The following is a 57,485-nucleotide window of genomic DNA, read 5'->3' on the forward strand; positions in this document are numbered from 1 at the left end:
GGGCGGACACCCGCCGGCGTCACCGCCCGCGTCGTCCAACGCCTGCTGGCCCTGACCGCAGCGATCTGGCACAACGATCGGATCGGCCAAGCTGTGCGTCGCTCCATGACCGCCTACGATCACTGACCCTTGGAATTATTCATCTAGACGGTGGCCTGCAAAGCTAGCCGCGGTATTCCCTGGCTGAGCCGGAGTCCGGATCGTCCACTGCCGGGTCCAGCAGCGGGGAGCTGGGGTTTTGGCCGGTGTCCGGACTAGGGGGTCCGCCGTCGCCATGAGCTCCCGTTGCTGCGTCGCCGGCTCCGGTGGGAAGCACATCTCCCGATTCTGAACCGGGAGCAGGGCTGTCTAGCCCACCGGCCATTGAAACCCGCGGAGCCACCGCGTCCTCGCCCGGATTTGCGGGGGCGTCCGGCGCCTCAACTTTCCTGTCCGCTGCTTCCATATCCAATCCGTGCCCTTCCGCAAATCCTTTTCACCGGCTTAAACCGGACTTCACTTGCCGGGCATCGATGCCAACGGCGGATCCCACCTTTTCCCTTAAAGGTTACCGGTTCCCCACGTCAGCGTCACGGTCAAACGGACACGTGCATCGTCGAGCCCCCGGGAAGGTCACCGCCCCGGCGTTGCTGATGCCATCCACGCTTTGCTCCGTCACCCTTAGAACAATTTCACCTTCAGCCCGGCCTTCCACGCTGTCCGCCATGTCCGCTGCGATCCCGGACCCTGTGGGCGCAGACGCCGGCCCGCAAGGGAAGAGCGTGCAGTCCGACGGCACTCATCCGGTGCCGATGAGAGTAGGCGGACGACTGTAGGCGGGTAGGCGGACGACGGCAGTCCGACGACGGTAACGTGGCGCGCATTGCACGGACTGTACTCAGGCAACCGGTATCGTTGGCATCGTGCACAACAGGTCCGGGCTAGTTAAGATTGCGGCCGGCTGGCTGCTCGGATTGTTACTCGCCGCTTCGGCCGCCGTGATCACCATTCAACTGGTTAACACCAACTATTTTGGTCCGCAGCAGAGGGTCCAGGAGTATCTCCAGGCACTCCACGACGGCGACGGAGCCAAGGCCCTGGGTCTGCTGCAGGCCACCGTTCCGGATGCTAATGCGGCCGTGCTGGACGGCGAGGGCCTTAAGGCTGCTGCCGCCGGCACCAGCAATGTGCATTTGGGTAACCCGGCATCCCAGCCGGACGGTCGGGTGAAGATCGACGTTGACTACACGATTGATGGCACCGCGTTGTCCACCAACTTTCTGCTGGAACCGACCGGCACCCGGTGGCTCTTCTTCACCTCCTGGGACTTAGTGCCGACCACCCTGCCCACACTGGATGTATCGGTGGTGAACGAAACTCAGGCCGCCCTGAACGGCGTGCAGGTGAACATGCCCTCGGGCCGGAACAGCTTCGCGGTGTTCTATCCAGGCCGCTATACCGCGGAATTCCAGAGCCAGTACTTCCGGGCTCCGGCCGTCACCTCCACCGTCAGTTCAGCCAACGGCAAGCCGGCCGCCGTCGCCCTCGACACCGAACCCACCAGCGCCCTGCTGACGCAGGTGAACAGCAAGGTCCACCAGTATTTGGACGGCTGCGCCAAGCAGGAGGTGCTGCTGCCGGCCGCCTGCCCGTTCAGCAACCGAACGGACAACCGGGTACTGGGTCCCATTAACTGGAGTGTTGTCAGCTATCCGAAGATCAACATTTCAGCCTACGGCGGGAAATGGGTGCTGGCGCCCTTGACCGTCACTGCGCAGGTGGATTACAAAGAACAACAGCTCTACTCGGGAGCCATCTCTGAGGTGAAAACGGCCCAGGACTTCGGGTTCACCGCAAAGTTAAAGGTCAGTGAGACAGGTATCAGCGTCACCCCCGTGGTGGAGTACTAATCCCTTTGTCGACTGCAAATACCCCGTGGTGGAGTACTAACCCCTTAGGCGGGCTTCTGGGCCTCAGTCCACCCCGCGCCGCCCCTTCCCAACCAAGTAACAGCTGATGCACGGAAAAGACGTTTTGAGTGCATCTGCTGTTACTTAATTAGATTTGCCGGGCCGTGGGCGGGGTGGGTCGCGGGGCTAATCCATTCCGCGCAGGTCCAGTGTCAGTTCGGAAGCGCCGGCCGGATCGAGCAGCACCGGAATTCCCCAGTCCTGCTGGTACAGGTGGCAGGCCGCATGGTCCGGGATTTCGCCGTCGGCGTCTTCGGTGCCATCACAGGCGGCCGCGCGTGCGGTGATGTGCAAAACCCCCTCGGTCACGCCGTCGGCCAGCGTCAATATCCGGGTCAGGCCAATGGAGGTTCCGCCACCGTCGCGAAGCAGTTCCGGTGGGGTGGCCGAGATCTTCAGTTGAGTGGGATCCCCCCAGCGATAATCCAGCTTCTGACCCGTGGGCGCGGTGAAACGCACCTGCAGCTCCAACGCACCCGCTGCAACAGGAGTCTTCGGACGCTGCGTCTGAACCGCCCCCTCATCGACCTGCAAGGCTTCCTTTGGCACCGGCAGCCGCACCAGGCGGTGCTGATTGGCCTCCACGACAATGAGCAGCGGCGTCCTGCCGGTGGTATCCAGCAGCACATCGGAGGGTTCGGACAGCCCCCGGGCCAGCGTGCTGACGCTCCGGTTCACCGGGTCGTAGCGGCGCACCGCACCGTTGTAAGTGTCCGCCAAGGCGATGGAGCCGTCCGGCAGCACGGTGACCCCGAGTGGATGCTGCAGCCGGGCCTGAGCCGCGGCGCCGTCGCGGAAACCAAAGTCGAAAAGGCCTTCACCGACGGCGGTCTCCACGGTCAGCGAAGCGCTTTCGTCGGAACTAAGTGGCAGCTGATGCACGGAAGAAGGGTTTTGAGTGCGTTTGCTGTTACTCACTTGGGAGGAGGGGAATCGCAGCACGCGCAGCGCCGAGGTTTCGGAATCCGCCACCCAGATACTGCCGTCCGCGTCTTCCGCTAGGCCGGACGGCTGGGCGAACCACGCCTGCTCGGCCGGCCCGTCCAGCAAGCCTTCCAACCCATTTCCAGCCACGATCGTGAGCTGCCCGGTCAAGGGATCAAAGCCGAAGATCTGGTGCACGCCGGCCATCGCAACCACCACCCGGTTCAGCTGCCGGGACCAGACCACGTCCCAGGGCGAGGAAAGTGCGACCTCCAGCGGCCGCATGCCCAGATCCCCGGACGCCAGCGGCGCGCCGTCGTCGTCGACCCTTGCCGGTCCCGCCTCAAGCAGCCGCTGCACTCCGCTCCCAGCCAGCGTGCGAACCGAGCCCTCGGCCAGGTTGACCCCACGCAACCGGTGATTGACCGAGTCGGCGACGACGACGTCGTACCCGGCCTGGGCGGCGACCGCGGCGGGCAGCAGCGTCAGACCCTGCGGTTCATTGAATCGCGCGGCCTCCGCCGGGCCATCCTGGTGCCCTTTGGTTCCCTGGCCGATGGTGCGGACCACGGTCAGCAGGTCAGGTCCGAGCTCAACCAAACGGTGATGTCCGGTGTCGGAAACCAGGAAGTTCCCGCCCGCCAGCGGAAGCACCTTGCCCGGAAAACGCAGGTCTCCCGCCGTCGGCTCGGGAGCAACATACGGACCGTCCCCGCGGTGCAGCGTGCCCTTGGCCTCGTGCTTGGCAATCAGCTCGGGAATGAGCGAGGCCAGTCCAGCGGCGTGCCCCTCCCCCGATAGATGGGCAACGATGTACCCCTCGGGATCGATCACCACCAGGGTTGGCCACGCGCGCGCCGCATAGGCCTGCCAGGTGAGCAGTTCCGGATCGTCCAGGACCGGGTGCCGGATTTCATATCGTTCGACGGCGGAGGCGAGCGCCACTGGGTCCGCCTCGTGTTCAAACTTGGGCGAGTGCACCCCGACGGTGACCAACACGTCCGCATATTGCTGCTCCAGCGGGCGGAGTTCGTCAATCACGTGCAGGCAATTAATACAGCAGAAGGTCCAGAAGTCCAGCAGCACGATCTTGCCGCGCAGCTGTTCCAGGCCCAGCGGCTTGCCGCCGGTGTTCAGCCAGCCGCGGCCCTCCAGCTCGGAGGCACGCACTCGAAGGTGCGCCATCGGAGCCTTGGCCCCGGCGGTCTTCGTCTCTGCTGTCTTCGTCTCTGCTGTCTTCGTCTCTGCTGTCTTCGTCTCTGCTGTCTTCGTCTCCACAGTTTTCGCCTCTGCAGCCTTGACTGCGGTGGCCTCAGTTTCGCCGGTCTTCATCTCTGCGGTCTTCGTCTCTGCGGTCTTCGCATCCACTACGGGGTTTCTCCTTGCTTCGCCTGCTGCATCGTGTCCCCGCCCGGAACGGCGTCGCCATGGAGTTTCGTGTCGCGCTCGGCCAGTTGGGCAAACATATCGTTGTAAGCGGTCAGGTCCGCATCATTATTCCTGTCCGCGGCCCGGTCCTTGCGCTTAGTCTCACGCTCGTCCGAGCGGGACCACATCATGGCGACGCCAATGGCGATCAGCAACGTTGGGATTTCGCCGATCCCCCAGGCGATGCCGCCGCCGGTCTGCTGGTCCGCCAGCGCCGAAGCGCCCCAAGTCCGGCCCATGTTCCCGAAGTAACTGCCCTGCAGCAGCGCAGTGGCGCTCATCAGCGAAACGCCAAAGAACGCATGGAACGCCATAGTCGCCAGCAGCAGCAACAACCGCAGTGGATAAGGCGCGCGGCGCGGAATCGGGTCCGAGCCAATCATGGTGAGGATAAAGAGGTATCCGGTGATGGTGAAATGCAGCATCATCAGCTCGTGGCCAACATGGTCACGCATCGCATAGCCGAAGGCCGCGGTGTAGTAAAACAGCACCAGTGAGCCGGCAAAGTTTGCCGCGGCGAACAGCGGGTGCGTCACCAAGGCCGAGAACTTGGAGTGCACCAGCACCAGGATCCACTCGCGGACCCCGCGGCTGCCGTCACCGCGTGGCCTCAGGGCTTTCAGTCCCAGTGATATCGGGGCGCCGAGGACCATGAACAGCGGCGAGACAAGCATCAGCATCATGTGGTCCACCATGTGCGCACTGAACAGCACGCGCCCATACACCGCCGGGCCACCCGAGGTCACATAGGTCAGAGCCACCATGCCCAGCAGCCAGGAAACGGTCCGCAGCAGCGGCCAGCCATCGCCCCGGCGCCGCAGCTTCAGCACGCCGGCGAGGTAGGCCGCGGTGGCGACCAGCACGAAGGCGACCCAGAGCCAGTCCAGCCTCCACTCGGTGACCCAGCGCGACGGTGACAGCGCCGGTGGCAGTTCATAGCCGGTGAGGAGCACGGCGGGCGTGGCATCCGGGGCGTAACTGGTGGGTTCCGGTGGCGCGGATCGGCTTAGGGCCACGGCGATGCCGCTGGTGGAGCCCATGATGATCAGTTCGCCCAGAATGAGCTGCCACAGCACCCGACGCGCGGAGAGTGATCCCCGGCCGCTTTCCAGCCGCGGAAGTATCCATTGCCGGTGCATGTAACCGATGACGCCCAGCACTATGGTGGCCGCCGTCTTGATCAGGATCAGCTGGCCATAGGCGGAGGTGAACAGTTCGTTCCAGCTCGTGATCCGGATAGCTGCGTTGATCACGCCGGAGGCAAAGACGGTGACGAAGGCAAACAAGGCCATCGTGGAGAACCGCTTCAGCACCGGGCCGGTCAATTTGTTCAGGGTTCCGGAAATCACCGCCAGCGCTATGATGCCGCCAAACCACAGTGCCACCCCGGTCAGGTGCAGCAGCAGGGAATTGACCGCCCCCTCGTGGTCCGAACCGCTGGAGGCATGTCCGATCAGGGCCTGCGGGGTCAGTCCCAGCAGCGCCAGCACCAAGGTGATGGCCAACGCATTGAGCGACCGCACACCGAAACACAGCGTGGCCACGACGGCGGCAAAGATGCAGATCGCCAGCCAGGCCTGGCCGGTGGGCAGGGATGTCATGTAAAACGCCAGCTGCGCGGTGTAGTCCGAGCCGGAGGACGGCGGGAGCCCCGCTATGTCCGAGTAGGTCAGGACGAGCACCACGATGGCGGACAGCGTCCAGACGACGGCGGCAACAGCAGCCAGCGTCAAGGCTCTGGTGAACGCCGGGTGTTCGGGTGCCGGCGGAGCGGCGGTCCCCACGGCGGCCAGCCGGCCCGCCGGTGTGGAGCGCAGGGGCTTAAGTTCCTTGGGCAGCAGAACCACGGCAAAGAGCAGAGCGCCCACGACGGTGGCGACGGCGACGTTGTGCACGGTCAGGGCTATCGGCAAACCCCAGCGGGTCACCGCGCCGGGGTCAAGCAACCGACCCGAGGCGGCAGCCCCGGAGAAGATCAGCGCGGCCACCAGCGAAAGGACTGTGATGAGGGCTCCGGCCAACAGCCACGGCCCACGGATACCGGCCCGAGGCGCGGCGGCGGTACCGGGCGATGGATTCTTAGTTGCTGTTGCTGATGCCACCTATTCATTGTCCTGCACCCGGCGCGCATACCGCGAATCAGGGCCGCTGAACGATGGGCGAGGCAACAGCAACCGGGGCGCTTACACCATTGCGATTAAGCGGCGGAGGACGGCCGCCCGCTGGCAACCGTCCTCCGGCAGGATCCCAATCGGGACCCTTGCCCCTGGTGTGACTACTTGTTGGAGACAGCAGCCTTCAGCTTGGAACCGGCACTCAGCTTCACGCTGTGGCCGGCGGCGATCTGGATGGCCTCGCCGGTCTGCGGGTTACGGCCCGTGCGGGCAGCGCGGTCGGTCCGCTCGACGGACAGCCAGCCGGGGATGGTGATCTTTTCGCCGGCAGAGACCGAGCTCTCGAACACCGAGAAAAGGGCGTCCAGAACGGAGTTCACCGCGGTCTGGCTGGTCTCAGCCTTAGCAGCAACTTCGGCAACCAATTCACTACGATTCTTAGCCATTTATGTCCTCCTGGACCTCAGATGAATGGAGTTGAACGCGGGATGCGTGCCAACCACTGTTTCCGAACATACCAGCTAAGCCTTGCCGCGCCAGCAGTTTTCCCTGTTTTTGCGCAGTTTTTCCCGCCAATTGGGGGGTTTTGCGCCGTCGGCGGCGCATTTGTGGTCCGTCGAACATACGGCCGGAGCATGGCAGGGGGCGGAGCATGGCAGGGGGCGGAGCATGGCAAAGGGGCGGTGGCCTCATGGCCACCGCCCCTTCATCAGCAGTGCACAGCCAGCCTCAGCGGGCCACCGGAGCTGCAGTTACCAGCTGGACTTCTTAATGCCGGGCAGTTCGCCTCTGTGCGCCATGTCGCGGAAGCGGACACGGGAGATGCCGAACTTCTGCAGCGTTCCGCGCGGCCGGCCGTCGATGGTGTCGCGGTTGCGCACCCGGATCGGCGAGGCGTTGCGGGGCAGCTTCTGCAGGCCGAGGCGTGCGGCTTCACGCGCCTCGTCAGTGGCGTTGGCGTCAACCAGAGTCTTCTTCAGCTCGAGACGCTTCGCAGCGTAACGCTCGACGATGACTTTACGCTGTTCGTTCTTTGCAATCATTGACTTTTTAGCCATAGTCTTTAGCGCTCCTCTCGGAATTCGACGTGCTTGCGGATCTTGGGATCGTACTTTTTCAAAACCATGCGATCCGGATCATTCCGGCGGTTCTTACGGGTGACGTAAGTAAAACCCGTACCCGCGGTGCTCTTGAGCTTGATAATGGGACGTACGTCCTGGGCTTTTGCCATTAGAGCTTCACCCCACGTGCCTGGATCTGTGCCACGACCGCGTCAATGCCGCGGACGTCGATGGTCTTGATGCCCTTCGCGGACAACGTCAGCGTGACGTTGCGGCGAAGGGACGGAACCCAGTAGCGCTTCTTCTGGATATTCGGGTCGAACCGGCGCTTATTGCGGCGGTGCGAGTGCGAAATGCTGTGTCCAAAGCCCGGCTCGGCTCCAGTCACTTGGCAGTGAGCTGCCATGATTCTCCTTATAAAAAATTGAATGTAACGGGTCGCAGTGCTCCTGCGCTCCCGCGCGGCAGGTGACGTCCGCCCTCAGTTCCGGCCCCGGCGTGTGGAACTCCGCAACGAAGTCCGCGGGATCGGCAACCTTTGATTACTGGACGAATACGGGAATGCACGCAACTTGAGCCCCTAACTGCCGGCCCGCGGGAAATGAATTCCCGCCAACCGGAGCAACTGCGCACGCTCCGCGCCACCTGGCGCCTACCTATTCTATGATCCAGCGCAGTTTAAGACCAATCGGTGGCTCCGTCAGTGGCTCCCGGTGCGTGCAGCTGGGGCCAGCGCGGATTCAGACTGTCGCCCGAGGAAACGCCACGCAGCCGGCGGCCCACCCAGGGGCCGACATATTGGCGGACCCACCGGGCGTTGGCCCGCAGCGCCTGGCGGCGGCTCAGTTCCGGCGCCGGTTCGATATCCGGGACCTGCAGATCGGACTCGTGCTCCAGCAGGGCCAGCACACGTTTGGCCATGTTGATGTGCCCGGCGGTGGACAGATGAATCCTGTCCTGCGCCCACATCCGCCAGTCGTAATACTCGCTGAAGCGCCAGAAGTCGGCAATCAGGGCACCGTGCCTGTCCGCGATGTCCCGTACCAGTTCGTTATAAATCGCCGTCCGCCCGCGCATCGTGCCAAAAACCTTCGAGCCCTTGGCATCGAATCCGGAGAACAGCACCACGGTGGCTCCGGAGGCACGCAGCCGTCCCACGCCGTCGTCGTACTTGAGCATCAGGGCATCAATGTCCACAGACGGGCGCAGAATGTCATTCGCGCCGGCGTAGAGGGTGACGAGAGTGGGTGCCAGCGCCACCGCGGCCTCCACCTGCTCGGCCATAATCTGGCCCAGCTTGCGGCCGCGGATAGCCAGGTTCGCGTACCCGAGTCCCGAATCAACCCTGGCCAGCTCCTGCGCCACCCGGTCCGCCCAACCGCGCACCGCATTGGGCAGGGTGCCGTCGTCGTCTCCAACGCCTTCGGTGAATGAGTCGCCAAGGGCCACGAATCGGGTGGAAAACTCCATGCTGAACCTCCGCACAACGGATTTGGATATGCTCATCCAAGGTTACCGGCGACTCTGGGACGTCAAACGCGGCCAGCAACCGCGCGACCGTACAACGAAGAGGACGCGCTGAAAGCCTTGAACCCGCCGGCCACGATTTGGAGCCCCGCGTACCGCAGCGCCACGGTGGGGTTGTTCAGCCTCGCCTTTTTGGTGGCCTACTCCGTCTCGGCCATCACCACAGCGATGCCCCGGGCTGCCCATGAACTGCACGGCCTCAATCTGTACGGTCTGGCCTTCGCCGTCACAATGGCCACGTCGGTGGTGGCGATGACGTTCGCGGCGCCTTGGATTGAACGCGCCGGACCCGGCGTCGCACTGATGGCCGGCATCGCGGTGGATTGCGCCGGGCTGCTCGTGGCCGCCGCGGCACCAACCATGGAAGTGCTGGTAGCCGGCCGGGCGGTTCAGGGCATCGGCGTGGGGTTGGAGGGCGTGGCACTTTATGTGGTGATCGCCAGGGTCTTCCCGGCAGCGATCCGGCCCAAAATGTTCGCCACCCTCTCGGCGGCCTGGGTGCTGCCGTCCATCATCGGTCCGGCCATCAATGGTGCAGTCACGGACCAGTTTGGATGGCGCTGGGTCTTTGTCACGGTTCCGGTTGTTGCCGTCGGCGCCGTCGCGCTGGTCCGGGCCGGGACCCGCGGCGCCAGCATGGACGCCGGGGAGACTTTCGACCGGGCCGACGACGACGGCCAGCCCGGATTGTCCGCGCGGACCGGCAGCGCAAGCGGGAACAGCCGAGCTACCGCCCCCCGGAGCGACTTCGGGACAAACAGCATCTGGTACCGGCCGCTCCTGGCCCTCGCTGCCGCGTGCGCGGTGCTGCTGCTCGGTGACGCCAGCCTGCGCGCGCATCCGTGGTGGCCCGGCGAACTGGCCGCCGCCGTCGTCGTGCTGGTACTTACGGCGCCGAAGCTGCTGCCGCGCGGTACTTGGCTGGCGCGGCGCGGACTGCCCGCCGTGGTGCTGATGCGCGCGCTGATCGGCACCGCCTTCACGCTGGGCGATGTGTACCTGCCGCTGCTGATGATCCAGCAGCGCGCCATGCCGGCGTGGCTGGCGGGCCTGTCACTGACCGTGGGCGGTATCACCTGGTTCGCTGGATCCTGGCTCGCCGGACGTGGGGTGATGACGCCGCGATTGCGCCTGCAGCTGGGCGCAGTGGCACTGCTGTTGGGCGTGCTCGTTTCCGCCTTGGTGGTGCTGCCCGCTGTGCCCGTGTGGGTGGCCTGGCTGGGCTGGTGCTTCTCCGGGTTGGGCATCGGCATCTCCTACCCCAGCCTTTCGGTCATTTTGCTCGAGCTCTCGGCAGCCTCCGAACAAGGCAGCAACTCCTCGGCCCTGCAGCTCAATGAGACGCTGACAACGTCCGCCCTGCTCGGCGTAGTGGGCGCGGTCTTCGCGGCCCTGCTGAGCACCGGCGGGCTGGGTTTTGTGGTTCCGTTCGGGCTGGCCGCGGTGCTGTCCCTTGCGTCAGTTTTCGTGGCCCGCCGCGCCGCCTGACTGCTGCGCCTGACACGCCACTGTCCGGTTCGGCACCATACGCCTATTCTGAAGATAAGCGCAGGGGCCGCCGAGAACGCCGAATGACTGGAGGCAGCATGGACAATCACCCATTCGCACTGGAGGTATCCAGCGCCGCGAAGCCGCGTTCCGCCGTCGTCCGGCGTTCCTCCCCGACATCGAATCCCCTGATCGCGAGCTACTCGACGCTGCTGAAAACAGTCCGCTCGGACGGACTGCTGCGCCGGCACAGGCGCTACTACATGATCCTGTTCGCGGTGCTCATGCTGCTGTTCGGAGCCGCCTGGACCGGATTCGGCTTCCTGGGCGAGAGCTGGAGCCAGCTGTTCATCGCCGCAGCTTTGGGGGCTCTCTGCACGCAATTCGGTTTCCTGGCGCACGAGGCCGCGCATGGACAGATCTTCTCGACCAAGGGCGCCAACGAGTGGTTCGCCCGCCTGATCGGAACGGGCCTGACCGGCATCAGCTACGCCATGTGGGTGCAGAAACACACCAAACACCATGTCTATCCCAATACCGTCGACAAGGACCCCGACATCAAGACCGGCACCGTTGCCTTCTACCCGGGCGGTGCGGCCTCCCGCCGTGGAGCCATGGTGTTCTTTACCCGCCGGCAGGGCTACTTCCTGTTTCCGCTGCTGTTGCTGCTGGGTCTGGCCCTCTACGGCCGGTCGGTGCGGTTCCTCCTGAGCCGGGAGAAGGTGGATCACCGGTGGGTGGAGATCCCTGTGCTGATGGGCCGTTACGCCTGCTTTTTGGCGATCGTTTTCTGGTTCCTTCCGCTCGGCATGGCTTTCGCCTTTATTGGCGTGCAGGTAGCCGTGTTCGGTTTTTACATGGGCGCCTCCTTTGCCCCCAATCACAAGGGCATGCCCGTGCTGGACGCTTCGAGCCGGGTGGACTTCCTCAGCCGCCAGGTCCTCACTTCCCGGAACATCGCCGGGGGCAGATTTATGGACGTACTGATGGGTGGGCTCAACCGACAGATCGAACATCACCTGTTCCCGGACATGGCCCGCCCGCACCTGCACCGCGCGGCCACCCTCGTCCGGCAGCATTGCCGGTCCCATGCGATTCCCTACACGGAAACAAACCTGATTGCCTCGTACGCCATTGTGGTGCGCTACCTCAATACCGTGGGCCTGTCCGCGGGCAGCTCCTTCGAATGCCCGGTCGGAGACCGCTACCGTCCCTGGTAGCGTTCCGCAGCCACAGCCACGCCCGGCATCGGCGCTGCGTAACGCCGGTGGTAGCGTGGCGCAAATACGCACCAGCAATGATTGGAGACACCATGTCCAGCTCCAACGATGAAAACGCTCCGGATCTTGACGGCGTCATCGAATCTCACGACGACGCGCTGCCCGGACCGACGCGCTCGGGACACGGCAAAATGCCTGAAAGGCTCGACGACGACGCACTGGCCGCCGCGACCGAACAGGAGCGGGTTGACGCCGGGCTCGAGGACTACGCGCCGAACGAGGTCCCGCCGGCTACCGACCCGCTGCCTCCGGGCACCAATGAAGCCGTGGACCGGGCGCAGCGCGGACTGACCGAAGACTAAGCCGGATCAGCCGACGGAACGGCGTTTGGGGCGTCCGCCCGGCCCGCGGCCTCAGCATTAGCGGCTGGCTGGGTTCTCCTGCCGCCGTCGAGTTGGATTCATCCTCAGACAACTGCCACATCGGGGCGCCTGTGGCAGTGGCTGTGGCAGTGCTGTGCACCGGCCATGTGATTGAGGAACATGCCGCATGGCTGCCATGGCAGAGTCTTTTTTTCGACCAGACCAAGCCATTTCCCTCTCTTGCCAGGACCATTTTTCTCCCCTGGCAGGGCCATTTCCCTCCCCCCCACAGAGGGATTTTTTTCCGACCCGGGGGCGCCATTTCGCACTGGGCAGAGCCATTTTCCTCCCCAGACAGACAACCCGGGACCAGTCAAGGGCCTTGCACAATAAGTATGCTTCTGATTTCCTGAAAGAGCGCGCAGGCACCTGCCTCACCTCACCGGTTCAGGAAGCTGTTGGAACATGACGTATCCAAGAAATCGCGGCGCCAGCATTGAGGCATTCAGCCGTGCCAAAGAGTCAACCGGAGCAGTGAAACAGGCCCTGCAGAATGAGCTGGTCCTCGGGCATATGGATATAGCCGACTCGATCGCACGCAAATTCGCCACCCGGGGACGGGACCTCGCCGATCTTCAGCAGGTGGCCGCACTGGCACTGATAAAGGCTGTCCAAGGCTTCCAGCCCGCTCGCGGAACCGACTTTACCGCTTATGCCATTCCGACCATTTCCGGTGAAATCAAACGCTATCTGCGGGACAGTTGCTGGGTGGTCCGGCCGCCGCGCTTCCTGCAGGATCTGCGCACCCTGGCAGCCAAGGAGCGGCCGCGTCTGGCACAGCGGCTGCAGCGTGAACCGTCCCTGCGTGAGCTGGCCGACCATCTGGAGCACAGTGAGAAGGATGTTGCCGAAGCACTGAACTGCCAGGGCAGCCTGCGGCCAGAGTCACTGGAGGCGCCGGTCACTGATGAAGGCCTCACGCTGGCGGAGACCATGTTCGACGACGACGGTGCACCGGAACGCACGGACGATATTCTCGCGCTCCGGGACGCGGTCCGCGAACTGCCCAGCAGCGAAAGGGAACTGCTGTTCCGCCGCTACTTCCATGAGGAGACACAGCAACAGATCGGCCACCAGCTGGGAATGACCCAGATGCAGGTTTCCCGCCTGCTGGCACGGGTCCTGATCAAACTCCAGAACCGGCTGCTGGAAGCGGAGGAACCACCGGCCGCTGAGCTGGTGCGGACGGCCACCCGGCCGGCAGCCCGAGCCTCGAAGACCAGCTGACGGCGCAGTTGGCTGCCTGCCACCCGGCCGGCAGCCTGAGCCTCGACGACCAGTTGACGGCGTGTCTGGCTGTTGGCGCTGCAGCCAGATCGCCGGGAGAAGTTATCCGTACCCGGGTGTTTAGAGCCGGCTCATTCGGGGGAAAGCGCTGCTATGGAACTCGCCGATGGAGCCGATGAACCCGCACGTGGGTATCCAGGACTGCGGGATCCGGCAGCACCTGCGCCTAAGGCCATCCTGTTTGACCGGGACGGCACGTTGGTGGTGGACGTTCCGTACAACCGGCTGCCCGCGTTGGTGCGCCCGCTCCACGGCGTAGCTGGGGTCCTGGCGGCACTGCGGACGGCAGCTGTTCCCATAGGCGTAGTCACCAACCAGTCCGGCGTTGCCCGTGGGCTGCTGAGCGTGGCCGACGTATTGGCCGTGCACCGGCGGGTCGATGATCTTCTGGGCCCGTTCGATGTTTGGGAGTTCTGCCCGCACGGTCCCGACGACGGCTGCAGCTGCCGGAAACCCGCTCCGGGCATGATCCTGCGGGCCTGCCGGAAGCTGGGTCTGGAGCCAGGGGAAATTGCCGTGATCGGTGACATCGGTGCCGACGTCGAAGCAGCCACGGCGGCAGGCGCTACCGGGGTACTGGTTCCGACGCCTGTTACCCGGGCGCAGGAGGTGGCTGCGGCGGAACTGGTGGCTCCCAGTCTTGAAGCCGCCGTCAGCGCACTGATGGGATGGGAAGCTGGCCAGCTCCCGCTGACCTACTCCCTGCCGGAGCATGTGGAAACGCCTGGAGCACCCCGGGGGATGAGCCAATGAAAAGGCGCGTTCTGGTGGCGCGGCTGGACAGCGCAGGGGACGTCCTGCTGGCGGGCCCCGCCGTGCGGGCGGTCGCCGGCGGCCGCGGCCGCGGTTCCGGCCGGACCGGAGGCTGCGACGTTGTCCTGCTCTGCGGACCGCACGGCACCGCGGCCGGTGCCCTGCTGCCTGGCGTGAGCGAGCAGTACACCTGGCGCTGCCCGTGGATTATTGATCCGGCCCCGCCTGCCACCGCCGGCCTGCTGGCCGAGTTGGACGGCTTCATCCGGCGCGCGCGCATTGATGAGGCCGTCATCCTGACCTCCTTCCACCAATCACCGCTGCCGTTGGCCCTGCTCCTGCGTCTGGCAGGCGTGCAGCAAATCACCGGGGCGTCCACGGATTATCCCGGCTCGCTGCTGGACATCAGGCTCAAACCGGGCGAGGACTTGGCGGAAGACCAGCCCGAGAGCGAGCGGGCGCTGGCCATCGCGGCGGCGGCCGGTTATGACTTGCCGCCGGACGACGACGGCCGGCTGCGGGTCAAGGGCGTTCCGGATGCTTCGGAGCTCGTGGGCCGGCAGCCCTATGTGGTCGTGCACCCGGGAGCGGCGGTGCCTGCCAGGGCTTGGCCCGCGCTGCATCACGCGGCCGCCGTCGAACTCCTCGATGGAGCCGGTTACCGTGTCATCGTCACCGGCGGCCCCAGTGAAACGGCGCTCACCGCGACGGTGGCGGGGGTGGCGGCCCTGGATTTGGGTGGCCGGACAGACCTGCCGATGCTGGCCGGCGTGCTGGCCGGAGCATCCGCCGTGATCACCGGCAATACCGGACCGGCGCATCTGGCCGCTGCGGTGGGGACGCCGGTGGTCAGCTTGTTTTCGCCGGTGGTGCCGGCGGTCCGGTGGGCCCCCTTTGGCGTGCCGCTGGAGTTATTGGGTGACCAGAACGCGCCCTGTCGGCTTAGCCGCGCCAGGGAATGCCCGGTGCCGGGACATCCCTGCCTGTCCTCCGTCAGCCCGGACGAAGTGACGGAGGCCGTGGCGAGGCTGCTCAGCGGGCTGGCGTCACTGCGGACGCGGCGGGAAGTAAAAAAACGATGAGAATCCTGCTCTGGCATGTTCACGGCGGCTGGACCGACGCATTTGTCCGCGGCGGGCACGACTACCTCCTGCCGGCAACGGCCGAGGGCGGTGTCTGGGGCCTTGGCCGCGCCGGACGGGACTGGCCGGCCAACGTTCGAAATGTCGATCCGGCCGCGCTGCGGAACGCTGAGGTGGATGCGGTCATCCTGCAGCGTCCGGAGGAGCTCGCCGCCTGCGAGCGCCTGCTGGGCCGGCGGCCCGGACGCGACGTACCCGCCTTTTATCTGGAGCACAACACGCCCAAGGGCAATGTCCCCAACTCGGTTCATCCAATGGCGGATCGGACTGACATCCCGGTGGTCCACGTGACGCACTTCAACAGCCTGTTTTGGGATACCGGCGCCGCACCCACCCTCGTGATCGAGCACGGCCTGGTAGACCCCGGTCAGCTTTATACCGGCCGGCTGCCCCGGCTGGGGGTAGTGATCAACGAACCGGTGCGACGTTGGCGGGTCACCGGCACCGACCTGCTGGCGCGCTTTTCGCAGGTCGCTCCGCTGGAGGTTTTCGGCATGGGCGGCGCGCTGCTGCCGGCCGCCATCGGGTTGGGACCGGACGCGCTGACCATCCGCGGTGACCTGCCCGGAGACCGGCTGCATCGGGAGCTGAGCGAATGCCGGGTATATCTGCATCCACTTCGCTGGACCTCGCTGGGGCTGGCACTGCTGGAGGCGATGCATCTGGGCATGCCGGTGGTGGCGTTGGCCAGCACCGAGGCGAGCCGCGCCGTGCCACCGGAGGCCGGCGCAATTTCCACCAACGTGGACGAGCTCTGTGCGGCAGCGGCGATGCTGCTGGCGGACCCGGAGGAAGCACGGCGGCGGGGCAACATCGCCCGTCAGGCGGCATTGGCGCACTATGGTTTGGCCGCCTTCCTGCGCGCCTGGGACAACGTGCTGGGTGACGCGGGAACGCACCCGGCCGCTGGCAGCGGCGCGCTTTTGGCAGCGAGGGAGAGGAGCCCACGGTGAAAATATCCATGGTTTCGGAGCATGCCAGTCCCCTGGCTGCGCTGGGCGGCGTGGACGCGGGTGGGCAGAACGTCCATGTCGCCGCACTGTCGATGGCGTTGGCGCGGCGGGGGCACAGCGTCACCGTCTATACCCGCCGCGACAGTACAGAGCTGCCGGCACGGGTACTGGTGGGGCCCGGCCTGGAGGTTGTCCACGTCACCGCCGGACCCGCGGAACACATACCCAAGGATGAACTGCTGCCGTTCATGGCAGCGCTGGCCGATGGCGTCGCCGCCGATTGGGGTGACCGGCCGCCGGACATCGTGCACGGGCACTTCTGGATGTCCGGCATCGCAGCATTGGATGCGGCCCGGCGGTTCGACGACGGCGGATATTCAGTGCCGGTGGTGCAGACCTTTCATGCCCTTGGAACCGTGAAACGCCGCCATCAGGGAGCCCACGACACCAGTCCGGCCGAGCGCCGCTGGTACGAACCATCCGTGGGCCGCGCCGTCGACCGGGTGATTGCCACTTGCTCCGACGAGATCTTCGAACTCAAAGCCATGGGTGTCTCCGGCGGTAAGGTGTCCATCGCGCCCTGCGGCGTTGACCTGGAACTATTTTCTCCCACCGGCCCGGTGGAGCCGAAAGGCCGACGTTACCGCATCCTCACCGTGGGACGGCTGGTGCCGCGCAAGGGCGTGGATCTGGTGATCCGCGCACTGCCTCTGCTGCGGCAGGCTGGCTACGACGATGTGGAGCTGGTCGTGGTGGGTGGATCCGGGGACTCAACCAGCATGCGCACGGATCCCGAAGTGCGCCGGCTGTTGGCCTTGGCCGATGAACTCGGTGCTGCCGACAGGCTCACGCTCCGCGGCCAGGTGCCGCGCGAAGCGATGCCAGCGGTGCTCCGCAGCGCCGATGCGGTGGTCTGCACTCCCTGGTACGAACCCTTCGGCATCGTTCCGCTGGAGGCAATGGCCTGCGGCGTCCCGGTGGTGGCCGCCGCGGTAGGCGGACTGATCGACACCGTGGTGGACCGGCGCACCGGGCTGCATGTGCCTGCCAACGACCCTGAAGCCATCGCCGCCGCCGTCGCCGAACTGCTCGGAAACCCGGATCTGCGCAGCCAGCTGGGACGGGCTGGAGTTACCCGGGTGCGCTCCCGGTACACCTGGGACAGGGTCGCGGCGGAAACCGAAAAAGCGTATCAGATCACCCTCAATGAAGCCGTTCGCCAGGACAGCCTGCAACCGATGGAGGGCACCGCGCTATGAAGGCCGAACCCAACACCGCGCCCGTCTTTCCAGGCACCTTCACGGCGCCATCACAGGCGCGACCCCAGACAGTGCCATCCCAAACAGCGCCACCCGGATCAGCGCCACCCAGTCCAGCCCCACCTCAAACAGCGCCACCCGAGACAGCGCCACTCCAAGCACTGCTGTCGGAATCACTGCTGTCAGAATCACTGCTGTCACAATCACTGCTGTCACAAGCAGCGCCCTGGGCGCTTGCCCCCGTTCCAACACCTGTTCCAGACATTGATCCGGCATTTCTGTCCGTGATCACGCACCTGGACGAGGTGGCACCGGCGCTGCGCTCGCTCCGGCTGCACGCACACCGGCTCTCCGGCTGGGGTGTGGAACTGGCTCAGCGGCTGATGTCCGGGCAACGGCTGCTTGCGGCGGGCAATGGGGGCTCGGCCGCGGAGGCGCAGCATTTGACGGCGGAGCTGGTGGGCCGCTTCGACGCCGAGCGCGAACCGTTTTCCGCGATTTCCCTGCATGCGGAAACCTCGGCCGTAACGGCCATCAGTAATGACTATGGCTACGATCAGCTGTTCGCCCGCCAGGTCCGGGCTCATGGCCGCCACGGCGATGTACTGATCCTGCTTTCGACCAGCGGCCGGAGCCCAAACCTTCTGCACGCAGTGGAAGCGGCCGCTTCGCTGGGAGTCACCACCTGGGCACTGACCGGCAGGGCACCCAATCCGCTTGCCCTGCTGTGCGACGACGTCGTCGACATCGATGCCCAAGCCGCCAACGCGCAGGAGGGTCACCTGATAGCGCTGCACGCACTGTGCCGGGCCTTCGACACCGAAGTGGCACGGCGCCGTCCGGTCAGTGCTTCCGCTCAAGGCGGCCGTCCGGCTCACCGCGCTCACTTGGCGCAGGAAGAGGAGGATCGATGAACATCGTGGTGGTGGGGGACGTCCTGCTGGACGTCGACATGAACGGCAACGCGGAACGGCTCTGTCCGGACGCGCCGGTCCCCGTGGTGGATGTGACCCACGTGGACCGGCGGGCTGGCGGCGCCGGATTAGTGGCCCGCATGCTCGCCCGCGATGGTGAGCAGGTTCGGCTGGTCACCGTTCTGTCCGACGACGGCGCGGGCGCATCAGTGCGGGAGTCGCTGGCTGGCATCGACGTCGTCCCCGGCCCGTCCGGAGCGCCAACGCCGGTGAAAACCCGGATACGCGTCCAGGGCCAACCGGTTGTGCGTTTCGACGAGGGGTGCGCGCCAGCCCACGTCCCCGCGATCAGTGCTGCCATGATCTCCGCCGTGCAGGACGCCGACGTGCTGCTGGTTTCCGACTACGGCCGCGGACTCACCGCCAATCCGGAACTCCGGCAGCTTTTGGAGCTCCGGGCCCGCCAGGTACCCGTGGTCTGGGATCCGCATCCGTCCGGCGCGGCGCCCGTCCCCGGCGTTGCCGCCGTCACGCCCAACCGCTCGGAGGCGCGGCGGGCAGCTGTAGCCGGCGGACCATACGCGGTTGACGCGCCGCCAACGGGTTCGGTCGCAGGTCCGGTGGACGGTGCCGCGGACGCAATGGTGGACGGTGCCGCGGAGGGAACGGCCGGCGCTGCACGGGACGGAACCGTGCTGCTGCGGCGCTGGAAGGCCATGGCAATGGTGGTCACGCTGGGGGAACGGGGCGCGATGGTCCTCGCGGGCGACGACGCTCTGCCGTACATGGTGCCGGCACCGCAGGTCCACCTCAATGATCCGTGCGGCGCGGGCGACCGCTTCGCCGCCAGCCTGGCCGTACAGCTCGGACGTGGAGTGGAACTGCATTCGGCCGCCGACACCGCGGTACGGGAAGCGGCGGCCTTCCTAGCCGACGGAGGCGTGCAGTCCCTGCTGCAGCCGGTGCAACCACGCCAGCTGCACAGCAACGGCATTGACGCCCTCCGAATAGCACGGCAGACCCGGGAACGCGGTGGAACCGTGGTGGCTACCGGCGGCTGCTTTGATTTGCTGCACGCAGGACACTCACGCACCCTTTCCGCCGCCCGCGCCTTGGGTGACTGCCTGATCGTGTGCCTCAACTCCGATGATTCCACCCGCCGACTTAAGGGCGACGGACGGCCGATCATCGGTCAACTTGAGCGGGCCGAGCTGCTGCTCTCGCTGGAATGCGTCGACGCGGTACTGGTCTTCGACGAGGACTCTCCGAATGCCTGCCTGGAACGGCTGCGGCCGGACCTGTGGGTCAAGGGGGGCGACTACACCATTGGGCAATTGCCGGAGGCGGAGTTGGTCAGCTCCTGGGGCGGGCAGACCCTGACCGTTCCGTATTATCCGGCGCATTCCACCAGCCAACTGGCTGCAGCGCTGGAAAACACCGGCGTCACCGGCACAGGCCAAGCCCATGCAGGCTGAACCGGCACGGCACCAATTCACGCAGGGCACGGACCACGGCACGAATTTCCACAGCACGAATTGCAGCTACAGATTCCGCACTACAGAAAGCAGGGAACCATGACTTCCTCAACCATCGATCCGGCCTTCAATCCCGGCCGGGTCTTGGTCACCGGCGGCGCCTCCGGTCTTGGCGCCGCCGTCGTCGATGCCGTCCTGCAAGCCGGAGGCACGCCCGTCGTACTGGACCGCGACATCCGCAGCGTGGCCGCGGCCAGAGCCTATGAGGTGGACGTCACGGACCGCGCGGCTGTCACAACGGCCGTGCAGGAGGCCGCCGAGACCCTCGGCGGGTTGGACGCCGTCGTGACCGCGGCCGGCACGGACCGCTGCGGCAAGCTCGACGACGTTCCGGCCGACGACTGGGAGCGCGTCATCGCAGTGAACCTTTTGGGCACGGTGTCGGTGATTCGGGCAGCCCTGCCGTACCTCAAGTCATCCCACGGCCGCGTGATCACCATCGCCTCCACCCTAGCCAAGCGCGGCGTCTCGGACGCGACGGCCTACTGCGCCTCGAAATTCGGCGTCCTCGGGTTCAGCCAGGCGCTCGCAGCCGAAACAGGTGGTCAGATTGGCGTGACCACCATCATCCCCGGAGGCATGAAGACGCACTTCTTCGATGACCGGGAGGAGCAGTACAAGCCGCAGGACGATTCACGGCTTAACGATCCGGCGCGGGTCGCACAGGCCATTATGTTCGCGCTGTCCCAGCCGACGGGCTGCGAGGTGCGGGAGATGCTGATCTGCCACGAGGAGGAAGGGTCCTGGCCCTAAGGCTTGTGGCATGACAAACCTTGCTTGGGGTCCGTGTAGCGGGCTTCAGAGCGGGGTAACGAAGGAAGGAAAAGCACGCCCGCTGCGGCCTAGGTCGAAGCCACCCAAGGAGCGTTATGTGCCCAGTAAGTGAAACCGCAGAAACACCAACCGAACTCGCATCGGCGCACGGACCGGCAGCCGCGGCGACGGGGGCATCCCCTCCCGCGGCGGGAGACTCGGTGCTCACGGTCCACAATCCGCGGACCGGAAAGTTGGTGGGAAGCGTGGACTGCGCCTCCCGTGAGCAGGTCGCCCTGGCCGTTTCGCTGGCCCGTTCGACGGCTGCGGAGTGGGCTGGGACTGATCCGGCCGAGCGGGGACGGCTGCTGCGCTCAGCCGCCGCCCGGCTGTCCGCCGCTGCGAAATTACTTGCGGACCTCAACCACGCCGAAACCGGGCGCCCCGTCGATGAAGCGCTGGCTGGCATCGCGGCGGGGGTGTCCACCCTGCAGCAGTATGCCGAGCTAGGTCCGGTACACCGTGGCCACAGTCTGCGCGGAAGCGCACTGGCCGCTGACTACACCGTGCCGGAACCGCGCGGAGTGGCAGTGCTGCTTACCCCGTGGAACGATCCGGTGGCGGTGGCCGCCGGACTAATCGGCGCCGCGCTGGTCACTGGAAATACCGTGATCCATAAACCCAGCGAGCGCTGCCCGCACTTGGGCATCGCGCTGGGCGAGGCCCTCTCCGATGCCTTTCCGGCCGGGGTACTTACCACCCTGACCGGCGGCGCCGACGTGGGAACTATGCTGACCAACCTCGACGGCGTGGACGTTTACGCGCACGTCGGTTCCAGCGCCACTGGAGCGCGAATTGCGCGGGCAGCCGTGCTGACCGGGGCGCACGTAATCAGGGAAAATGGCGGCAATGATGCCCTGCTGGTGGATGCCGACGTCGACCCGGGCTGGGCTGCGGAGCAAGCCGCGATCGGCGCGTTCAGCAACAGCGGCCAGATTTGCACCTCCGTGGAGCGCATCTACGTGCACCGCGCCGTGGCCGAGGCGTTCTGCGATGCCTTGGTGGAGCAGGCTCGACGGCGGAACACGTCAGCACCGCTGGCCCCGCTGGTGGACACCAGGCTGCGGAATGCCGTGCATGCACAGGTCGCCGAAGCGCTGGAGCTTGGCGCCCGGGCTGTGACCGGCGGTGCCATTCCAGACGGTCCGGGATCACACTATCCCGCCACCGTGCTGCTGGACTGCACCGAGCGGATGACGGTGATGACCGAGGAGACCTTCGGACCGGTGGCACCTGTGACCGTCGTGGACAGCTTCGAGGAAGGCCTGCGGCTCGCTGCCGGTGGACATTACGGACTGGCCGCCACGGTCCTGACCGGAAGCATCGACCACGCGCATCACGCCATCGCGGCGCTGCCGGTAGGCACCGTGAAGATCAATGCCGTCTTTGGCGGGGCACCCGGCGGGGCAGCCCGGCCTCGGGCGGACAGCGGCGACGGCTTCGGCTATGGGCCGGAACTGATGGACGAGTTCAGCAGGATCAAGGTGGTGCACGTCGGCATCCCTCCCGCCCGATCTGCAGCCCCCGGAGGCCAATCGTGAATTCCCCCGGGCGCCGCGACGCGGGGCATCCTTTCCGGGAGCCGCTGTCCAGGCAGCGTGCGCTGGCGGACTGGGTGCCGCAGCGCCTCGCTGACTCGGCCCCCAGGATCACTGTGCTGGGCGACGTCATGCTGGACGGCTGGTGGAGTGGAAGTATTGAACGATTTTGCCGGGAGGCGCCCGCGCCAGTGGTCGAAATCCAGCGCCGCGACTACGCCCCGGGCGGGGCCGCCAATACCGCCATGAACCTCGCCGCGATGGGGGCGCGGGTGCGGTTGGGCGGCCTGATTGGCGCCGATCCTGCCGGAGCGATGCTGAAAGCCCTGCTGACGGATGCCGGCGTGGATGTCTCCGGACTGCAGGAGCATCCCGGGGTGACCACCACAACCAAGTACCGCGTCCTCAGCGACGGCCAGATCCTGCTGCGGATGGATGATTCATCACGGGATTTTCCCAACAGTGCTCTGGAAAGTCTCGCCGCCTCCGTGCCGGGGCTGCTCCGGGAGTGTGCGGCGCTGGTCCTTTGCGACTACGGGACCGGGGCACTCCAGGGCGCCGTGCACGCGGCCCTTCAGTCGGCGGTGCGGCCAACCGCGCCGGCACAAATCCAGCCAACAGACCTGGCACAGGTCCAGCCAGCCGTCCCGACATCAATGCAGGGGCGGACAGCGGTCGCCGCCAAAAGCGACGGCAGCGCCTTCCCCAATGACCCACCGCGTCGGCCCATCATCGTGGTGGATGCGCACGATCCCCGCCCTTGGGCCGCGCTGTCGCCGGATCTGGTGACACCCAATGCCCGGGAGACCGCCGGCCTGCTGGGCCGAAAGCTGGGAGCCGGCGCAGAACGTGCGGACGTCGTTACCAACCATCGGCAGGAACTGCTGACCGCTGCCGGCGCGGACGCCGTCGTCGTGACCTTGGATCGGGACGGCACAGTCCTGCTGAGCGCCGACGGCAGCACGCACCGCACCTGGGCACGGCCGGCCAGGGAGAAGCAGGCGTCCGGAGCGGGCGATACGTTCGTCGCGGCGCTCACCATCGCCCGCGCGTGTGAACTGCCGCTGACCACCAGCGTCGACCTCGCCCAGTCCGCGGCCGACGTCGTCGTGCATTCCCCCGGCACGTCCGTCTGCAGCACTGCTGACCTGACGCGGCACCTGGCCAGCTTCGCCGATACCGCACTGCAGCCCGCGGAGCTCGAGCGGCGGATTGCGGCGGAACGCGCCGACGGCCGGCGCATTGTGCTGACCAACGGCTGTTTCGACGTGCTGCACCGCGGCCATACCCGCTACCTCACGCAAGCCAAACAGCTCGGCGACGTTCTGGTCGTGGCGTTGAACAGTGACAGGTCCGTCCGCAAGCTCAAGGGCCCGGACCGCCCCATCAACCCGGAGAGCGACCGCGCGGCCGTTATTGCCGCGCTCAGCTGCGTTGATTACGTGACGATCTTCGATACGGATACCCCGATTCCGCTGATCGCAGGCCTGCGGCCGGACATTTATGCCAAGGGCGGGGACTACACGGCGGAGATGCTGCGGGAAACGCAGGTCGTGCAAAGTTACGGCGGCCGCGTGCACATTCTGGATTACGTCGCGGAACAGTCGACGACGGCGGTAGTGCAGCGGATCCGCAGTGGCTCCGGATCGCGAGTCAGCTTGGACGGAGCCAATTCCTGACAGCTGCATTCTGAGCACCCGGCACGTTTACCCGCGGTTCAATACCAAACACCAAATGCATGATCGAGAAAAAGGGAGAAAACAATGGCAGATAAACCAAATCCGATTGCCGTTCAGAAGGCTCTGGGCAGCGTGGACTACCCGGCGTCGCGGAATGATCTGGTTCAAAAGGCTGAGCAGTCCGGAGCCGACGACTCGGTCTTGGACGCGCTCCGCAACCTGCCCGACCGGCAGTATGCCAAACCAACAGAGGTGAACGAGGCCCTGAGCTAGCTGTACTCAGCGGGCCACTGCCCCACTACGACCTGTCCGTCTTTAGCGTAGGTCGCTCAGGCATCGACCGGTCGGCTCGGCGGCGTGCCATTGCCGAACGGCCGCCCGCCCAGGCTGTCGCGCCCGTGCGCGGTGAGCCAGCCACTCTCGTCCGGCCCCTTGGGCACAATCTGGGTGGGGTTCAGGTCAATATGCACCTTGTAGTAGTGCGCCTTGATCTGCTCGAAGTTCACCGTGTCGCCGAAGCCGGGCGTCTGGAACAAGTCCCGGGCATACGCCCACAAAACCGGCATTTCCGTCAGCTTTGAGCGGTTGCACTTGAAGTGCCCGTGGTAAACGGCATCGAACCGGACCAACGTCGTGAACAGGCGCACATCGGCCTCGGTGATCGTGTCCCCCACCAAGTAGCGCTGGTCGGCCAGCCGCCCCTCCAACCAGTCCATTGCCGTGAAAAGCCTGTCATAAGCGGCGTCATAAGCTTCCTGGGAACCGGCAAAGCCACATCGGTAGACACCATTGTTAACCTCGGTGAAGACCCGCTTATTGACCTGGTCGATCTCTGCGCGCAGGGGTTCCGGGTACAGCTGTGGTGCGCCGGCGCGGTGAAATTCGGACCACTGCATTGAGAAGTCCAGTGTCATCTGGGGGAAATTATTGGTCACCACGGCCCCGGAAGGAATGTCGACCAGGGCCGGAACGGTAATACCCCGCGCATAGTCAGGGAAGCGCTTGAAGTACGCCTCTTGGATACGCTCGATGCCCAGCACCGGGTCCATGCCGCCCGGGTCAAGGTCGAAGGTCCAGGAACGCGCATCATGCGTAGGCCCGCAGACGCCGATGGAGATGGCATCCTCAAGGCCGAGCAACCTGCGCACAATCGTTGAGCGGTGTGCCCACGGGCAGGCACGCGCCACCACCAGGCGGTACCGCCCGGGTTCCACCGGGTAGCCGTCGCGGCCGTCACGGGTAATCCGGGTTTCGATGTAATTGGTATCCCGGCTGAATTCCTGTCCGCCGGTGACATAGGAACCCTTGGTGCTGAACCCGGATTCCGCGGCTGCGGGCGACGCAGCCGTTGCGGGCGTGGAGGTGGTTGTGGACCTGGCTTCCGATTCGCTCATGGCTCCAGTCTAGGCAGTCCCGGCGGAGTCTGTCAGAGCAGAGACCGAACCTGAATGGCGTTTAGTCCGCGATCAACTAAGTGTCAGCTAACGCACCCAAAACCGCTTTTGAGTGCGTTAGCTGTCACCCAGTTGGGAGCGGGTTGACGGGAATGGGGCTGGCGGTTCGCCGTCGAGATAGACCCAACGCCCGTCCTCCCGGACAAACCGACTCAGCTCGGCCAGCACCCCGGAGCGGCCATGCTGACGGTAGTGCGCCTTAAATTCCACCGTCCCGTGGTTGTCCGCGAACCCGCCCCGGCTGACTGTCACGATGTCCAGCCGCCGCCATTGCAAGGTCGGGTCCAACTCAACGCTTGCCGGACGGGTGGAGGAATGCCAGCTTGCCAGCAGGTATGGGGCATCGTTCCGGGCGAAGGCGCAGTAGCGCGAGCGCATCAGTGCTTCGGCCGTCGGAGGGTCCGCCAGCCCACCGTGATAGCGCCCGCAGCACTGCGCATACGTTTCACCGCTCAGGCATGGGCAGGCCAAACTCATCCCGTCAGCGCCAGCACGGCCCGGCGAACCGAGGCGCTGAGCTGCATGGCATGTCCCGGTGTGCCACCCTCCTCGGCGCGTTGCGGCACGTAACCAAAGCCAAGCCCGTACACAGGATCCGAAAAGCCCAAAGCCGCGTTGGCGCCGTCGTGCCCGAAAGCCTGCTGGCTGCCGAAATCCAACCTCGGGTGCGACTTCATGAACACGACAGCGAAGGCACTTTCCTGGCTGAAGACACGATCGATGCCCCAAACCTGCTCCTGGCTCATCGCCGCAATCGTCGCAGGCGTCAGGAACGCCTCGCCGCCGTCCACACCGGTGGATGCGGCGGCATACAACCTGGCCAGCCCTTCCGCGGAACCTGAGCCGGCCCCGCTGGCGCTGCCCGCCTCGCGAACGGACCGGATGTTTGGCAGTGCCAGCAGATTACCGGCCACCACATTGCCGGAGATGCCCTGAATCCCGGCCGGGTCAACGAACGGCTGCACCGCATCCTCGTCAAAGAGGACGTTGCGGTAACGGTGCTCGTGTTCCTGCGGGAGTCCCAAAAACATGTCGATGCCGAACGGATCGCGGATGCGTTCGGCGTAAACGTCCTGCAGCCGCTGACCGGTGAGGCGGAGGCAGAGCTCCTCCAGGAACACTCCCATGGTCAGTGCGTGATAGCCAAAGGCGTTGCCGGGTCGCCAAAACGGAACAGCCCCGGCAAGCCGGGCGGCGACCGCCGGTGAATCGTTGTACTCCTCCATGCCGAACCCGCCCAGCACGCCCACCAAACCGGCCTGATGGCTCAAAAGCTGCCGGACCGTCAATGCATCTTTTCCGTGCTGGCCAAACTCCGGCCAATAGCGGGTGACAAGGGCGTCCAAATCCACCAGGTCTTCCTGTACCAGCAGGCCGAAGGCGAGTGCGGCGACTCCCTTGGAGCAGGAGAACACCCCAGTCACGGAATCCGCGGTGATATCCGGGCCGCCGTGGAGATCCAGCACCTTGCGTCCGTGATGGTAGACGGCAAGCTGCGCACTGTACGCGGGGTCCGCGGCGAACATGGCGTCGAAGTCCCGGCGGACGGATGCAAACCCCTCGGCGGCGAAGCCCTTGGCATGTTGGATCATGCACCCAGCCTATGCCGCCTTCCGCTGGAGCTCCGGCACGTTCACTGGCTGCCACGACATACCTGCGGCATCCGGGCGGCGGCGCCATTACAATCCCCCGGTAATCACTGGCATACGATCCATAGCTTCCTTGGCTACCCGCGAGTAGCATGAGTGACACCGCCGGCCTTGGTCGTCTGCAGGCACCGGCGAAGAGTCGCCGTTGGAAGAGGTCAGCATGAGTACCAAGGTTGAAGATCCCGCCGCGGACGGCGCCACTGCAACGCACGTGACCGAACAGGAAGCGCGCCAGGTGGCCGAGGACGCCCGTGAAACCAGCTGGACCCGGCCCAGTTTCGCCAAGGGCCTCTACCTCGGCAGCTTCGACCTGTCCCTGATCCACCCGCATCCGCAACCTTCGCGGGAGGAAGCCGAACGCGGCGGCGCGTTCCTTGCCAAGCTGCAGTCCTACTGCAAAACGCTGGACGCCGCTCGGATTGAAAGGGACGGGCTGATCCCGGACGAGTACTTGGCGGGATTGACGGAGCTGGGCGTCTTCGGTATGAAAATTCCGCGCAAATACGGCGGACTCGGGTTGTCGCTGACCTATTACGGCAGGGCCCTGCAGCTGCTCGGTTCAGTTCACCCGGCCTTCGGCGCGCTTGTCTCAGCCCATCAGTCGATTGGCGTGCCTGAGCCGGTGAAAATTTTCGGCACCGAGGAGCAGAAGAAGGAATACCTGCCTCGGTGTGCCGCCGGTGCCATTACCGCGTTCCTGCTCACAGAACCGGACGTGGGCTCGGACCCGGCACGGATGGGCTGCACCGCCGTACCCAGCGCTGACGGTTCCGAATATGTTTTGGACGGGGTCAAGCTGTGGACCACCAACGGGGTCATCGCCGAAATCGTCGTCGTCATGGCCACCGTCCCCGGGCGCACCCTGCCGGACGGAACGGAAACTAAGGGCGGCATCAGCGCCTTCATCGTGGAGGCCGATACACCCGGCATCACTGTTGAAAACCGCAATTCCTTCATGGGCCTGCGCGGCATCGAGAACGGAGTCACCCGCTTCCATCAGGTCCGTGTGCCCGCCGCCAACCGGCTGGGCCGCGAGGGCCAGGGGCTGAAGATCGCGCTGACCACGCTGAACACCGGGCGGCTGTCCATTCCCGGCATGTGCGCCGCGACCGGGAAATGGACCTTGAAAATCGCGCGGGAATGGTCCAATGCCCGCACTCAGTGGGGCAAGCCGGTTGGTCAGCATGAGGCGGTGGGCAAGAAGATAGCCTTCCTGGCCGCGACCGCGTTTGCGCTGGAGGCAGTCTTCGAACTGTCGGCGGCGCTGGCCGATTCGGGCATGAAGGATGTCCGGATCGAGGCCGCGCTTGCCAAACTGTGGTCGTCGGAAATGGCGTACCGCTGCGCGGATGAGCTGGTGCAGATCCGCGGCGGCCGCGGCTACGAAACGGCCGAATCATTGGCTGCCCGCGGAGAGCGCGCGGTTCCCGCGGAGCAGCTGCTCCGCGACATGCGGATCAACAGGATTTTCGAGGGCTCCACGGAAATCATGCACCTGCTCATTGCCCGCGAAGCCGTGGATGCGCATCTGAACGCTGCCGGTGATCTGGCGTCCACGACCGCCTCCATGGCCCAAAAGGGGAAAGCGGCGATGGCGGCCAGCGGCTTCTACGCCAAGTGGCTGCCCCAGCTGGCCGTCGGCAAGGGGATGGATCCGCGGTCCTACAATGAGTTCGGTCCGCTGGCCAAACACCTGCGTTACGTGGAGCGCGAATCCCGCAAGCTGGCCCGGCAGACGTTCTACGGCATGGGCCGCTGGCAAGCCAAACTGGAATACAAGCAGGTTTTCCTGGGACGGATCGTTGATATTGGCGCCGAACTCTTCGCCATGGCGGCCTGCTGCAGCCGGGCGGAAATGCTGCGCCTGGACGATCCCACCCGCGGTCGGCACGCACTCGAACTGGCGGATGCCTTCTGCGGCCAAGCCAGGATTCGGGTGGACGCCCTGTTCACCGACCTCTGGCACAACACGGACGACGGCGATCGCCGCCTTTCGTCCGGCGTCCTCGCCGGGGATTACGGCTGGCTCGAGCAGGGCATCATCGACGTGTCCGAAGGGACGGGGCCCTGGATCGCGGCCGCAGCCCCCGGGCCATCCGGCAAGGAAAATCAGCACCGGAAATACCGCTGACTCGCGCGGCCCCTTCCGCGCCCTGACTCTCCCGCGGCCCCTCCCGCCCTCATCTTCCGAGCGCAAGGCTTCAAACAAAGTAAGTGGCAGATAACGCACTCATTCGGGATTTTGAGTGCGTTATCTGTCACTCAGTTGGGAAAAGGTGCTAGCGAAGGTTCTTATCCAGGAAGTCGAGCGTCTTCCGCCATGCGTCCGCCGCGTCGTCCTGGCGGTAGGTCCACCGGTTGGTGTCGTTGAAGAAGGCGTGGCCGGCATCCGGATAGACGATTGCGGTAAATTCCACCCCGGCCTCACGCATGGAGTCCTTGAGCGCGGGCAACTTCGAGACCGGCGCCTCGTCTTTGTCCCCGTAGAACGCCAGCACCGGAGCGGCGATGCTCCGCAATTGGTCGGTGCTGAAATCGGCATGACCGTAAAAAGGAACCGCCGCCTTGAGCCGCGGCTCGCTGACCGCAAGCGAGAAGGAATAGCTGCCGCCAAAACAGAATCCGGTGATGCCGATCCGTTCTCCCACCGCCCCGATGGCTGCAAGGTAATCAAAACAGGTCTGCATCCCTGCGGCTGTTTTCTCGCCGAAGCCGGGGGCCTGCAACGGTGCCGTGGCCTCCCGAAGCCTGGGTTGAACTTCTGCCCGGCTTTCCGGATCGAACAGTTTGTCCTGCAGTTCCGCCGCCAGTTCGGGCTGCATCCGCTCGTCGGCCAGCAAATCCGGTGCCAACACCAGATAGCCCTCCGCGGCAAAGCGGTCCGCCACCTCTTTTGTGTGCTCCACCAGCCCCCACACCTCGTGAATGACAATCAGGGCGCCCTTAATAAGACCGCCCTCCTGCGCCGTACCATCGGTGAAACCTTCCGGTGTGCTGAGGTAGGCGGGTAAACCGTTGCCGAGCGAAATCATATTTCCCATTTGCCGAGTCTTGCAGAGAAAGCTGGACGATCGCTAGCAGCGCGCTCCGCAGGATGGATAGTGTGGCAGAAGCGAACACAGCTGTGGCACCCACAGCAACCAACAAAGGAGATCCGATGCCCCGCCCCGTAACACTCTTCACCGGCCAGTGGGCCGACCTGCCGTTCGAAGAAGTGGCCCGCCTTGCCGGCGAATGGGGCTATGACGGGCTCGAAATCGCCTGCTGGGGAGATCATTTGGATCCATGGCGTGCCGTGGAAGACGATGCCTACCTGCAGAACCGGCTGAACATCCTTGAGCGGAACAACCTCAAGGTCTACGCCATCTCCAACCACCTCAACGGCCAGGCTGTGTGCGATGACCCCATCGATGAACGGCACCAGGCCATCGTCTCCACCCGGGTCTGGGGCGACGGCGAGGCCGAGGGCGTGCGGCAGCGCGCCGCGGAAGAGCTTAAGACCACTGCCCGGGCCGCAGCCCGGCTTGGCGTCAGGACCGTGACAGGTTTCACCGGATCCTCCATCTGGAAGTGTGTGGCTATGTTCCCTCCCGTACCGGATGCCATGATCGAACGCGGTTACGAGGATTTCGCCACCCGCTGGAATCCGATCATCGATGTTTTCGACGAGGTCGGCGTGCGCTTCGCTTTGGAAGTGCACCCCTCAGAAATCGCCTATGACTACTGGACCACAAAGCGCACCCTTGAGGCGATCGGGCACCGCGAGGCCTTCGGCTTAAACTTTGACCCCTCGCACTTTATCTGGCAGGACCTGGACCCGGTGGGCTTTCTTGCCGACTTCCGGGACCGGATTTACCACGTGCATGTGAAGGAGTCCACCAAGCAGCTCGACGGGCGCAACGGCCGGCTCGGTTCACACCTGCCGTGGGGTGATCCGCGCCGGGGCTGGGACTTCGTCACTGCCGGGCACGGTGACGTGCCGTGGGAAAAGATCTTCCGGATGCTCAACTCGATCGGTTACGCCGGCCCCACCAGTGTGGAGTGGGAGGATGCCGGCATGGACCGGCTGGTGGGTGGCCCCGAAGCTTTGGCACTGGTCCGCTCTCTGGGTCGGATCACGCCGTCGGCCGCCGCCTTTGACTCGGCCTTTTCCACCAAGTAGTTCTTTTTCCGACACGGGGCCCTCACGCAGGCACTTGCCGGTCCACGTCGGCGCTGGGGCATGGGAACAGCCTGCGGTCCTGTGGGCTGCCTAAACGCCGAAGACCTTGCGATCCAGGAACGCATTGCGGAATTTATGCTCTGGATCGACCCGCTCGGCCATGGCCTTGAAGTCCGTGAACCGCGGATAGAGAGGTTCGAGCGCGGCAGCTTCGGCGTGGAAGAGCTTACCCCAGTGCGGCCGCGCATCGAACGCAGCCAGCTTTTCTTCCAGCAGCGGCAGCAGCCTTTCAACGGCCCCCTGTTCCGGCTTCCAGGTCAAGTGCAGTCCGATTCCGTCCCGACCGTAGTTGGCGCTTAGCCACAGGTCGTCAGCGGCCATTGTGCGGATCTCCGAGACCAGGAGCAGGGGGCTGATCTGCTTCGACATGGACCGCATCACCTCAATTGCCCCAACCGCATGCCCGCGCGGAACCAGGTATTCGGTCTGCAGTTCATCGCCGCTGCTGGGCGTAAACGCCATCCGAAAGTGCGCCAGCCGATCCGACCACGGTCCGGGCACACCGAGCTGTTCAGTGCAGTTCACGGCTGAAACGCCGGGCAGCGGGTGCCGGCCCTGCAGCGCCGGTGTACCGCCAAAGAAGTCACTCCGCCCAGCGGCAGGCGCCGAGTCCGTGACGCGGCTCTTCAGCCAAGCCAGACTCGCCGCTTCGCCGCGCCAGTCGGTAAACAAGCTGACGCTGTAGGCACTTGATGTCACCGCGTCGAAGTTCTCCAGCACCCGCGTCCAGGGAAGATTTTCGAAGACATCCTGCCGGACCAGGAATGTCGGTTGAATTTCCAGCGTGACACGGGCGATGATGCCCAGGGCGCCGAGACTCACCACCATGCCCGCAAAGTCGGGTGCGTCCGCGCGGGAATATGTGCGAAGTTCCCCGTTGGCCTCCACCACGTCAAGGCCGACGACGGCGCTGGCAAGGTTGCCGTTGGAGTCACCAGAGCCGTGGGTTGCGGTGGCGATGGCACCTGCCACGGAAATGTGCGGCAAAGAGGCAAAGTTGTGCAGCGCAAAACCCCGTCGCTCCAACTCCTCGCCAAGCGCTCCATACCTGAGGCCGCCGGTCACGGTGACGGTGCGGGCGTCCGAATTTACGACGATGCCCGTGCCACCTGCGTCAATATCCTCAAGGGAGATCAAAGTTCCGGAAGTATCCGCGATGTCATTGAAGGAGTGCCTCGAGCCAAGAGCCCGCACCTTTGAGGCGGCGGCCACCATCTCCTGGAGTTCCTCGACGCTGCGCGGACGCTGCAGAGCGGCCGCCCGATAGCGGAGGTTGCCCGCCCAATTCCGTTCTTCCGTCATGACGGTCCGACCCTTGAACTTTCGATGGATTTCACAACATAACAAGAAAGTGCCAACGGCGGGTCAGGCTCCCTAACCTGCCATCCTGTCGCACACCCCGCACCTTCACACCCCGGCACCTTCACACCCCGGACAGCACGATCGGCGGATAGGTTGAGGCCATGCATTCGTATTTCATCACGCATCCCGAGGTCAACGCCGATCCGTACATTCCCGTCGAGCAGTGGGGGCTGTCGGACGCCGGCCGAATCCGCGCAGCGGGCCTCGCGAGCCACAACTGGCTGGGCCGGCTTCAACGGATCATCACAAGCACCGAAGAGAAAGCGCGGGAGACGGGCGCGATCCTCGCTGATTTGACCGGTGTCAGTTTCGCAACCGACCCGGAACTATGTGAAAACGATCGATCCGCGACGGGGTTCCTGCCCCCAAGCGAGTTCGTTTCGCACGGCGCGGTGGGCACGCACCCTGCTCAATTGCGACCTCATCGGGACCTCGATCAGCCGCAATTACGATCAGGCTGGTCAGGGAACTATTTTGAATTTGACCCGATCGGGTGGACGGTCAGCCACCCTTGGCGCCGGATTGAACCACGCTGAGCAGGCCGGTTCGCAGGGGACCGGCAGGATCGCAGCGCCGGCTGGGGCATCAAAGACAACGGTGAAAGTTGTTCGTGTCCGAACACAGAACGGGCTCCAGCGGATCAGTAAGGAGGCCTGGAACGCGAGCGCCAGCATCGCCACCAGGGTGCGGGCAGACGCGCCGAAATCCCCCGGTCGCTGCATCACGGCCATCAGCTGCTGCTCCAGAGCGCCAAGGTACCCGTCGAAAACCACGTTCACACCCTGGGCCAAGCGCAATTCCGACATAAACGCGTCCACAGACTCCGGTTCGGTCGCCATAGCACGGAGCACGTCGAGGGCGACGACGTTACCCGCGCCTTCCCAGATGGCCAGCACCGGCTGTTCCCGGTAGCGCAGCGCCAGCGGGAAGGCCTCCGTATAGCCGTTGCCGCCCAAGCACTCCATCGCCTCGTAGGCGTGCCCCGGTCCACGCTTGCAAACCCAATATTTGGCAACAGCGGTGGCCAAGCGCCGGAAGGCAGGCTCCGACGTCGAACTGCCCGTCTCCGCTTCCGCACCACGGCCGCGACGGCCGCCGTCGGCCGAACCTCCAGCGTGAAAGCAGCCCGCATCATGGTCGCGGGAGCCGCCGTCGGCCGCACCACCAGCGTGAAAGCCGCCGTCGGCACCACCAGCGTGAAAGCCGCCGTCGGCCGCACCACCAGCCGGCTCGTCGTAAGCGCGGGCCAGCCGCATCGCCGTGGCCGTGGCCGCCTCCGACTCCAGAGCCAGATCCGCCAGAACATTGGCCATCGCCGGCTGCTCCGCCAGCGTGCGCCCGAAGGCCGCCCGGTGCCGGGTGTGCCACAGCGCCTCAGTCACGCCCTGCCGCATCCCGGCGGCGGTCCCAAGCACACAATCCAGCCGGGTGCGGCCCACCATTCCCATGATGGCGCGCACCCCGCGGCCCGGGTCCCCCACCCGGAATCCCACTGTGTCTGCGAATTCCACCTCCGAGGAAGCGTTGGACCGGTTGCCCAGCTTGTCCTTGAGCCGCTGAATCCGGAAAACGTTGCGGGCGCCATCCTGCAGTACGCGGGGTACGAGGAAGCATGACAGCCCGTTCTGCACCACCCCGCCGACAGTAGTCGTCCCTTCCTGCGCCAGCACCAGGAACGCGTCGGACATCGGCGCCGAACAGAACCATTTGTGCCCGGTCAGGATATGGTGGCCCGCCAGCGTGGCAGTTGCCGTTGTAGTGTTAGCCCGCACATCCGATCCGCCCTGTTTCTCCGTCATTGCCATGCCGATCAGCGCGCTCGCCTTGCCGGGCCGCAGCAGCGGATCGTAGCTGGTCGAGTACAGCCGCGGCAGCCAGTCAATGGCCAGTTCAGGCGCAAGTTTTAAGGGCTCGACGGCGGCATGGCTCATCGATACAGGGCAGGCATGGCCTGGTTCAACCTGCGCGAACAGCATGAAGGCCGCCGCCCGCTGCGCGCTGGCTCCCGGACCCGGGCGCGCCACCGCGGCGGTGTGCGCGCCGGTCCGGACGGCTTCGCCAAGGATTCGATGGTACGCCGGGTGATACTCCACCTCATCGATCCGGTGGCCGTACCTGTCGTGCGTCTGCAGCACGGGCGGGTTGGCGTTGGCCAGCCGTGCATCATTTTGGAAGTCGGCCGAGCCGACCAAGGCCCCGATTCGGTGCAACTCCTCAAGACCCGCGCTGTCGGCGGCGCCACCGATGGTCTGGACAAACTCAGCCAGTACCTGATTGCAGGCAAACTCGTTGACGTCCACCCGCACCGGCGGCTGGTTGAAAACCTTCTGCGTTGCGCCATCGTTGGCCGTCATGGCACGATGCTACGCCGAGCCGGGCGCGTCAGTCGGTACTGACGTCCCTGGTGTTGTGGTCGTAGCGGAAGGTGATGGACCCGCCGGCATGGTGCAGTTCGTGGTTGGCGCCGTCCGGCACGCCGAAGGCGCCGTAGTTTTCATCCCAGCCGCGGTTAATGGCCACCTTGTAGCTGTAATAGCCGGCCGGCATGTCCGCCGTCAGGGTCCAAAGGCGATCCGAAGTGTCCAGCGTCATCTGCACCTCGTCAAAGCTCGGAACCCAGTTTTCCGGAGCGCCAAGCAGGGTGCTGAAGTCACCGGCGATCGCTACGGCGTCCGGCTGCGCGTCGGTTCCGGCGTTGGGATGGGCGTCCGGCTGTGCATCCGACGGAGCGCCCGACTGAGCACGCGGCTGGGGGCTGGAGGTGGTTTTCGATGCCGGAACAGAATCGGAGGCCGGAACGCTCAGCGCCGCCGGTGCGGGCTCCTGCGACGGGCCGTCCAACGGCGCCGTTGCGGCTGCAACGGCGGTCGTCCGCTTTTTGGAGCTGCGGGTGGAAGCTGCACGCGGCTTGCCGGCGGCGGCAACGTCGTCGAGCTCGAAAAGCTCGGGGGCCGCGGCCGACTCGGCCTTGCGGGGCCGGGACTTTTTAACCGTCGTGGCGGCTTTGGCTGCCTTCGGCTGCTCAATGGGAGCCGTGGGAACGGGCATGTCTGCCGGAACAGGGGTACCCTGATCGAGCGCCGAGGCCAGGGAATTCGCATCCGGGAAGGCCACCACAGCGCGCATGCCGTCGTCGGTGATGCTCCAGCCACCGGCCTTGCGCAGCCAGCCGGCCTTGACCAGTTTTGCGGTGGCAGCCGTCAGGTTCTTGTGTCCGCGGGGAATTCCACCGCTGAGCAGCTCGCTCTCCTGCGCGTTAAGCGGGACCTGAACAATAGCTTCCGCCAACACCGCTCCGCCACCGACATCCTGGCCCGTCCACACTCCGGCAGCCATAATATCCAGCACGGCTTTCAACCGACGGTTGGTGTTTTCCCGCATATCGATGCTCACGGCTATCCTCCTGGCAAGTTTGATGTGCTACCAGTTTGCCAGTTCCGGCCCCTATCCGGGAGTTCCTGCCGATTAACTCGCGTGTCCCGCCCGCCCTGACCGCGTCACATCGGGTCATATCGCTCAACGCCGCTCCGCCACGGCCCAGCGGGGATCGATCGATTCCGTCCTTCCTCTTGGCTCGTACTCAAGGAGGAATGCATCAACCACTGCACCGGCGTCGCTCACTGCCACGGCCGTTAAGGCGCGGAAGCCGTCGACGAGGTGGCCCCGCGCCGCACCGTCCGCGCTTTTCCAGACCCGTCTCAATTCGTCCACTGCCTCATGCCAGCGGGCTTCGAGCGGATCAAAGCGGGCGCGGACCGATCTCTGCCGTTCGGTGAACTGCGTTCCTGCGCTGTCCCCTTTGACGGCGTCAAGCAGATTTTGAAAACGCCACCAGTAGGATGCCGGGTCAAAGGGAGATTGGCTGTATTCCTCGGGCGGCCGCACCAGCGCATCGGGAGCAGGAAGCTGCAGTTCCCCGGGAATCTGCCCGGATGCCAGGAAGACCGGAATGTAGACCCCGATGCAGGGCGGCAGCGGTGTCCACCAGATCACCGTGAGGTCCTCCGCGTCCGTGCGCATCTCCACGATCAACGATCCGGCGGTGTTTCCCCAGGTGAATCCCGCCGTGTGCTCGTGCATGCACAGCGTGAGGAAATCGGGGCGGGCCGCACTGAAATAGGGACCGTCCAGGAACGAACCCTCGAAATGGTCACGCAGCACCGCCTTTGCGCTGTGCAGATCGACGGCTCCGCGTACCCGGGCTGATTCGAGCAGGCTCTGCGAGCGCCGCTGACGCAGATGGGACACCTTCAGCGGTGTCCCGGGATCGGTATGGCTGAGGCATAGTCGAAGGGTGCGTCAGGGCTGGTCCATCCCCGGGCTTGGGCCGTTGCCAGCAAGCCAGCGCTGCAAAGGTCGTATTCCGTCCTGATGGAGGGCTCGTTGCTGATCGAGCAGATGCCGGATCTTATCTGCCGCGCCACCCACTCCCTGCCGCAGGTCTCCAGCACCCAGGCGTCATATGGGTCGGCGATCAGGTACGAATTGTCATAAGACCCCTCAACCGGGTCCTTGCCGAACAGCCTCGAGCCCCACTGACCATGGCGTTCCAGCAGCGACGTCATGACATCCAGTGCAGCCCGTGCGGAGCGTCCCCGCTCCAGACCGAGCCTGACAAGTTCTATGCCGAGAATGCCGCCTGCTGGGGAATTCCCGTTCCCGGCGTGTTGTACGTTCTCCGCCCAGGAGCGGGTGAACTGGGCCTCATTTCCGATCGCCACGTCGTGTTCGTTGACGCCGAATTCGCAGCCCCAGCACCAGAAGGGTGCAGCACCCAGGTGCGCGTAGGCCGGTTCGTCCGGAATGGAGGCGTAGGCCAACTGAAGTGCGTCCCCCTTTTCCCGCGCCGGAATCAGACGCAGGGGCTGCGCCTCGCCGGCCGGCCTATCGCTGTTTTTACCGAAGATCAGGCCCCCCGCCGCGGTCGCATCCCGTTGGGCTACGTAGCTGTCGCAGCTCCAGGGACGCCGCTCCTGTTCACGGTGTTCGCTCTCCTTTCCGTGTCCGGTCGTCGGCCGGAGCCGGCCGACGGCGTGATCCCAGGTCCGCGGCCCGTCACCGGACAAAACGCAGGGTCACCAGCTGGAAGGGCCGCAGCGTCAAATCAGCTCCTGCGCTGGCTGTTCCAATGCCCGCCGGAGCAGCAATCTCATCCTCCAGCAGGTCCGTCACCTGCACGGAGGTTACGTCGAATCCGGCGGTGACCGAGCCCGTCGACCGTTCACCGAGCGACTCGTAGAGCCGCACGATGACGTCTCCGGACCGGTCCTCAGCCAGTTTGACGGCTTCGATCACGATGGCTGGGTTGGACACCGTCAGCAGCGGCTCCACCGGATGCGCACCATTGACGATGCGCGGAACCAGGTTGGTCCGGTAACCCTCCTCGACGGCGTCGGCGATCGCCGCACCCGGCCGGACCGTGACCGTGAAGGTGCGCTGCCCCTGATCGGTGGTCGGATCCGGATAGCGCGGGGCGCGCAGCAGGGACAGCCGCACGCGCGTGGTGGTGCCGCCGTCGGCCCGAACGTTGCGCGTGACGTCGTGCCCATACGTGGCGTCATTGCTGACGGCGACGCCATAACCCGGCTCGCCCACATGGATCCAGCGGTGCGCGCAGATCTCAAATTTCGCGGCCTCCCACGACGTGTTCTCGTGCGTGGCGCGGTAAACGTGGCCGAATTGCGTTTCCGCGGCGGACCGATCGGCGCGGACGTCGAACGGGAAGCCCAGTTTGAGCAGTTTGTCCTCGTCCTTCCAGTCGATGTTCGTCACGATGGTCAGGGACGCGGCGTTCGGGGTCAGCGAGAGGCGTTGGGTAATGGTGGATTTGCCGGTGGAACGGCTGACGACGACGGCGGCCTCAGCTTCGGATTGCACGAGCTCCACTGGGGCGATCACCTGGTCAAGGCTGCGCACCGAGCGCCGGTAGTGCTCGTCAATGTCCCAGGCATCCCACTGATTCGGGATGTCACGGTGGAATTCCAGGTGGTTGCCAAATTCGCCCGGGGCGATGGATTCACGTCCGCTGGCATAGTCCAGCAGGGAGATCAGCCGGCCGGCGTCGTCGATGGTTGCCCGGATCACGCCATTGTCCAGCGTGTGGGCGTCGGCGGCGGTGCTGGCCTTTACGGCTCCGCCGGGACGCGCTGCCGCCGTCACCCCTGAGGCCGTCGTGATGGCCGCCGTCGTGCCCGTCGCCGTCACCCCCGGCTCCGTTGTGCCCGTCGCCGTCGTGCTGGCCGCCGTCACCCCTGCCGCCGTCGTGCCTGACGCCGTTCCGGCAACCAAACCCGCCGCGGCGTCCACTACGGCACCGGCCGCGAGCGCCGGCACGCCCGAGCGCGGATGCGGGGCGGCGTTGAGCAGCAGCGGGACGGTGCCCTCGCCAACCACAGCCGTGGCCGAGGCGGCTATCAACGCCTCCAGATCCCGGCTGATGGCGGCGTAGTTCCGCTCCGCGTCCTGGTGCACCCAGGCGATGGCCGAGCCGGGCAGGATGTCGTGGAACTGCTGCAGCAGCACCAGCTGCCACAACCGTTCCAGCTCGTCGTACGGGTAGGGGGTTCCGTTCCGGACCGCGGCGGTGGCTGCCCACAGTTCGGCTTCACGCAGCAAGTGCTCGCTGCGCCGGTTGCCGCGCTTGGTGTTGGACTGGCTGGTGTACGTCCCGCGATGCAGCTCCAGGTACATTTCACCCACCCAGACCGGCGGATTGGGGTATTCGGCCTGCGCCTGTTCAAAGAAGCTGGCCGCGGTTCCTATCCGCACCGCCGGCGAGCCTTCCAGGTCCGCAGTGCGCGCCGCCGCGGCGATCATTTCGCGCGTCGGTCCGCCACCGCCGTCGCCCCAGCCAAAGGGCACCAGCGAAACCGTCCCACGGCCCTTCTCCCGATAATTGCGCTGCGCGTGTGCCAGTTCCGCGGCGGAGAGCTCGGAATTGTAGGTGTCCACCGGCGGGAAGTGGGTGAAGACCCGGGTGCCGTCGATACCCTCCCAGTCAAAGGTGTGGTGCGGAAACTTATTGGTCTGGTTCCAGGAGATTTTCTGTGTCAGGAACCATTTGGCTCCGGCCGCGGCCACAATCTGCGGCAGCGCACCGGAGTAGCCGAAGGAGTCCGGCAGCCATACCTCCTGCGGGTCCACGCCAAATTCCCGGCGGAAGAAGGACTTGCCGGCCACAAACTGCCGGGCCATTGCCTCGCCGCCGGGCATGTTGGTGTCCGACTCAACCCACATGCCGCCGACCGGCACGAACTGCCCTGCGGCCACCTTGGCTTTTATCCGTTCAAACAGCTCGGGATAGGAGGATTTCATCCAGGCCAGCTGCTGGGCGGAGGAGCAGGAAAAAACGAAGTTCGGATCCGCGTCCATCAGGGCCACAACGTTGGAGAACGTGCGGGCACACTTGCGGATGGTCTCCCGGACCGGCCACAGCCAGGCGGAATCAATGTGCGCGTGACCGGTGGCCACAATGTGGTGCGCGGAGGCGTAGGCCGGCCGGGCCAGCACGGCTGCTAGCTCGGCCCGCCCGGCGGCCGCCGTGCCACCGACATCCTCGGGATCCATCACATCAAGCATCCGTTCCAGGGCGGCCAGGATCTCCCCGCGGCGCGGAACATCCACGCCAAGCTGGAGCATCAGTCCGCGCAGCACCCAGACGTCCTGGTTGAGCTCCCACACCGTGTCATCGCGCTCCGCAATGTCCACCTGCCGCAGCCGGTAGAGCGGCTCGATTCCGGCGGTGGCCTTATCCCCCATCGGCGTCGGGTTGAACGCCTGGCCCACGTTCGGGTTGGCTGCGGCCTCGACGTAAAAGTCGATGTCGCCGCCGTCCACCGGCACCCAGCTGTTGCGCGGCGAGAGCGCCTTGACGATGCTGCCGTCCGGACGCCAGATGATGCCTTCGCACTGAAAGCCCGGGAAGGCCGGGTCAAAGCCCAGGTCCACCACGGCCTCCACGCTGCGCCCGGACGCCTTGCCGAACCCAGACGGCATGTCTCCGGTCACGTGGAACCAGACGGTGCCCCACGGGCGTCCCCACGGTTCGCCGACTTTGAACGGCGAATAGTCCTGCCCGATTGCCTCGGCGGCCTGAACCGGCTCATCCGGCACCTCCCAGGCCTGGACATCCAGCTGAGCGGTTCGCGGGTAGATGGCTGGCCCAATCCGGTCCTGGACGAACCTGTCGAGCCGGCCTTCGGTGATCAAACGGTGATCATGCATGTGGAACTCCTGGAATTTCGGAAGGGAACATTAGCCTTTGACGGCGCCAGCCATGGCAAACGAGCCGCCCAGGAACTTCTGGACCACAACGTACAGCACAACGACCGGCACTGAATACAACAGCGAGAAGGCGGCGAGTTGGCCGTAGGCCACCGCGCCGTACTGGCCAAAAAAATTGAAGATGGAGACGGCCGCCGGCTGCTTATCGGGTGAGAGCAGCAGCACGAACGGGACGAAGAAATTTCCCCAGGCCTGGATAAAGACAAAAATGAAGACGACGGCGATGCCCGGGCGCATCAGCGGCACCACAATGGTGCGCAGCGTCTGCATCGAGGACGCGCCGTCCACCCAGGCCGCCTCCTCCAGCGCGATCGGCACCTCGTCCATGAAGTTTTTCGTCATCCAGATGGCCATCGGCAGTGAGGTCGCTGCCATGAAGAAGATGGTCCCGCCGAGGGAATCCAGCAGGTTCAAGGTCACGAAGAGGCTGTAGACCGGGACCATCATCGCCGTAACCGGCAGGCCGGTGCCGAAGAGGATGCCATACAGGAACGGTTTCTTGATCCGCAGCGAATACCGCGAGAGCGGATAGGCGGCCAGCACGGCGCACAGCACCGTGATCAGGGCCGTGCCGCCGGAGAGGACCACGGAGTTCCACAGCGGGAGCAGCGTCTGTTCCGGGGTCAGCACCTTGCTGAAGTTGGACAGCGACCACTGATCGGGCAGCGCCACCGCCAGCGTGGCGTTGGCGTTCAGCGATGCGAGCACCAGCCACGCCATCGGCAACAGGAAACATGCCGCCAGGATCAGCAGCAGTCCATTGGTCAGCCAGCCAACGCCGTTGCGGCGTGGAGCGGAGAGCGAGACGCGGGAAATACTGACTGCACTCATTCAGTCCACCTCCGGTTTCAGTGCGCGGATATAAATAATGGAGAAGACTGCGCCCACTACCAGCAGGATGGTGGCGATGGCCGTGCCGTAGCCGAGGTTGGAGAACTGGAAGGCCTCCTGGTAGGCCAGGATCGGCAGTGTGGAACTCTTCGTTCCCGGCCCTCCGGCGGTCATCACCCAGATCAGCGTGAACACCGAGAGTGTCTGCAGGGTAATGAGCATCATGTTCGTGGAGATGCTGCGCCGGATCATCGGCAAGGTCACGTTCCACATCCGCTGCCAGCCGCCGGCCCCATCCACGGTGGCGGCTTCGGTGATCTCCGGTGGAATATTCATCAGCGCGGCTGAGTACACCATCATCGAGAACGCGGTGCCACGCCAGATGTTGGCCAATGTCACCGCCACCATCGGGGTGTCATAAAGCCAGTTGATGGTGGGCAGGTGCGCGCCCGCCAGAATCATGTTCAGCGTGCCGGTGTCGCTGAAGAATGCATAGGACGCAAACGCCGCCACGATTTCCGGCAGCACCCAGGCCGCCACCACGGCCGCGCCAACGATGGCCCGCACCACCTTGTTTCCGTTGCGCATCAGCGCGGCGAGGCCCAGTCCGAGAAGATTTTGGCCCACCACGGCCGAGGCGAAAACGAAAATGATGGTCAGCACCAGGCTCGTCGGAAAGACCGACGATCCGAACAGGGAGATGTAGTTGTCCAGACCGACGAAGGATGTGTTGTTGGCCGCCGCACCGGTCAGCGCGGCGTTGGTGAACGATCCGTAGAAGGACCACACCACCGGCCCCAGCAGGAACAACGCCAGCAGGACGACCGCCGGGAGCAGCGGCAGCACCCGCGTTGGCCGGGACCGCTTTTTCCGGCGCGCCTGAGGCGGGCTGCCCGCCGTCGGGCCTGCCAGCTGCCGGTCGGGCAGAATACCGGCCCCGGCCACTGCTACTGACCGCCCGTGGTTTTGTCTTGACCCACGGCCGAGGTAACGGCCTCGTCGTAGGCCTTGGCAGCCTCATCCACCGACTTCTGGCCTGTCATGACACCCTCCATCGCCACCTGGATGTTGTTGGAGACCTTCGGATAATCGGTATTCGCCGGCCGGAACTTGGTCACCGCCACCACATCGGAGAGGATCCCGAAGGAGGAACTGGATTTCTTGTATTCCGGGGCGTCCATGACATCCTTGCGGACCGCGATCTGCGCACCCTCGATGTCGTAGGTCAGCGAGTTCTTCTGGTTCAGCGCCGTTTCCAGGTACTTCACCGCCAGGTCGGGACTCTTCGTTTTGGAGCCCACGGCCAGCGTCCAGCCGCCGGAAAGACTGACAGCCCCCGGATCTGAACCGTCCTGGGTGGGCATCTTTGCCGTCGCCATGGTGTCCTGCCAGGTTGGCCAGGGACTGGACCCACCCTCGCTCCACTTGCTCGGCAGCCAGGAGCCGTCCAGATCGATGGCCAGCTTGCCCTTCGGCAGCCAGGTATCGGTGGCGATGTTAACAATCTGCGCGTCCAGGGCCTGCTGCGGCGTTGGGGCAAGGCCGTCCGAGTAGATCTTCTTGACGAAGTTCAGTGAATCCTTGAAACCCTGCGAGCCGGTTACCCACTTCTTGGAAGATTCGTCATAAAGCGGATCGTTTGTTCCGTAGAGCAGCATCTCAAAGCCCTGCATGGAGGCACCCTCACCGGCGGCTTTTCCGGAATACAGGTTCATCGGAATTACGCCGGGCAGCTTCGCTTTGATGGTGTCTGCCGCGGCCAGGATGTCGTCCCAGGTTTTCGGTTGCCACGGCACCGGCAGCCCGGCCTTCTTGAACAGATCCTTGCTGTACCACAGGGCCCGGGTGTCGGTGCCCATGGAGACACCGTAAGTTTTACCGTCGTCGCCCTTGCCGGCGTCCTGGGCATTGGGAACAAACTGCTTCCAATCGGCCCACTTACTGACATAGTCATCCAGCGGCAGGAGGTACCCCGCAGCAGCGTCGGACTTAATCAGGAAGGTGTCCTCATAAGCAATGTCCGGAGCTGTCGATGCGGACTTATTCATCAGGGACAGTTTGGTGTAATAGTCGTTTTCCGAAGCCTCAATGGGCAGCAGAGTGACGGTGGTCCCCGGATTCGCCTTTTCGACCTCCGACTTGGCCGCATTGAGCAGTTTTTCCAGCGGTTTGTAATTGCCGAACTTCTGGTAGGCCACCTTGATGGTCTTGCCATCCGACGCCCCGGCGGAAGATCCGCAGCCGGCGGTGGCCAGCAGCGTCAGCGCCGCGAGACCGAGCGCCGCAAACTGTGTTCTCCGGATGATGGTGTTTCTTTTCGTGCCGGTTCGTTTCGGATTTCGATTCAGAATGGTTCGTTTCACGATGCTCCCTCGCATCCAACCTCGGCTGTCCATGGCAGGTTGCCCACTCTTACCTTCCTGGCCGAAACGCTCCCGACTCCAGCCGGAGCACTCCTGGTGCCCGGAATAGTCGAAGGTGGTCTCAGCCGTGACTGTGAGGTGCGGCACATGGCTTAGCTATTATGTAAATCTAATTGAGTAACTAAAGTCAAGGGCGGAGGAAAACATTTCGGTGCCGGCCAGCGCGCGGCTGCAGGCCGGTGCTGGGTAATGCCCGCACCAGTAAGCGCATCCCCTTCGGGGGCGGGAATACAGGCCCCTGCAGCGTCAGTCCTGCAGCAGCAGACCCATCTGTTTGGGCGCGAGGATGTGGTCCAGGATGGCGCAGCCGGCCCCCACTGCGGCGATATCCTCGCCCAGAGCGGAGCCAATTACCTCCAGATCGTGAATGGCACTCACCGCGGAGCGCTGACTGAGCGTCGGCTGCAGCACCGCCAGGTACCGCTCGCTCACTGGCGCCCACATGGGTCCGCCAAAGATGACCCGCTCCACATCCATCAGATTCGCGATGTCCTCAACCACCCGCGCCAACCGCCGCGCCGAGGCGTCAACGATGCCCAGGGCTCCGGCGTCGCCCTGCAGCGCCAGCGCACCGAGCTTGACCCAGGCCGCCGAGATCAACTCCGGATCTGCTCCGCTCGCCGGCCCCTCCAACACTCCGGCCGCGACCGCCGTCTCGACCAGATGGGCTGGCATCGCGGCGACCCCGATGCAGCTGGACCGCCCGCAGGCACACAGCGGCCCGTCCTCACCGGTGGAGAAGTGCCCGATTTCGCCGACGTTATTGGAGGCTCCGCGCATGACTTGGCCGTTGATCACCAGCCCCGCGCCGATGCCTGTTCCCAAGTAGATAAAAGCGAAGTTCTCATTTTCCCCGCGGCTGCTGGACCACAGCTCCGCGTGTGCAGCCGCCATCACGTCCTTGTCCAGCAGTACCGGCAGACCGGTGGCCCCGCGCAGGGACTCGCGCAGCCGGACCGCCTGCCAACCGATCAGCAGCGGAGCGTCCACGACAATCCCCCGGTCCTCGTTGATCGGACCCGGCGAGGCAATCCCGACGCCCAGCACCCGGTCCCGCGGCACCTTGGCCGTGCGGACCAGCCCGTCGATGGCCGCGGCCATCCGCGCGACGGTGGTATCCGGGTCCGCGACCGCGGGCATCTCGTGCCGGCAGCGCGCCACCACGTCGCCGGCCAGATCCAGAACAACGAACGTCATTACAGAAGGGTCCAGATGCACGCCGACGGCGAACCGGCTCCGGGGCTCGATGGTCAGCGGTGTGCGCGGTTTTCCTGGCCCGGTCACCGTCTTGTGCCCTTCATTCAGCAGACCCAGGTCCAGCTGCTTGCGGACAATGTTGGAGACGGTCTGGGTGGACAGACCGGTCGCTTGGACCAGCTCAACGCGGCTGATTCCGTGCGGTGCCCTGCGGATAGCGTCCAGCACCACCGCCTGGTTGAACCCTCCCACGCGCTCCAGATTCGAACCTCGTCCCACCGGGCAGCTCCTTAAGTCAACTGTTTAGACTAATTCTAGAGCTTCAGCAGCCACACTGCGATCTGTGCGGACACAGGGGCACGATCGGGACAGAGTCAGGCTTCGGGCGGCCGAAGAATCCAGTGGTCCGGATTCAGGCCGCGCACCAGTTTGCGCCCGATCCGCGCCAGATCGGCGGCATCCCCCGCGTCCAGCTGGTCGAACACCAACTCACGCACATCGCGCACATGCCGGGGCGCCAGCAGCCGGATCAGGTCCATTCCTGCCTCCGTGATGGAAGCGGTCGTGACCCGGCCGTCCTGTTCCTGCGCGGACCGGAGCACGAGTCCGCGTCCCTCCAGCCGCTTGACCACGTGTGAAAGCCTGGAGAGCGAGGCACTGGTCCGGGACCCCAGCTCACTCATAGCCAAAGTTCGGTTCCCCGCCTCGGACAACATGGCCAGGACGTTGTAGTCAAAGAGCGAAAGCTTTGCCTGTCGCTGCAGGGGCCCATCGAGCGCGCCGGGCAGCAGCGTCATGGTGGAGAGCAGCGCCAACCATGCCTGACGCTCCTGGGCAGTCAGCCAGCCTGGTTCACTCATGACACCCACTATTTCACATAGCTTGAGGTTTCAAGTGATGTGTTCAGCTCGCTTGAGGATTCAAGTTGGGTGAAAAAATGGCGTCTGAGCGACCAATTGTGCCGACAGCCTTAGATCCCGGTGGTCCCATCAATACATTCGCGCAGCAGGTCGGCGTGGCCGTTGTGGCGGGCGTACTCGGCGATCATGTGAACAGAGACCAATCGCAGCGAATACTCTTCGCCGTGCAGGAGGAACGTGTCGTCAAAGTCCAGCGCAGCGGCCGCCTCGTCGGCCAGCCGGCACTCGGCGTCAAACCGCTCGAAGTCGCCCTTAGCCTCGGCCGGATCCAAGTCATCAAAATCCGCGTTCTTACCCTTGGCCGGGTCGTAAGGTGAACCCACATTCTGACCGCCGGCGCGATGGCGGAACCAAGTGGGTTCCACCTTCGCCATATGGCGCACCAGACCCAGCAGTGACAGGGCCGACGGCGGTACGGGACGGGAGGCCAGCTGGTCACCTGTCAGCCCGGAACAGATCCTGAGCAGCGTACTTCGATGCCAGGCAAGGAAGCCCTCAAGTATGGGCCGGTCGGCGCCGACCAAAGGCCCGTCCTCGGCCAGCGGAAATTTGGGCGCTGTCCATGTGCTGGGTTGTCCATTCATGGCACGAGACTACTTGACCGCGGTCTCGGCCTCATGATGCTCCGCGCTGATCTCAGCATTCATGCTCAGCGCCTTCCACCCAACGGCCCGGCCCAAGGGCGCACCGCACCTCAGCCCAGAAGGCCGCCAAGGCCGCCAAGGCCGCCGGGAAGTTTGCCCAGCAGATCCTTTGGATTGACGCCAAATTTGGCGAGCAGGCCCGAGTCGTTGTCCGTATCGACCTTGTCAGGCAGTTCAGACTGGGCCTGGTCCGCCTTGTCGTGGTCACCAAGGCTCTTGAGGTGGTCAATGATTTGTTGCTTGTCAATCTGCATGTTGTCTCCTTCAGGTCTCCGGCGAGTATGTGCAGGTACGTCTCAAACCTACAAAAGCGGCACACCGTCGTCCAGCATCTGTATCTGACCATCGGCCGGGCGAACGCAGGGAAAGGAACGGGGAAAGGGACAGGTAGCTGTCGTCTGGGAGCCACCGGCGACTAGTCTGGGTCATAATGACCTTATCTTCGTTGGCCGTATCTGACGCCGGCCTTATCTTCGCCCCCGAAGGAACGCTTCCATGTCCGAGACCCTGCACAGTCCTCCGCGGAATTCGCTGACCGAACGCCTGGACCGACTGCCGTTCACACGCCGTCATGCGAGCCTGCTGGCCGGGTCCGGCGTCGGCTGGGCACTGGATGCTTTCGACGTCGGTTTGATTTCCTTTGTCATTGCCCAGCTGTCGGTGACCTGGAAATCGGATGCGGCGGCGCTGTCTTGGGTGGCGTCAGCAGGATTTGCCGGAATGGCGATCGGCGCTGCTGTTGGCGGCCTGCTGGCCGACAAGCTGGGCCGCAAGCAGGTCTTCGCACTTACTCTGCTGCTGTATGGGGCGGCCACCGGCGCGTCGGCTCTGGCGGGGTCCGTGGGAGTGCTGCTGCTGCTGCGTTTTATCGTCGGCCTGGGCCTTGGGGCGGAACTTCCGGTCGCGTCGACGCTGGTGAGCGAATTCGCCCCGCGCCGTATCCGCGGCCGAATCGTCGTCTTGGAGGCCTTTTGGGCGGTTGGTTGGGTGGGCTCGGCGCTGGTGGGATACCTGGTGATCCCCGGAAGTCCGGACGGCTGGCGCTGGGCGCTGCTGATTGGCGTGCTGCCGGCGGTGTGGGCGGTCTTTGTCCGGCTCAGGATGCCGGAATCGGTGCGGTTCCTGGAGTCCAAGGGGCGGCATTCAGAGGCCGAGAAAGTTGTTCGACAATTCGAAGCCTCCGCCGGCACCGCATCTGCCGCCCAGGACCACAGGCCGGTGGCTGCAGTAGGGCGCGCCCCCGTGCCCGCATCAGGGTTGGCAGCATGGCAAGCACCCGTTCGCACCCGATTGATGGACCTGTTCGCGCCGGATCTGAGGCAGCGGAGCGCACTGATCTGGGCGGTCTGGTTCCTGGTGAACTTTTCGTACTACGGCGCGTTCATCTGGCTGCCGACTCTCCTGGTTTCGGCGGGCTTCCCGCTGGTGAAGTCCTTTGAATACACGCTCATCATCACGCTCGCGCAGTTGCCAGGTTATGCGGCGTCGGCATCCCTGGTGGAAAAGTGGGGCCGGCGCATCACCTTGTCCACCTTCCTGGTCGGCTCGGCCATCGCTGCCGCGGCCTTCGGTTTCGGCGCCGTCAATGGCAGCGAATCCCAGATTATCGCCAGCGGCATGCTCCTCTCGTTCTTCAATCTGGGCGCGTGGGGAGCGTTGTATGCCGTGACGCCGGAGCTGTACCCGACCCGCCTGCGCGGATCAGGTTCCGGATCTGCCGCCGGTTTCGGCCGCCTTGCCTCAATTGCCGCCCCACTGCTGGTCCCGCCGCTCCTGGTTCTCGGCGGGACCTTACTGCTCTTCATCGTCTTCGCGATCGTTTTCGTCTTCGCCGCGTGCGCCGCCTTCGCGTTACCGGAACTGCGTGGAAAACCCCTGACGGAATAGCTGGCGCGGCGGCGGCCCCGCGAATGCATCCGACAATAACTGCAGCGAAAAAGGAAACCCATGAGCAACATCAGAACTCTCGTCCTCGGCGCCGGCGGGCTAACCGGAATCGGCTGGGAGACCGGTCTGATAGCGGGGCTGGCGCAGCAGGGCATCGAACTGGGCGACGCGGACCGCATCATCGGCAGTTCCGCCGGATCCACCGTCGGCGCCCGGCTCGCCTGTGGCGTTGCCCCGGAGGAGGCATATCGTGCCCAGCTCGACGGCGGCGCGCACGAAGTGCCGGCCGCCTTCGGCTTCCGCAACGTCGTCGGCCTGCTGGGTCCGCAACTGCTGCCCGGCAGTGACGCAGCCATCGCCCGCCGGATCGGCCGCGCCGCGCTGCGCACCGCAACCGTGAGTGAATCTGAACGCCGCGCCATCATCGCCCAGCGCGTCCCCGGGGAGGAATGGCCGCGTAAGGAACTGCTGATCACCGCTATCGACGCCAGCACCGGAGAACGGCGGGTCTTTACCCGGGACAGCGGCGTTTCCCTCGTGGACGCCGTCGCCGCCAGTTGCGCCGTCCCTACAGTCTGGCCGGCCGTCAGCATCGGTGCTGCCCGCTATATTGACGGCGGCGTCCTCTCCAGCACCAATACCGACCTCGCCCGCATAAACAATGGCGGCAGCGCCAACGACGAAGGTGGCAGCAACAGCCGCGGCAGCAGCTACGACCAAGGTGGCGGCAGCGCCGACCTCGTCCTGGTGCTGGCTCCGATTCCCGGGGCACTCCGCAAGCGCTGGTCGGCAGCCGCGCAGCTAAAAACCCTCGGACCGCAGGTCCGCACGCTGCTGATCACGCCCGACGGCGGCGCCAAGCAGGCGATGGGGCGCAACTCACTCAATCCCGCATTCCGTGCGGCAGCGGCCCGCGCCGGGCGCGAACAAGCCAAGGCGGTGGCCGCAGCAGTAGGGCGACTGTGGTCCTGACCGGAGACGACAATCCATCCAGTCCACCGCGGTGGCAGCAGCAGTAGGGCGACTGTGAGGTTCTGACTAGGATTCAACTTACTCGCTCCAACGACCGGTGGACAGGAAACAGAATGAAGAGGAACGGATCAGTGGACAGGCCGAAGCATGCCGGTTGGCATCAGAAGTTCATCGTCGAAGAGCGCCGGCTGCCGGCTGCTGCGCGACGCCGGCTGTATCTCACCTCGACGGTGCTGATGGCCGTCAGACTTCTCGGATTCCTGATTCTGCTGGCCGCAGTTTTGACCTATACCGGCTTTGAACGACTGGACCAGCCCGTCGAGAACTGGTTTGACGCCCAGCGGGCCCCAAGCACCACCGGTTTCATGATTGCCCTCGCCATCATCTTCGGACCCATCGCGCTGCCTATCATCGTCCTCGTGGTCACCGTGAGCTGGACCATCCTGGCCAAGCACGCGTGGCGGCCACTCCTGCTCGCCGCCGCCATGCTTCTGGGCGTCATCCTCGCGGAGATCCTCGCTCCCCTCGTTAAACATCCCCGCCCTCCCATCGACCTGATGCTTTTCGGCCCCGATACCTCCTTCTCCTTCCCTTCGGGCCATGTCCTTGGAACCTCCGACTTCCTGCTCATGCTGGCCCTTCTGATCGCCAGCCGCCGCCAGAAGACGGTGTTCACCTTTGCGGCGGTGGCTCTGGCCGTACTGGGCATCTTCGCCCAAGTAGTGAGCAGGCTCTACCTCGGATACCACTGGATCAGCGACACTTCCGCCTCGATCGCCCTGTCCATGGTCATCGTCGGCGCGGTCATCGCCGTCGACACGAAACGAACGGTGAGAATTCATGGCGAACCGGTGAGCGGACCGCTGTCACAGCCGCAGGTGGACGGGACCTAAGCATGAGCGAATCAACACTCTGCGACGCAAGAAGACCGCAAAGCCGGCGACGTAATACTTTGTTCGTTACCAATCGTCATCCGCTGCCGATTATCAATAGTGGTCGACCCGATTTCGGTCGTTACGATCTTCTTTCTCCGCGGCATGATGGACGGCACGCCAGAAGACTGTAACGCTGCACACTGAATAAGCTCGACCGGATTCACTTTCAGCCACGAATCCGGCCCTAAATCGTTTCCAGGGAGTTACCGGGTAATTCCTGCAGCTTGCTGCAGGTGGTGGATCATGCAAACCGGGGAGCGTGGGGCGTGGCGGCAGGAGATGGGGCTTCCGAACAGGCACAGATGGCCGCAGATCGGGTAGCGCGGCTGAAACGTCAGCTGCAACAGGCCGAACGGGATGAACGTGCGTGGATTGCCGGAGCAGCCGGTGAAGCTCTTGTGGGAGAAAAACTCAAGACCCTGAACCCTTCTGACTGGCTCGTGCTGCACGATGTTCATTGGCCGGGACGACCCAAGGCCAACCTTGATCACGTTTTGGTCGGGCCCGGCGGGGTCCTCGTCATTGATGCAAAGAACTGGACCGGCCGCATCGAAGTGCGCGAGGGTGTTCTGTTCCAGGAGGGGCGCACCCGGATCAGGGAAACTATTGGTGTGCTGGAGCAAGTCGCAGCCTTGACGGTGCTGTTGGATCCGAAGCATCGTCAACGGGTTCATGGCTGGTTATGCATGGTCCGGCAGCCGGACATGCAGGCCATCAGCAGCAGCGGGGTGAGAATCCAGGGGCTAAGTACCCTGACGGATGCGATCAACGCCCTGCCGAACGTCCTTGAGCCAGCCGAGGTGCAGGCTATTCACGCCTATCTAAAGCAACTCCTCACCGGAGCGGCAAGTCCCTCGCTCCTGACAAGCGCCCAGCTTGGAAAAGCCTGGACTGGCAACGCAAAGGCGAAGACAAACCCGCGGGCCGGTTTCCAGTTATCCGCTCCTTCCCGGCAATTCCAAGCAAAGCAACAAACCACTTCCCATTCGGGCCAACGGTCACGGCCGGCGTCTTCCAGGGCCCGTCGGCCGTCAAAGCCACAACTCGGATGCCTGGGCGTCGCAGGCGTCCTGATCTTCCTGCTGGTATTTTCCTCGATGCTGATGAACTTGGGCACAAGCTTTACACAGCAACTAACTCATCTACCGCCCCACCCCGCTCCGGCAACAACACAACCGTTCCAATCTCCGTAGCCGCCACCCCATCCTTCGACCGCGGCCCCCCGAGGGCCCCAACGAGTCCGCCGCGAGCTGCAGGCCCCTCGCGGGTATAGGGCCACCCGCCGGCGCCAAGGTCTACGCCGGCGCCAAGGCCTCCGCCGACTGAAGGCGTCTGCGGTCAACGGGATCAGGCCTGGCCAAACACCAGCGGACGATTCGCAGGGATCAGGCCTGGCCAAACGCCAGCAGATGATTTGCAGGGATCAGGCCTGACGAAACACCCGGCGGGAAATGACCAAACTCACCACCGAGACAGCGGCAATGGCGACGAGGTAGTAGCCGGGCACCAGCAGGGAACCGGTGCTGCCAATTAGCCAGGTGAGGACGAAGGGGGCGAAGCCGCCGAAGACAGTGACCCCGATGTTGTAGCCCAGGGACAGCCCGGTGGTGCGGATCTGGGCAGGAAACATTGAGGACATGATGGCCGGCAGCGGCGCAAAGTAGGCGGTGGCCAGCACAGACAGGACCAGTTCGACCAGGATCATGGTGGGCAGCGCGGGTGCCGCTATGAGCAGCATGAATGCCGGAACTCCCAAGATCAGCGTTCCGACAGCGGCCCAGGTCATGACGCGGGCCGCTCCGGCCCGGTCGGCCAAGGTGCCAATAAAGGGCGAGCCGATGCTCATGACCACGCCGAAGATCAGGGTCGAGACGAATGCCGCAGCCTTGGGCATGCCCAGATTAACGATCGCGTAAGTGGGCATGAACAGAGCAATGTAAACCCCCACGGATCCCAGCGAGACGACTCCGACGATGGCCCAGAGCCGGCCGCCGTTGCCAATACAGGTTTCCTTCAGTGGTGCCGCGGACCGTTCGGTGTTCAGAAACTCCGGGGTCTCGCGCATCTTGGACCGGATGTACCAGCCCACCGGACCGATGGCCAGGGCGAAGATGAAGGGGACCCGCCAGCCCCAGGATTCCACGGCGTGGGCGCTCAGGTAGGTGTTCAGAACGAAGCCGAAGATTCCGGCCAGCAGGATGGCTGCGCCCTGGGTCGCCACCTGCCAGCTGCCGTAAAAAGCCTTGCGGTTGGGCGCGTATTCGATCAGGAAAGCCGTTGCGGTACCGAATTCACCACCGGTGGCAAAGCCCTGCAGCAGCCGGGACAGCAAAACAAGAATGCTCGCTGTGACGCCAATGGCGGCCGCCGTGGGTGCCAGCACAATCAGCAGGGTGCCGATGAACATCACGAGGATGGAAACCATCATGCCCGCCTTGCGGCCGGCCCGGTCCGCGTACCGGCCGATGATGATGCCGCCGAGGGGCCGCATGATGAAGGACACTCCGAAGGAGGCGAAGGCCAGCAGCAGGGACGCCGTTTCATTGGTGGTAGGGAAAAACAGTTTGGAGATGACGACGGCGAATGTGCCGTAGACAATGAGGTCAAACCATTCAAGGCCGTTGCCGATTGAGGCTGCGACGACGGCTTTACGGGCGTCCCGGCGCTGGAGGGCGACGACGGCGGCTGGCTGTGCCGGCTGCCTCGTGCCTTGTTTTTCGAGACTGTCGACTGCTTCGTGGGTCATTGGGTTTCGTTCCGTTCGGGAAGTGCGGCTGCGCAGTTGCCTGCGCCGCCGGCCAGGTCAGTTAGCGGCAAGATGAGCGGCGAGGGCCCGCAGAAAATCCTCACAGGCGGCGATCTGGGACAGCTCAATGAACTCGTTGGCCGTGTGACCCTGGTCCATGCTACCCGGTCCGCAGACCACCGTGTCGATGCCTGCCCGCTGGAAGAGGCCGGCTTCGGTGGCGTAGACGACGGTCTCCTCGGCGGAGCTGCCGGTGAGCTGCTGCGCCAGTTCGAGGGCTTCGCGGGGGCCCTCCGGACTAAGGCCGGGGACGGATCCAAGCGGCATCAGCACAATGTTGGCCGCCGGGTTCTCCCGCTGGATCTCGTCCCGGAGCGTCCCGAGGTGATCATCGATCCGGGCGATCACGGCGTCCGGATTGACTCCCGGAATGGTCCGGAACTCGAATTCGAAGTCACACCTGTCGGCGACGGTATTCACCGCGACACCGCCCTCGACGACGCCCACGTTGGCCGTGGTGTAAGGAACAATGAAGCTCTCATCGAACGGTCCGGAAAGCCTGTGCTCATCGGCGAGGGAGCGGATGAAGGCGATGGCCCGGGCGGCGTATTCGATCGCGTTCACGCCGGTGGAGGTCATCGAGGAGTGCGCGGCAAGCCCGCTCACGCTCACCCGGTACAGCTGGCTGCTCTTGTGTGCCGAGACGGCGCGCATGCTGGTCGGCTCGCCAACGAAGCTCAGCCGGGGATGGATACCGCGTGCCGCCATTTCGGCGAGCAGGACGACGGCGCCATGGCAGCCCACTTCCTCGTCGTATGTCCAGGCGAGATGCAGCGGTTCCGCCAGCGGACGGGACAGCAACTCGGGCAGCAGACTCAGGATAACGCCGCTGAAGGCCTTCATGTCCGTGGTTCCACGACCATACAGTTTGCCCTCGCGGACTTCGGGCGTGAACGGGTCGCTGGCCCAGTCCTGGCCGTCTACAGGTACCACGTCGGTGTGGCCGGCGAGCATTATGCCGCCCGTGACGGAACCGTCGTGCGCCGGAATGGTGGCGAAAAGATTTGCCTTGCTGCCGTCCGCGTTGGGAACGAATACTGGTGTCAGGCCCCGGGCCGTGAGCTCCTCCGCCATCGTGTGGATCAGCTGCAGGTTGGAATTGCGGCTGGTCGTATCGAAGGAGACAAGCTTGTTCACCCACTCAAGGGTGCGGGAGCTGGGCAGCGCGGAGGTCGTACCGGCGGAGGTCGTACCCGCGGAGGAGGTCGTACCTGCAGAGGTCGGACCGGTGGAGCTGGGGGAAGTCCTGTCGGCGGAGATTGCAGCATTGGAAGTTGCGGCGGCTGAAGTCGTCATGGGTTCTTTCGGGTAGTTGTCGTGCCAGCGGATCAGTTGACGGCGTGGGCCGCGAGGCTGCTCTCCAACAGAGCCGCGGCGTCGAGGAGCAGGAGCTCCTGGCCAGGTTTGGCCACCAGCTGGACGGATCCACGCATGGCCGCACCCGGCAGAGCCACCGGGACGCTGATGGCTGGGAAGCCGAGCAGGCTCCATGGGATCGTCAGACCCAGCAAAGCCGCACGAACTCCGGTCCAGCCAGTTGCCGGGCTGCTGTTCAGCTGGCTACTGTTCAGTTGGCCAAGGTGCAGCTGGCCAAGGTCCAGCTGTCCGAGGTCCCGCTGTCCGATCTCGGGCGCCTCCAGCGGTACGGTCGGCATCAACAAGACGTCGACGGCGGACATTCGCTCGAGCACGCTGGCCCGCAGCCGCCGGCGGATGTCCAGTGCCTGGACATAACGCCAGCCTGGCACTTCCGCAGCAGCCTGCAACCGTTCCAGGACCTCCGCGTCAAAGAGTTCCGGTGCCTTCCGCATCCGTTCGGCATGGACCGCATAGGCTTCCGCAGACTGGATGTCGTAGTACGGGCCCTCGGTTTCATCGATCTCCGGCAGCGGCAGACCGCCGTGGAGGAAATGGACGTTGTGAGCACCGTGGGCAACGTGGGCAACCGAGCCGGATCCCGAAACGGTGCTAATCCCGTCAAGGGCATCAACGGCCAACTGCTCAGCGGTCCGAACGCTTGCCTCCACCCGCTCGGTCAGGTCGCAGTTCGGGCGGGCGATGCGCAGATTGCGTACTCGCTCGCCGTCGGGAAGCCGGGGCGGCGTGCACTGCGACCACCGGGCGCCAAAGCCTTCCGGCTTTGCGGACAACGCCCACCAGCCGATCGCCGCGTCCGCTACCGAACCGGCCAGGGGGCCCACCACATCCAGGGTGGGTGCGAGCGGAAAGACGCCCTGCACGTCCACGGCTCCCTGGCTCGGGCGAAGCCCCACCGTTCCGCACAAAGCCGCCGGAATCCGGACGGATCCACCGGTGTCGGTACCCAGCGCCAGCGGAACAATTCCAGCAGCAACGGCCGCACCAGACCCGCCGCTGGACCCGCCGGTCATTCGGGAGGGATCCTGCGGGTTGCGGGCCGCACCCGTGGCCGCACGGTCACTGGTCGGGCCGTAGGCGAATTCGTGGGTCTGGGTTTTGCCGAGAATCACGGCCCCGGCGGTGCGCAGGGAACTGACCACGGCTGCATCGATGTGGGGAACATGCCCGGCGAAGTGCCGTGAACCCATGGTGGTGGCCAATCCGGCAGTGGCGATCATGTCCTTGATGCCCACCGGAATGCCGTGCAGCGGACCGCGGTCCAAACCTGCGGCAAGTTCCGCGTCGACGAGCCGCGCCGCCCGCCGTGCACCGTCGTCGTCGACCGTGACGAAGCAATTCAGCTCTGTTCCAAGGCCGTGCGCCGCAGCCAGCGCCTGCTCGGTGATTTCGACGGCGGTTATTTCGCCTCCGCGGATCCGGCCAGCGACCTCGGCGATGCCCACCTGGCCAAAGGGGCCCGTCCCGGCCAGCGAGTCCGCTCTCATACCGCCGCCCCTGACCTTGACTTCGAGGAGCGTACGCCGGGCCGGACGAAGATCATGGCCAGCATGCCGACGGCCGTTGCCACCGCCGTAGCAATGAACATCGAGTTGTAGCCGTGCAGGGCCACCAGGAAACCGGTGAGCGTCGGGGCCACGATGGTGGCGATGTTCGTAATGAAGTGGCTGATGCCGCCGAATGTGCCCGCGCGGGTGGGGGCCGTGTCAATGACGACGATCCAGTACACCGCGTTCGGCAGCGAATTGAGTGCGTTGCCGATGGCCATCAGCAGCAGCACGGCGCCGGCGCTGTGAACCGTGGGGATGAGGCAGAAGCACACGGTGGTCAGCAGCAGCGAACCGGCAGCAAAACCGCTGCGCGCAATCCATAGGCTGCCCGTGCGACGGCGCAGCCAATCGGAGATCTTGCCTCCGAGCAGCACCGTGAAGCAGGCGCCAATCCATGGGATCATCCCGAGATACCAGAGCGAGCCGAGGTTGAAGCCGAATTGATCCTGGAGGTATTTCGGCGTCTAGGTCAGGATCATGAAGTTGACGTACTGGAACGCGAAGTAGCCAATGGCGTTGAACACCAGGGTGCGGCTCTGGAAGAAGGACCACCAGGGCACCTTCTCCTCCTCGGTGGAGAGGCTCCGCTCGTCGGCGAGCATGCCGTCGGTACTGCGGATCACGCCCAGTTCGTCCGGCGAAACCTTGGCGTTGTCCTCCGGAAGGTTGGTGAAGATCCGCCGCCAAAAAATGAGCCAGACCAGGCCCAAAAGCCCCAGAATGACGAACATCCAGCGCCACTGCCCGGTGACGGTGAGCAGGAAGACCGCAATGGGCGCGGCGAGCAAAGCGCCCAGCGGCGTGCCGAGCAGTCCCAGGGACGCTGCGAAGCCGCGTTCCCTGACGGTGGCCCAGTTCGCCATCGTGCGGTTGATGGTGGAAAACGTGGGTCCCTCGGCCACGCCGAAAAGGATGCGGAAGACTGCGAAACCCACCAGAGCTGACCCGCCGAAGATGGCGATGCCGA

At 64.9% G+C, this 57,485-nt stretch carries 52 protein-coding genes and 2 pseudogenes (1 of these 54 running past the window's edge); 23 read left to right on the plus strand and 31 right to left on the minus strand.

Annotated elements, in window-relative coordinates:
- Positions 1–126 (plus strand): annotated as a pseudogene (locus IV498_RS08105) (IS982 family transposase); the annotation flags it as partial.
- Positions 127–163: 37 nt separating this feature from the next.
- Here IV498_RS08105 and IV498_RS08110 read toward each other — a convergent pair.
- Complete coding sequence (locus IV498_RS08110) at positions 164–451, minus strand: hypothetical protein (protein WP_269046058.1); 288 nt, start codon at positions 449–451, stop codon at positions 164–166.
- A 451-nt stretch (positions 452–902) separates the two neighbouring features.
- Between IV498_RS08110 and IV498_RS08115 the strand changes: the two genes are divergently transcribed.
- On the plus strand, positions 903–1,889 hold the full coding sequence (locus tag IV498_RS08115) for a hypothetical protein (protein WP_269046059.1): 987 nt from the start codon (positions 903–905) through the stop codon (positions 1,887–1,889).
- A gap of 186 nt (positions 1,890–2,075) precedes the next feature.
- Here the strand turns inward: IV498_RS08115 and IV498_RS08120 are convergent, their stop codons facing one another.
- The 7 genes from IV498_RS08120 to IV498_RS08150 form a co-directional block, all read right to left on the minus strand.
- Entirely contained in the window at positions 2,076–4,058 is a 1,983-nt protein-coding gene (locus IV498_RS08120) for an NHL domain-containing thioredoxin family protein (protein WP_269046107.1), read from the minus strand.
- Between the two features lie 182 nt (positions 4,059–4,240).
- A complete protein-coding gene (locus tag IV498_RS08125; RefSeq protein WP_269046060.1) occupies positions 4,241–6,403 on the minus strand; it encodes a cytochrome c oxidase assembly protein in 2,163 nt (720 codons plus the stop codon).
- 173 nt (positions 6,404–6,576) lie between these two features.
- The gene (locus tag IV498_RS08130; protein WP_269046061.1) at positions 6,577–6,861 is read right to left on the minus strand and encodes an HU family DNA-binding protein; all 285 of its coding nucleotides are present in this window, start codon (positions 6,859–6,861) and stop codon (positions 6,577–6,579) included.
- A gap of 306 nt (positions 6,862–7,167) precedes the next feature.
- The gene (gene rpsN, locus IV498_RS08135) at positions 7,168–7,473 is read right to left on the minus strand and encodes a 30S ribosomal protein S14 (protein WP_269046062.1); all 306 of its coding nucleotides are present in this window, start codon (positions 7,471–7,473) and stop codon (positions 7,168–7,170) included.
- Between the two features lie 5 nt (positions 7,474–7,478).
- Positions 7,479–7,646, minus strand: a complete 168-nt coding sequence (rpmG, locus tag IV498_RS08140; protein ID WP_269046063.1) for a 50S ribosomal protein L33 — start codon at positions 7,644–7,646, stop codon at positions 7,479–7,481.
- A complete protein-coding gene (gene rpmB / locus IV498_RS08145; protein WP_269046064.1) occupies positions 7,646–7,882 on the minus strand; it encodes a 50S ribosomal protein L28 in 237 nt (78 codons plus the stop codon). Before rpmB ends, rpmG begins: the two co-directional genes overlap by 1 nt.
- Before the next feature lie 272 nt (positions 7,883–8,154).
- Positions 8,155–8,946, minus strand: coding sequence for an SGNH/GDSL hydrolase family protein (locus IV498_RS08150; protein ID WP_269046065.1), 792 nt, complete (start codon positions 8,944–8,946; stop codon positions 8,155–8,157).
- A 117-nt stretch (positions 8,947–9,063) separates the two neighbouring features.
- Between IV498_RS08150 and IV498_RS08155 the strand changes: the two genes are divergently transcribed.
- The 8 genes from IV498_RS08155 to IV498_RS08190 all read left to right on the plus strand — a co-directional run bounded on the left by IV498_RS08155 (position 9,064) and on the right by IV498_RS08190 (position 17,527).
- On the plus strand, positions 9,064–10,491 hold the full coding sequence (locus IV498_RS08155; RefSeq protein WP_269046066.1) for an MFS transporter: 1,428 nt from the start codon (positions 9,064–9,066) through the stop codon (positions 10,489–10,491).
- 98 nt (positions 10,492–10,589) lie between these two features.
- On the plus strand, positions 10,590–11,711 hold the full coding sequence (locus IV498_RS08160) for a fatty acid desaturase family protein (protein WP_269046067.1): 1,122 nt from the start codon (positions 10,590–10,592) through the stop codon (positions 11,709–11,711).
- 92 nt (positions 11,712–11,803) lie between these two features.
- Entirely contained in the window at positions 11,804–12,073 is a 270-nt protein-coding gene (locus IV498_RS08165; protein ID WP_269046068.1) for a hypothetical protein, read from the plus strand.
- A gap of 465 nt (positions 12,074–12,538) precedes the next feature.
- A complete protein-coding gene (locus tag IV498_RS08170) occupies positions 12,539–13,360 on the plus strand; it encodes a sigma-70 family RNA polymerase sigma factor (protein WP_269046069.1) in 822 nt (273 codons plus the stop codon).
- Positions 13,361–13,513: 153 nt separating this feature from the next.
- Positions 13,514–14,173 (plus strand): D-glycero-alpha-D-manno-heptose-1,7-bisphosphate 7-phosphatase, encoded by a 660-nt coding sequence (locus IV498_RS08175; protein WP_269046070.1) that lies wholly within the window; start codon positions 13,514–13,516, stop codon positions 14,171–14,173.
- Positions 14,170–15,255 (plus strand): glycosyltransferase family 9 protein, encoded by a 1,086-nt coding sequence (locus IV498_RS08180; RefSeq protein WP_269046071.1) that lies wholly within the window; start codon positions 14,170–14,172, stop codon positions 15,253–15,255. The genes IV498_RS08175 and IV498_RS08180 overlap by 4 nt, the downstream gene beginning before the upstream one ends.
- Complete coding sequence (locus IV498_RS08185) at positions 15,252–16,268, plus strand: glycosyltransferase (RefSeq protein ID WP_269046072.1); 1,017 nt, start codon at positions 15,252–15,254, stop codon at positions 16,266–16,268. The genes IV498_RS08180 and IV498_RS08185 overlap by 4 nt, the downstream gene beginning before the upstream one ends.
- Positions 16,265–17,527, plus strand: a complete 1,263-nt coding sequence (locus IV498_RS08190) for a glycosyltransferase (RefSeq protein WP_269046073.1) — start codon at positions 16,265–16,267, stop codon at positions 17,525–17,527. Before IV498_RS08185 ends, IV498_RS08190 begins: the two co-directional genes overlap by 4 nt.
- 39 nt (positions 17,528–17,566) lie before the next feature.
- Here IV498_RS08190 and IV498_RS08195 read toward each other — a convergent pair whose 3' ends face one another.
- A complete protein-coding gene (locus IV498_RS08195; protein WP_269046114.1) occupies positions 17,567–17,728 on the minus strand; it encodes a hypothetical protein in 162 nt (53 codons plus the stop codon).
- A gap of 83 nt (positions 17,729–17,811) precedes the next feature.
- Here IV498_RS08195 and IV498_RS08200 point away from each other — a divergent pair, with 83 nt between their 5' ends.
- From IV498_RS08200 to IV498_RS08225, 6 genes are all read left to right on the plus strand, one after another.
- Complete coding sequence (locus tag IV498_RS08200; protein ID WP_442951321.1) at positions 17,812–18,441, plus strand: D-sedoheptulose-7-phosphate isomerase; 630 nt, start codon at positions 17,812–17,814, stop codon at positions 18,439–18,441.
- Positions 18,438–19,916 (plus strand): PfkB family carbohydrate kinase, encoded by a 1,479-nt coding sequence (locus tag IV498_RS08205; RefSeq protein ID WP_269046074.1) that lies wholly within the window; start codon positions 18,438–18,440, stop codon positions 19,914–19,916. Before IV498_RS08200 ends, IV498_RS08205 begins: the two co-directional genes overlap by 4 nt.
- A 99-nt stretch (positions 19,917–20,015) precedes the next feature.
- The gene (locus IV498_RS08210) at positions 20,016–20,729 is read left to right on the plus strand and encodes an SDR family oxidoreductase (RefSeq protein ID WP_269046075.1); all 714 of its coding nucleotides are present in this window, start codon (positions 20,016–20,018) and stop codon (positions 20,727–20,729) included.
- Between the two features lie 116 nt (positions 20,730–20,845).
- The gene (locus IV498_RS08215) at positions 20,846–22,330 is read left to right on the plus strand and encodes an aldehyde dehydrogenase family protein (protein ID WP_269046076.1); all 1,485 of its coding nucleotides are present in this window, start codon (positions 20,846–20,848) and stop codon (positions 22,328–22,330) included.
- Positions 22,327–24,006: a D-glycero-beta-D-manno-heptose 1-phosphate adenylyltransferase gene (gene rfaE2 / locus IV498_RS08220; protein ID WP_269046077.1), complete on the plus strand. Its 1,680-nt coding sequence runs from the start codon at positions 22,327–22,329 to the stop codon at positions 24,004–24,006. Before IV498_RS08215 ends, rfaE2 begins: the two co-directional genes overlap by 4 nt.
- 84 nt (positions 24,007–24,090) lie before the next feature.
- Positions 24,091–24,279, plus strand: coding sequence for a DUF2795 domain-containing protein (locus tag IV498_RS08225; RefSeq protein ID WP_269046078.1), 189 nt, complete (start codon positions 24,091–24,093; stop codon positions 24,277–24,279).
- 56 nt (positions 24,280–24,335) lie between these two features.
- Here IV498_RS08225 and IV498_RS08230 read toward each other — a convergent pair whose 3' ends face one another.
- From IV498_RS08230 to IV498_RS08240, 3 genes are all read right to left on the minus strand, one after another.
- Entirely contained in the window at positions 24,336–25,400 is a 1,065-nt protein-coding gene (locus tag IV498_RS08230) for a glutathione S-transferase family protein (protein WP_269046079.1), read from the minus strand.
- 117 nt (positions 25,401–25,517) lie between these two features.
- Positions 25,518–25,937 carry a YchJ family protein gene (locus IV498_RS08235; RefSeq protein WP_269046080.1) on the minus strand — a complete coding sequence of 140 codons (420 nt, stop codon included), beginning with the start codon at positions 25,935–25,937 and terminating at the stop codon, positions 25,518–25,520.
- The gene (locus IV498_RS08240) at positions 25,934–27,052 is read right to left on the minus strand and encodes a serine hydrolase domain-containing protein (RefSeq protein WP_330059321.1); all 1,119 of its coding nucleotides are present in this window, start codon (positions 27,050–27,052) and stop codon (positions 25,934–25,936) included. The genes IV498_RS08235 and IV498_RS08240 overlap by 4 nt, the downstream gene beginning before the upstream one ends.
- A 217-nt stretch (positions 27,053–27,269) precedes the next feature.
- On the opposite strand from IV498_RS08240, the gene IV498_RS08245 reads away from it, so the two are divergent.
- Positions 27,270–29,240 (plus strand): acyl-CoA dehydrogenase family protein, encoded by a 1,971-nt coding sequence (locus IV498_RS08245; RefSeq protein ID WP_269046081.1) that lies wholly within the window; start codon positions 27,270–27,272, stop codon positions 29,238–29,240.
- A gap of 148 nt (positions 29,241–29,388) precedes the next feature.
- Here the strand turns inward: IV498_RS08245 and IV498_RS08250 are convergent, their stop codons facing one another.
- Positions 29,389–30,150 carry a dienelactone hydrolase family protein gene (locus IV498_RS08250; protein ID WP_269046082.1) on the minus strand — a complete coding sequence of 254 codons (762 nt, stop codon included), beginning with the start codon at positions 30,148–30,150 and terminating at the stop codon, positions 29,389–29,391.
- 116 nt (positions 30,151–30,266) lie between these two features.
- On the opposite strand from IV498_RS08250, the gene IV498_RS08255 reads away from it, so the two are divergent.
- Positions 30,267–31,271 (plus strand): sugar phosphate isomerase/epimerase family protein, encoded by a 1,005-nt coding sequence (locus IV498_RS08255; RefSeq protein ID WP_269046083.1) that lies wholly within the window; start codon positions 30,267–30,269, stop codon positions 31,269–31,271.
- 90 nt (positions 31,272–31,361) lie between these two features.
- Here the strand turns inward: IV498_RS08255 and IV498_RS08260 are convergent, their stop codons facing one another.
- On the minus strand, positions 31,362–32,633 hold the full coding sequence (locus IV498_RS08260; RefSeq protein WP_269046084.1) for an FAD-binding protein: 1,272 nt from the start codon (positions 32,631–32,633) through the stop codon (positions 31,362–31,364).
- 161 nt (positions 32,634–32,794) lie between these two features.
- Here IV498_RS08260 and IV498_RS08265 point away from each other — a divergent pair, with 161 nt between their 5' ends.
- A complete protein-coding gene (locus IV498_RS08265) occupies positions 32,795–33,229 on the plus strand; it encodes a hypothetical protein (RefSeq protein ID WP_269046085.1) in 435 nt (144 codons plus the stop codon).
- Here IV498_RS08265 and IV498_RS08270 read toward each other — a convergent pair.
- From IV498_RS08270 to IV498_RS08325, 12 genes are all read right to left on the minus strand, one after another.
- Positions 33,155–35,047 carry an acyl-CoA dehydrogenase family protein gene (locus tag IV498_RS08270; RefSeq protein ID WP_269046086.1) on the minus strand — a complete coding sequence of 631 codons (1,893 nt, stop codon included), beginning with the start codon at positions 35,045–35,047 and terminating at the stop codon, positions 33,155–33,157. The genes IV498_RS08265 and IV498_RS08270 overlap by 75 nt on opposite strands.
- Positions 35,048–35,075: 28 nt before the next feature.
- Complete coding sequence (locus tag IV498_RS08275; RefSeq protein ID WP_330059322.1) at positions 35,076–36,086, minus strand: pullulanase X25 domain-containing protein; 1,011 nt, start codon at positions 36,084–36,086, stop codon at positions 35,076–35,078.
- Between the two features lie 123 nt (positions 36,087–36,209).
- On the minus strand, positions 36,210–36,941 hold the full coding sequence (locus tag IV498_RS08280) for a hypothetical protein (RefSeq protein ID WP_269046087.1): 732 nt from the start codon (positions 36,939–36,941) through the stop codon (positions 36,210–36,212).
- A 2-nt stretch (positions 36,942–36,943) separates the two neighbouring features.
- Entirely contained in the window at positions 36,944–37,759 is an 816-nt protein-coding gene (locus IV498_RS08285; protein WP_269046088.1) for a C69 family dipeptidase, read from the minus strand.
- On the minus strand, positions 37,749–40,916 hold the full coding sequence (locus IV498_RS08290) for an alpha-mannosidase (RefSeq protein ID WP_269046089.1): 3,168 nt from the start codon (positions 40,914–40,916) through the stop codon (positions 37,749–37,751). Before IV498_RS08290 ends, IV498_RS08285 begins: the two co-directional genes overlap by 11 nt.
- Positions 40,917–40,946: 30 nt before the next feature.
- Positions 40,947–41,807 (minus strand): carbohydrate ABC transporter permease, encoded by an 861-nt coding sequence (locus IV498_RS08295; RefSeq protein WP_269046090.1) that lies wholly within the window; start codon positions 41,805–41,807, stop codon positions 40,947–40,949.
- Positions 41,808–42,752: a carbohydrate ABC transporter permease gene (locus tag IV498_RS08300; RefSeq protein ID WP_442951322.1), complete on the minus strand. Its 945-nt coding sequence runs from the start codon at positions 42,750–42,752 to the stop codon at positions 41,808–41,810.
- A 2-nt stretch (positions 42,753–42,754) separates the two neighbouring features.
- Positions 42,755–44,170: an extracellular solute-binding protein gene (locus tag IV498_RS08305; protein WP_269046091.1), complete on the minus strand. Its 1,416-nt coding sequence runs from the start codon at positions 44,168–44,170 to the stop codon at positions 42,755–42,757.
- Between the two features lie 306 nt (positions 44,171–44,476).
- Complete coding sequence (locus tag IV498_RS08310; protein ID WP_269046092.1) at positions 44,477–45,706, minus strand: ROK family transcriptional regulator; 1,230 nt, start codon at positions 45,704–45,706, stop codon at positions 44,477–44,479.
- 95 nt (positions 45,707–45,801) lie between these two features.
- Positions 45,802–46,287: a MarR family winged helix-turn-helix transcriptional regulator gene (locus IV498_RS08315; RefSeq protein WP_269046093.1), complete on the minus strand. Its 486-nt coding sequence runs from the start codon at positions 46,285–46,287 to the stop codon at positions 45,802–45,804.
- 110 nt (positions 46,288–46,397) lie between these two features.
- Complete coding sequence (locus IV498_RS08320; RefSeq protein WP_269046094.1) at positions 46,398–46,931, minus strand: DinB family protein; 534 nt, start codon at positions 46,929–46,931, stop codon at positions 46,398–46,400.
- A 110-nt stretch (positions 46,932–47,041) separates the two neighbouring features.
- Entirely contained in the window at positions 47,042–47,245 is a 204-nt protein-coding gene (locus IV498_RS08325) for a hypothetical protein (RefSeq protein ID WP_269046095.1), read from the minus strand.
- A gap of 241 nt (positions 47,246–47,486) precedes the next feature.
- Here IV498_RS08325 and IV498_RS08330 point away from each other — a divergent pair, with 241 nt between their 5' ends.
- The 4 genes from IV498_RS08330 (at position 47,487) to IV498_RS08345 (ending at position 51,978) form a co-directional block, all read left to right on the plus strand.
- Positions 47,487–48,878 carry an MFS transporter gene (locus IV498_RS08330; protein ID WP_269046096.1) on the plus strand — a complete coding sequence of 464 codons (1,392 nt, stop codon included), beginning with the start codon at positions 47,487–47,489 and terminating at the stop codon, positions 48,876–48,878.
- Between the two features lie 60 nt (positions 48,879–48,938).
- The gene (locus IV498_RS08335) at positions 48,939–49,850 is read left to right on the plus strand and encodes a patatin-like phospholipase family protein (protein ID WP_269046097.1); all 912 of its coding nucleotides are present in this window, start codon (positions 48,939–48,941) and stop codon (positions 49,848–49,850) included.
- 113 nt (positions 49,851–49,963) lie between these two features.
- Positions 49,964–50,743 carry a phosphatase PAP2 family protein gene (locus tag IV498_RS08340; RefSeq protein WP_269046098.1) on the plus strand — a complete coding sequence of 260 codons (780 nt, stop codon included), beginning with the start codon at positions 49,964–49,966 and terminating at the stop codon, positions 50,741–50,743.
- Between the two features lie 275 nt (positions 50,744–51,018).
- Positions 51,019–51,978 (plus strand): nuclease-related domain-containing protein, encoded by a 960-nt coding sequence (locus tag IV498_RS08345; RefSeq protein ID WP_269046112.1) that lies wholly within the window; start codon positions 51,019–51,021, stop codon positions 51,976–51,978.
- A gap of 230 nt (positions 51,979–52,208) precedes the next feature.
- On the opposite strand, the gene IV498_RS08350 is transcribed toward IV498_RS08345, so the two are convergent.
- The 5 genes and pseudogenes from IV498_RS08350 to IV498_RS08370 all read right to left on the minus strand — a co-directional run.
- Entirely contained in the window at positions 52,209–53,531 is a 1,323-nt protein-coding gene (locus IV498_RS08350; protein WP_269046099.1) for an MFS transporter, read from the minus strand.
- A 57-nt stretch (positions 53,532–53,588) separates the two neighbouring features.
- The gene (gene argE, locus IV498_RS08355) at positions 53,589–54,887 is read right to left on the minus strand and encodes an acetylornithine deacetylase (protein WP_269046100.1); all 1,299 of its coding nucleotides are present in this window, start codon (positions 54,885–54,887) and stop codon (positions 53,589–53,591) included.
- A gap of 32 nt (positions 54,888–54,919) precedes the next feature.
- Positions 54,920–56,455: an amidase gene (locus tag IV498_RS08360; protein WP_269046101.1), complete on the minus strand. Its 1,536-nt coding sequence runs from the start codon at positions 56,453–56,455 to the stop codon at positions 54,920–54,922.
- Positions 56,452–56,961: pseudogene (locus IV498_RS08365) on the minus strand (MFS transporter); the annotation flags it as partial. The gene IV498_RS08360 and the pseudogene IV498_RS08365, both read right to left, overlap by 4 nt.
- Positions 56,962–56,982: 21 nt before the next feature.
- A protein-coding gene (locus tag IV498_RS08370; protein WP_269046102.1) for an MFS transporter crosses the window boundary here: on the minus strand, positions 56,983–57,485 show its 3' portion. Its footprint extends 346 nt past the window's final position; the window shows 503 of its 849 coding nt (coding positions 347–849); its start codon lies off the right edge, out of view — the gene reads right to left on this strand; the stop codon is at positions 56,983–56,985.

The sequence above is a fragment of the Paenarthrobacter sp. Z7-10 genome, assembly GCF_026932795.1.
In the GTDB taxonomy this organism is placed as follows: domain Bacteria; phylum Actinomycetota; class Actinomycetes; order Actinomycetales; family Micrococcaceae; genus Arthrobacter_M.

Bases quoted from the DNA above. Each gene is read 5' to 3' on its own strand.
- IV498_RS08230 (WP_269046079.1), bottom strand. From the start codon at position 25,400: ATGAGCGAATCGGAAGCCAGGTCCACAACCACCTCCACGCCCGCAACG.
- IV498_RS08315 (WP_269046093.1), bottom strand. From the start codon at position 46,287: ATGAGTGAACCAGGCTGGCTGACTGCCCAGGAGCGTCAGGCATGGTTG.
- IV498_RS08290 (WP_269046089.1), bottom strand. From the start codon at position 40,916: ATGCATGATCACCGTTTGATCACCGAAGGCCGGCTCGACAGGTTCGTC.
- IV498_RS08340 (WP_269046098.1), top strand. From the start codon at position 49,964: ATGAAGAGGAACGGATCAGTGGACAGGCCGAAGCATGCCGGTTGGCAT.
- IV498_RS08215 (WP_269046076.1), top strand. From the start codon at position 20,846: ATGTGCCCAGTAAGTGAAACCGCAGAAACACCAACCGAACTCGCATCG.
- IV498_RS08250 (WP_269046082.1), bottom strand. From the start codon at position 30,150: ATGGGAAATATGATTTCGCTCGGCAACGGTTTACCCGCCTACCTCAGC.
- IV498_RS08235 (WP_269046080.1), bottom strand. From the start codon at position 25,937: ATGAGTTTGGCCTGCCCATGCCTGAGCGGTGAAACGTATGCGCAGTGC.
- IV498_RS08320 (WP_269046094.1), bottom strand. From the start codon at position 46,931: ATGAATGGACAACCCAGCACATGGACAGCGCCCAAATTTCCGCTGGCC.
- IV498_RS08185 (WP_269046072.1), top strand. From the start codon at position 15,252: ATGAGAATCCTGCTCTGGCATGTTCACGGCGGCTGGACCGACGCATTT.
- IV498_RS08150 (WP_269046065.1), bottom strand. From the start codon at position 8,946: ATGGAGTTTTCCACCCGATTCGTGGCCCTTGGCGACTCATTCACCGAA.
- IV498_RS08170 (WP_269046069.1), top strand. From the start codon at position 12,539: ATGACGTATCCAAGAAATCGCGGCGCCAGCATTGAGGCATTCAGCCGT.
- IV498_RS08295 (WP_269046090.1), bottom strand. From the start codon at position 41,807: ATGAGTGCAGTCAGTATTTCCCGCGTCTCGCTCTCCGCTCCACGCCGC.
- IV498_RS08205 (WP_269046074.1), top strand. From the start codon at position 18,438: ATGAACATCGTGGTGGTGGGGGACGTCCTGCTGGACGTCGACATGAAC.
- IV498_RS08265 (WP_269046085.1), top strand. From the start codon at position 32,795: ATGCATTCGTATTTCATCACGCATCCCGAGGTCAACGCCGATCCGTAC.
- IV498_RS08120 (WP_269046107.1), bottom strand. From the start codon at position 4,058: ATGGCGCACCTTCGAGTGCGTGCCTCCGAGCTGGAGGGCCGCGGCTGG.
- IV498_RS08240 (WP_330059321.1), bottom strand. From the start codon at position 27,052: ATGATCCAACATGCCAAGGGCTTCGCCGCCGAGGGGTTTGCATCCGTC.
- IV498_RS08245 (WP_269046081.1), top strand. From the start codon at position 27,270: ATGAGTACCAAGGTTGAAGATCCCGCCGCGGACGGCGCCACTGCAACG.
- IV498_RS08165 (WP_269046068.1), top strand. From the start codon at position 11,804: ATGTCCAGCTCCAACGATGAAAACGCTCCGGATCTTGACGGCGTCATC.
- IV498_RS08180 (WP_269046071.1), top strand. From the start codon at position 14,170: ATGAAAAGGCGCGTTCTGGTGGCGCGGCTGGACAGCGCAGGGGACGTC.
- IV498_RS08260 (WP_269046084.1), bottom strand. From the start codon at position 32,633: ATGACGGAAGAACGGAATTGGGCGGGCAACCTCCGCTATCGGGCGGCC.
- argE (WP_269046100.1), bottom strand. From the start codon at position 54,887: ATGACGACTTCAGCCGCCGCAACTTCCAATGCTGCAATCTCCGCCGAC.
- IV498_RS08270 (WP_269046086.1), bottom strand. From the start codon at position 35,047: ATGACGGCCAACGATGGCGCAACGCAGAAGGTTTTCAACCAGCCGCCG.
- IV498_RS08160 (WP_269046067.1), top strand. From the start codon at position 10,590: ATGGACAATCACCCATTCGCACTGGAGGTATCCAGCGCCGCGAAGCCG.
- rpmB (WP_269046064.1), bottom strand. From the start codon at position 7,882: ATGGCAGCTCACTGCCAAGTGACTGGAGCCGAGCCGGGCTTTGGACAC.
- IV498_RS08325 (WP_269046095.1), bottom strand. From the start codon at position 47,245: ATGCAGATTGACAAGCAACAAATCATTGACCACCTCAAGAGCCTTGGT.
- IV498_RS08335 (WP_269046097.1), top strand. From the start codon at position 48,939: ATGAGCAACATCAGAACTCTCGTCCTCGGCGCCGGCGGGCTAACCGGA.
- IV498_RS08330 (WP_269046096.1), top strand. From the start codon at position 47,487: ATGTCCGAGACCCTGCACAGTCCTCCGCGGAATTCGCTGACCGAACGC.
- IV498_RS08210 (WP_269046075.1), top strand. From the start codon at position 20,016: ATGACTTCCTCAACCATCGATCCGGCCTTCAATCCCGGCCGGGTCTTG.
- IV498_RS08350 (WP_269046099.1), bottom strand. From the start codon at position 53,531: ATGACCCACGAAGCAGTCGACAGTCTCGAAAAACAAGGCACGAGGCAG.
- IV498_RS08225 (WP_269046078.1), top strand. From the start codon at position 24,091: ATGGCAGATAAACCAAATCCGATTGCCGTTCAGAAGGCTCTGGGCAGC.
- IV498_RS08255 (WP_269046083.1), top strand. From the start codon at position 30,267: ATGCCCCGCCCCGTAACACTCTTCACCGGCCAGTGGGCCGACCTGCCG.
- rpsN (WP_269046062.1), bottom strand. From the start codon at position 7,473: ATGGCTAAAAAGTCAATGATTGCAAAGAACGAACAGCGTAAAGTCATC.
- IV498_RS08130 (WP_269046061.1), bottom strand. From the start codon at position 6,861: ATGGCTAAGAATCGTAGTGAATTGGTTGCCGAAGTTGCTGCTAAGGCT.
- IV498_RS08175 (WP_269046070.1), top strand. From the start codon at position 13,514: ATGGAACTCGCCGATGGAGCCGATGAACCCGCACGTGGGTATCCAGGA.
- rpmG (WP_269046063.1), bottom strand. From the start codon at position 7,646: ATGGCAAAAGCCCAGGACGTACGTCCCATTATCAAGCTCAAGAGCACC.
- IV498_RS08360 (WP_269046101.1), bottom strand. From the start codon at position 56,455: ATGAGAGCGGACTCGCTGGCCGGGACGGGCCCCTTTGGCCAGGTGGGC.